Source organism: Providencia sp. PROV_01 (genome assembly GCF_053098325.1).
Genome location: NZ_JBRFKD010000002.1, coordinates 832,890 through 890,560, shown reverse-complemented (window position 1 = coordinate 890,560; position 57,671 = coordinate 832,890). Strand labels below are relative to the sequence as shown.

The 57,671-nt window shown below is 41.9% G+C and carries 36 protein-coding genes and 2 pseudogenes (1 of these 38 only partly in view); 14 read left to right on the top strand and 24 right to left on the bottom strand.

Going from position 1 to position 57,671, the window contains the following annotated elements; translation table 11 throughout:
• From ACU696_RS04695 to ACU696_RS04675, 5 genes are all read right to left on the bottom strand, one after another.
• Window positions 1-164, bottom strand: the 5' portion of a protein-coding gene (locus ACU696_RS04695) for a YdgH/BhsA/McbA-like domain containing protein (protein WP_123382770.1). It extends 46 nt beyond the left edge of the window; only the first 164 of its 210 coding nucleotides appear in the window; its start codon is at window positions 162-164; its stop codon lies off the left edge, out of view.
• 356 nt (window positions 165-520) lie between these two features.
• Window positions 521-994 (bottom strand): DUF6882 domain-containing protein, encoded by a 474-nt coding sequence (locus ACU696_RS04690; RefSeq protein WP_115166508.1) that lies wholly within the window; start codon window positions 992-994, stop codon window positions 521-523.
• A gap of 3 nt (window positions 995-997) precedes the next feature.
• Window positions 998-1,933 carry a uridine-preferring nucleoside hydrolase UriH gene (uriH, locus tag ACU696_RS04685; protein ID WP_196719092.1) on the bottom strand — a complete coding sequence of 312 codons (936 nt, stop codon included), beginning with the start codon at window positions 1,931-1,933 and terminating at the stop codon, window positions 998-1,000.
• A 98-nt stretch (window positions 1,934-2,031) separates the two neighbouring features.
• Window positions 2,032-4,191, bottom strand: coding sequence for an ornithine decarboxylase (locus tag ACU696_RS04680; protein ID WP_110731426.1), 2,160 nt, complete (start codon window positions 4,189-4,191; stop codon window positions 2,032-2,034).
• 272 nt (window positions 4,192-4,463) lie between these two features.
• Window positions 4,464-5,483 carry a mechanosensitive ion channel family protein gene (locus ACU696_RS04675; protein ID WP_109912597.1) on the bottom strand — a complete coding sequence of 340 codons (1,020 nt, stop codon included), beginning with the start codon at window positions 5,481-5,483 and terminating at the stop codon, window positions 4,464-4,466.
• A 143-nt stretch (window positions 5,484-5,626) separates the two neighbouring features.
• Here ACU696_RS04675 and ACU696_RS04670 point away from each other — a divergent pair, with 143 nt between their 5' ends.
• Window positions 5,627-6,034 (top strand): DUF2750 domain-containing protein, encoded by a 408-nt coding sequence (locus tag ACU696_RS04670; RefSeq protein ID WP_004915000.1) that lies wholly within the window; start codon window positions 5,627-5,629, stop codon window positions 6,032-6,034.
• 35 nt (window positions 6,035-6,069) lie between these two features.
• Here the strand turns inward: ACU696_RS04670 and ACU696_RS04665 are convergent, their stop codons facing one another.
• The 3 genes from ACU696_RS04665 to rbsK all read right to left on the bottom strand — a co-directional run bounded on the left by ACU696_RS04665 (window position 6,070) and on the right by rbsK (window position 9,496).
• Window positions 6,070-7,086, bottom strand: coding sequence for an aldose 1-epimerase family protein (locus ACU696_RS04665; protein ID WP_164528349.1), 1,017 nt, complete (start codon window positions 7,084-7,086; stop codon window positions 6,070-6,072).
• A 64-nt stretch (window positions 7,087-7,150) separates the two neighbouring features.
• On the bottom strand, window positions 7,151-8,458 hold the full coding sequence (gene fucP / locus ACU696_RS04660) for an L-fucose:H+ symporter permease (RefSeq protein WP_004915008.1): 1,308 nt from the start codon (window positions 8,456-8,458) through the stop codon (window positions 7,151-7,153).
• 108 nt (window positions 8,459-8,566) lie between these two features.
• A complete protein-coding gene (rbsK, locus tag ACU696_RS04655; RefSeq protein WP_004915011.1) occupies window positions 8,567-9,496 on the bottom strand; it encodes a ribokinase in 930 nt (309 codons plus the stop codon).
• A 168-nt stretch (window positions 9,497-9,664) separates the two neighbouring features.
• Here rbsK and deoC point away from each other — a divergent pair, with 168 nt between their 5' ends.
• Both deoC and deoR read left to right on the top strand, forming a co-directional pair.
• On the top strand, window positions 9,665-10,333 hold the full coding sequence (deoC, locus tag ACU696_RS04650) for a deoxyribose-phosphate aldolase (RefSeq protein ID WP_109912599.1): 669 nt from the start codon (window positions 9,665-9,667) through the stop codon (window positions 10,331-10,333).
• Window positions 10,334-10,388: 55 nt separating this feature from the next.
• On the top strand, window positions 10,389-11,168 hold the full coding sequence (deoR, locus tag ACU696_RS04645) for a DNA-binding transcriptional repressor DeoR (protein WP_004915016.1): 780 nt from the start codon (window positions 10,389-10,391) through the stop codon (window positions 11,166-11,168).
• 42 nt (window positions 11,169-11,210) lie between these two features.
• Here deoR and rnz read toward each other — a convergent pair whose 3' ends face one another.
• A complete protein-coding gene (gene rnz, locus ACU696_RS04640) occupies window positions 11,211-12,125 on the bottom strand; it encodes a ribonuclease Z (protein WP_209102659.1) in 915 nt (304 codons plus the stop codon).
• Between the two features lie 235 nt (window positions 12,126-12,360).
• On the opposite strand from rnz, the gene ACU696_RS04635 reads away from it, so the two are divergent.
• The 3 genes from ACU696_RS04635 (at window position 12,361) to ACU696_RS04625 (ending at window position 30,972) form a co-directional block, all read left to right on the top strand.
• Window positions 12,361-14,643: an inverse autotransporter beta domain-containing protein gene (locus tag ACU696_RS04635; protein WP_209102657.1), complete on the top strand. Its 2,283-nt coding sequence runs from the start codon at window positions 12,361-12,363 to the stop codon at window positions 14,641-14,643.
• 194 nt (window positions 14,644-14,837) lie between these two features.
• Complete coding sequence (locus ACU696_RS04630; RefSeq protein ID WP_209102654.1) at window positions 14,838-17,006, top strand: inverse autotransporter beta domain-containing protein; 2,169 nt, start codon at window positions 14,838-14,840, stop codon at window positions 17,004-17,006.
• Window positions 17,007-17,430: 424 nt separating this feature from the next.
• Window positions 17,431-30,972: an invasin domain 3-containing protein gene (locus ACU696_RS04625; RefSeq protein ID WP_209102651.1), complete on the top strand. Its 13,542-nt coding sequence runs from the start codon at window positions 17,431-17,433 to the stop codon at window positions 30,970-30,972.
• Window positions 30,973-31,032: 60 nt separating this feature from the next.
• On the opposite strand, the gene rtcR is transcribed toward ACU696_RS04625, so the two are convergent.
• Window positions 31,033-32,616 (bottom strand): RNA repair transcriptional activator RtcR, encoded by a 1,584-nt coding sequence (gene rtcR / locus ACU696_RS04620; RefSeq protein WP_117163019.1) that lies wholly within the window; start codon window positions 32,614-32,616, stop codon window positions 31,033-31,035.
• A gap of 486 nt (window positions 32,617-33,102) precedes the next feature.
• Here rtcR and ACU696_RS04615 point away from each other — a divergent pair, with 486 nt between their 5' ends.
• The 3 genes from ACU696_RS04615 to ACU696_RS04605 are packed head-to-tail and all read left to right on the top strand — an operon-like array spanning window position 33,103 to window position 35,606.
• Window positions 33,103-34,221 carry a slipin family protein gene (locus ACU696_RS04615; RefSeq protein ID WP_164528342.1) on the top strand — a complete coding sequence of 373 codons (1,119 nt, stop codon included), beginning with the start codon at window positions 33,103-33,105 and terminating at the stop codon, window positions 34,219-34,221.
• A 3-nt stretch (window positions 34,222-34,224) separates the two neighbouring features.
• Window positions 34,225-35,451 (top strand): RtcB family protein, encoded by a 1,227-nt coding sequence (locus tag ACU696_RS04610; protein ID WP_209102649.1) that lies wholly within the window; start codon window positions 34,225-34,227, stop codon window positions 35,449-35,451.
• Window positions 35,452-35,477: 26 nt separating this feature from the next.
• Window positions 35,478-35,606, top strand: a complete 129-nt coding sequence (locus ACU696_RS04605) for a nucleotidyltransferase domain-containing protein (protein WP_226537988.1) — start codon at window positions 35,478-35,480, stop codon at window positions 35,604-35,606.
• 86 nt (window positions 35,607-35,692) lie between these two features.
• Here ACU696_RS04605 and ACU696_RS04600 read toward each other — a convergent pair whose 3' ends face one another.
• The 5 genes from ACU696_RS04600 to ACU696_RS04580 all read right to left on the bottom strand — a co-directional run bounded on the left by ACU696_RS04600 (window position 35,693) and on the right by ACU696_RS04580 (window position 40,870).
• Window positions 35,693-36,115 carry a DoxX family protein gene (locus tag ACU696_RS04600; protein WP_004915049.1) on the bottom strand — a complete coding sequence of 141 codons (423 nt, stop codon included), beginning with the start codon at window positions 36,113-36,115 and terminating at the stop codon, window positions 35,693-35,695.
• Between the two features lie 205 nt (window positions 36,116-36,320).
• On the bottom strand, window positions 36,321-36,887 hold the full coding sequence (locus ACU696_RS04595) for a molecular chaperone TorD family protein (RefSeq protein WP_004915053.1): 567 nt from the start codon (window positions 36,885-36,887) through the stop codon (window positions 36,321-36,323).
• Between the two features lie 34 nt (window positions 36,888-36,921).
• The gene (locus tag ACU696_RS04590) at window positions 36,922-37,821 is read right to left on the bottom strand and encodes a dimethyl sulfoxide reductase anchor subunit family protein (RefSeq protein WP_123382763.1); all 900 of its coding nucleotides are present in this window, start codon (window positions 37,819-37,821) and stop codon (window positions 36,922-36,924) included.
• Window positions 37,818-38,456: a DMSO/selenate family reductase complex B subunit gene (locus tag ACU696_RS04585; RefSeq protein ID WP_164528339.1), complete on the bottom strand. Its 639-nt coding sequence runs from the start codon at window positions 38,454-38,456 to the stop codon at window positions 37,818-37,820. Before ACU696_RS04585 ends, ACU696_RS04590 begins: the two co-directional genes overlap by 4 nt.
• Window positions 38,453-40,870, bottom strand: a complete 2,418-nt coding sequence (locus ACU696_RS04580) for a DMSO/selenate family reductase complex A subunit (protein ID WP_196724033.1) — start codon at window positions 40,868-40,870, stop codon at window positions 38,453-38,455. Before ACU696_RS04580 ends, ACU696_RS04585 begins: the two co-directional genes overlap by 4 nt.
• Before the next feature lie 192 nt (window positions 40,871-41,062).
• Between ACU696_RS04580 and ACU696_RS04575 the strand changes: the two genes are divergently transcribed.
• A complete protein-coding gene (locus tag ACU696_RS04575) occupies window positions 41,063-41,836 on the top strand; it encodes an AraC family transcriptional regulator (RefSeq protein ID WP_004915063.1) in 774 nt (257 codons plus the stop codon).
• 24 nt (window positions 41,837-41,860) lie between these two features.
• On the opposite strand, the pseudogene ACU696_RS04570 reads toward ACU696_RS04575, so the two are convergent.
• The 4 genes and pseudogenes from ACU696_RS04570 to soxR all read right to left on the bottom strand — a co-directional run.
• Window positions 41,861-42,196, bottom strand: a pseudogene (locus ACU696_RS04570) (adhesin); the annotation flags it as partial.
• Window positions 42,197-42,256: 60 nt separating this feature from the next.
• Window positions 42,257-42,581 (bottom strand): annotated as a pseudogene (locus ACU696_RS04565) (fimbria/pilus outer membrane usher protein); the annotation flags it as partial.
• A 312-nt stretch (window positions 42,582-42,893) separates the two neighbouring features.
• A complete protein-coding gene (locus tag ACU696_RS04560) occupies window positions 42,894-44,540 on the bottom strand; it encodes a Na+/H+ antiporter (protein WP_004915075.1) in 1,647 nt (548 codons plus the stop codon).
• Between the two features lie 342 nt (window positions 44,541-44,882).
• A complete protein-coding gene (soxR, locus tag ACU696_RS04555; protein WP_109912609.1) occupies window positions 44,883-45,380 on the bottom strand; it encodes a redox-sensitive transcriptional activator SoxR in 498 nt (165 codons plus the stop codon).
• Between the two features lie 99 nt (window positions 45,381-45,479).
• Here soxR and ACU696_RS04550 point away from each other — a divergent pair, with 99 nt between their 5' ends.
• Genes ACU696_RS04550 through ACU696_RS04535 form a run of 4 tightly spaced genes read left to right on the top strand, consistent with a single transcriptional unit; the run spans window position 45,480 to window position 50,318 of the window.
• A complete protein-coding gene (locus ACU696_RS04550; protein WP_109912610.1) occupies window positions 45,480-45,908 on the top strand; it encodes a DoxX family protein in 429 nt (142 codons plus the stop codon).
• Window positions 45,909-45,920: 12 nt separating this feature from the next.
• On the top strand, window positions 45,921-47,030 hold the full coding sequence (locus ACU696_RS04545; protein WP_109912611.1) for an efflux RND transporter periplasmic adaptor subunit: 1,110 nt from the start codon (window positions 45,921-45,923) through the stop codon (window positions 47,028-47,030).
• A gap of 10 nt (window positions 47,031-47,040) precedes the next feature.
• Entirely contained in the window at window positions 47,041-50,145 is a 3,105-nt protein-coding gene (locus ACU696_RS04540; RefSeq protein ID WP_447343042.1) for a MexW/MexI family multidrug efflux RND transporter permease subunit, read from the top strand.
• Window positions 50,142-50,318, top strand: coding sequence for a hypothetical protein (locus ACU696_RS04535; RefSeq protein ID WP_181937090.1), 177 nt, complete (start codon window positions 50,142-50,144; stop codon window positions 50,316-50,318). Before ACU696_RS04540 ends, ACU696_RS04535 begins: the two co-directional genes overlap by 4 nt.
• A gap of 65 nt (window positions 50,319-50,383) precedes the next feature.
• On the opposite strand, the gene arnT is transcribed toward ACU696_RS04535, so the two are convergent.
• The 5 genes from arnT to ACU696_RS04510 form a co-directional block, all read right to left on the bottom strand.
• Window positions 50,384-52,027, bottom strand: coding sequence for a lipid IV(A) 4-amino-4-deoxy-L-arabinosyltransferase (arnT, locus tag ACU696_RS04530; protein ID WP_209102645.1), 1,644 nt, complete (start codon window positions 52,025-52,027; stop codon window positions 50,384-50,386).
• A gap of 368 nt (window positions 52,028-52,395) precedes the next feature.
• The gene (locus ACU696_RS04525) at window positions 52,396-53,670 is read right to left on the bottom strand and encodes a bifunctional O-acetylhomoserine aminocarboxypropyltransferase/cysteine synthase (protein WP_209102637.1); all 1,275 of its coding nucleotides are present in this window, start codon (window positions 53,668-53,670) and stop codon (window positions 52,396-52,398) included.
• A gap of 292 nt (window positions 53,671-53,962) precedes the next feature.
• Entirely contained in the window at window positions 53,963-55,222 is a 1,260-nt protein-coding gene (locus ACU696_RS04520) for an aromatic amino acid transport family protein (RefSeq protein WP_004915136.1), read from the bottom strand.
• A gap of 275 nt (window positions 55,223-55,497) precedes the next feature.
• Complete coding sequence (gene dcuC / locus ACU696_RS04515) at window positions 55,498-56,856, bottom strand: anaerobic C4-dicarboxylate transporter DcuC (protein ID WP_004915139.1); 1,359 nt, start codon at window positions 56,854-56,856, stop codon at window positions 55,498-55,500.
• A gap of 252 nt (window positions 56,857-57,108) precedes the next feature.
• Window positions 57,109-57,564: a regulatory protein RecX gene (locus ACU696_RS04510; protein WP_004915141.1), complete on the bottom strand. Its 456-nt coding sequence runs from the start codon at window positions 57,562-57,564 to the stop codon at window positions 57,109-57,111.
• Window positions 57,565-57,671 lie beyond the last annotated feature (107 nt).

Sequence of the window (57,671 nt, the reverse complement as noted above, 5' to 3'; positions counted from 1 at the left end):
CTGGTAATTGTATAGCTGTCTGCACCAGCCGCTTTAGCTTTAGCCGCAATTATCGCTTCTGTTGAAGCCAGTGTATCACCTGTTGCAGTGATTGTTACTGCTGATGCACCAAATGCAACGAAAGATAATACAGAAGCTGCCATCAAAGTTTTTAACATGTTCATAGTCTAATTCCTTCACTTAGTATTCGATGAGACAACCCTTGTTGTCTGCGATGAAGGTATCTTATCGATAATCACATTTAGGTTAAATCTAATAATATCGCTCATCTAGTTCAATTAAATTGAATAATATATGTGTAAGCGAAATAAGAAAGAGATTTATTGATAGTTAGGTGGAGAAATACATCGAGCTAAATATCGATGATTAGTTAACTATTTATTAATTCAATAAGTTACTCAGCCAATTCTGGAGTTGCTGCTGATAGCAAGTTCCTCATTGAAAAACTGAGTGTAACGAATAGGTTATGGAATAAAGGTGTTTAAATGCCTTATTTAATGCGTCATAAGGCATTCAAATACTAGATTTGTTGAAGAGAAACCTCACCAAATGTCATAAAGATCAAAGTATGCCCCGCAATTCCACGGTATACCCCTTGTTGACTATTGAGTTCGCAGGTTAATGCCGTTAATTGCCATGCATCATACTCTTCGATTTGACTAATGCGGGCGGTTAATAATGTGTTGTCTTTCCGCTCGCCATAAGCTTTCACCGCGATTGCATCTTGCGTTAAAGCGTTGTCGATAGAACTGTTTGCCCAACTCCACATCCAACTACCTTGGCTTTGGTCATATGTACCAACAATTTGCACCGGCGCTGTTGCCATAAGATTATCAGGTGCATGAAATATAATGGTTCCTTCGTCTTGGTTTACTGACCAATCTGCTTCATCTAATTTCCATGTATCACAATGAAATTGGTTTTTGGCCTGTAACGCATTCATGCTACGTTCAATTAATGCCTCATAAGGCATTTGTTCTATTTCATTATCCATTGATTACCCAATATTTTTTAATGCCTTGATAATTAACTGCCAGAATTTATGATGGTCTAATTTAACGGCAACTTGAGTATGGCAATTTTCAGGAGCCGGATGGCGGAAATCAGCCACTGTCATGCCTAACGTGTGCGTTCCGGTCAGTTCAATATTCACTGGGACTTTTTGTGTGGTCATTACGCTAGGGTCAATAACATAAGCAACCGCACAAGGGTCATGTACTGGCGGCGCATCGAAGCCTTGGGCCTGCTTGTACATTTTCCCAAAGAAATCCAGTAGTTCGACGACAAACTGCGAACAATCACTGCCAATCGCAGCAATTTCATTCACTACATCAGGAGTTGCTAACGCTTGATGGGTAAGGTCTAAGCCCACCATGGTTAACGGCCATTTCTCATTGAAAACAATATGAGCCGCTTCTGGGTCAATTTTGATATTAAATTCAGCTACCGCACTCCAATTCCCAACATGATAGCCCCCACCCATCAGCACCACTTCTTTAACTCGCTCGACAATGCGCGGTTCAAGACGAGCAGCAAGCGCAATATTGGTTAATGCGCCAGTAGGCACTAAAGTTACTGTTTTAGGCGGGTGAGACATAATGGTTTCGATAATCAGTGAAACGGCATGTCGCTCATCAAGCTGCAATGTTGGTGTCGGTAGTACAGGCCCATCAAGCCCTGAATCCCCATGAATGTCAGGCGCAACTTCAATTTCCCGAACTAAAGGACGTACCGAGCCAGCAGCAAAGGGAATACCCGTAATTTTCGCCATTTCAGCGATAGCCAGTGCATTATGAGTCACTTTTTCGAGGGTTTGATTGCCGGCAACGGTTGTTACCGCCAATAATTCAATGTCAGGGTTACCGTAAGCCAGTAATAACGCGATAGCGTCATCATGGCCGGGATCACAATCGAGGATTATTTTTTTGCTCATACCTTACCTTATTAAAATTGGAGTCAGAAATGGCACTGACCCCAATTTAACGAGCTAGCAAGGTAAAATCTATGCTTAATATCTGAATATTCAGAAATTTATTTTAAAACATGCGCATAGACTCGTTTTTTCTCACCTTCATTTTTTGAAATATAAACACCTTGTAACTCCGGCGCAAAACCCGGTAATGCATTAATACCAGTTTCTAGTGCCTTGAAATAGCGCAGTACTGGCCCTGACCATACTTCCCCAGGCACAACGCACAATACGCCTGGAGGGTACGGTAATGCCCCTTCAACAGCAATACGGCCTTCTAATTCATCCAATGGCAATAATTCACAGTTACCACGAATAAATTCTAAATGTGCCTGCTGAGGTGCCATTTTCACTTCAGGGAAGTGAGCTTTACGGAACATCTCTTTTTGCAGCTGTTTAATATTGTCATTAACGCTGAGCTGGTGCATTTCTTGGCATAAACGGCGTAATGTATAACCTTGATAATGATCTTGATAACGCAGATAAACAGAAGGCAATACATCCTCTAATAACGCATCTTCATCCAATAACTGTTCGAAGCGGACTAAATGAGATACTAGCAGTTCCAGTTTTTCATGTGTTTCTGCTGGGGTTAATAAAAACAGAATTGAATTTAAGTCACATTTTTCAGGGATCACACCATGTTCACGTAAAAAGTGAGCCAGAATCGTTGCAGGAACACCGAAAGATTCATATTCTCCACTTTCAACATCAATCCCCGGTGTCGTTAACATCAGTTTACAAGGGTCAACAAAGTACTGATCCTGCTCATAACCCTCAAATGCATGCCAGCGTTCTTGCGGTATGAAGTTAAAGAAACGTTGCTCAGCGGCGATCTGCTCTGTTGGGTATTCGTGCCATAACTTGCCATCGACAATTTCAGGGACAAAAGGCTTAAAATAGCGGCAGTGCTGAAATATCGATTTTCTTACCTCAATCCCCACTTTCACACAGTCCATCCACATCATTTTGCCTGCATCACCTTGGTGAATACGTGCATTGACATCCAAAGAAGCAAATAGAGGATAAAATGGGCTGGTAGAGGCGTGCATCATAAAAGCATTATTGAGTTTTTTGTGTGAAACAAAACGCTTTTGCCCCTTGATATGATTATCTTTTTTATGGATTTGTGACGCTTGAGAAAAACCAGCCAGTTGTTTATGAACTGACTGAGTGACCATGATCCCGGGGTCGTTCTCATTTAATTCAAGTAGCAATGGCGAGCACTGGCGCATCATGGGAATAAATTGCTCATACCCCACCCATGCGGAATCAAATAAAATGTAATCACATAAATGACCTATTTTATCAACGACTTGCCTTGCGTTATACACCGTACCGTCATAAGTTCCAAGTTGGATCACCGCTAAGCGAAATGGCCGTTTGGCTTGCGCTTTTTCTGGCATCACTTCTTGGATAAGTCCACGTAAATAACTTTCGCCAAAACAGTGCGCATCAATACCACCAATAAAACCAAAAGGATTACGCGCGGTTTCGAGGTAGACCGGTGTTGCCCCCGCCTGTATCAGCGCCCCATGGTGGTTTGATTTATGATTATTACGATCGAACAAAACTAAATCACCCGGTGTTAACAACGCGTTTAACACTACTTTATTGGATGATGAAGTGCCATTTAGTACAAAATAAGTTTTGTCCGCATTAAACACTTTCGCGGCGAATTTTTGCGCCTCTTTCGCTGCGCCTTCGTGAATCAATAAGTCGCCCATTGCGACATCAGCATTACATAAATCGGTACGGAACAGGTTTTCACCATAAAATTGATAAAATTGCTCCCCTGTCGGGTGACGACGGAAAAATTGGCCGCCTTGGTGCCCTGGGCAGGCAAAAGTGACATTATGACCCGCAGCATAATCCATCATTCGAGCAAAAAATGGCGGTAATAACTGCTCAAGATATTGATTCGCAGCATCGAGTAATTGACGACTATTTTCTTCACGAGCAGCGGGGGCGGGTGCTAATAGCGCCGTCAAATAAGGCGGTAAATTTTCATCGGTTGGCAGCTGTTTATCACTGATGATAAACAGCGGAATACTCAACTGGCTCTCAACGACTCTTTCCCACAGCCCTTGGTTGGCATCTTGTTCAGATAACACGACAGCGGCAATATTGTTTAACTGTGCATCGCGAATATCTATCCACTGAAATTGATTAGTGAAATAGATTGCGACCCCCTGGCTACATGCCACATTGATTTTGTTCATAGCAGTCTGGCTCTTAGTTAGCTGAGGAAAAGAGGCGGACAATATACTTGATAGATCAGGGAATTGAAATGATTAGCATGGTCGGAAAAAATAACCAGATTTAGAAAGTCGAATATATTTTATAAGCCACTGGTTAATAGCATAAAAATTCTATCTCATCACAACCCACGCCCCCATACTTCAGGCCATCATAAAGATAATAAAAAGATAAATTAACCAATTAACCCGATGATCACCACCAATTAATCGGTCAATTTATCCGTAATGGGACGTTAGTTGTTTTTTTCCACATACAAAGTCTGTGATGGGAATGCAAAGTCCGCATCGTGGCGTTTAACTATCTCAATGATCTTCAAATACACCGCTTGCTGCGCCGCTAACCATTCAGCCCAAACTGTTGTTTTGGTAAAACAATACACCATAATGTTTAACGAAGAGTCGGCAAAAGCATCGAAATAAACTAATAAGGTTTGACTGGTATCGATATTCGCATCTTGTTGCAACATTGTGCGGATATCGTCGACAATCGCCCCAATTTTGTCTGAATCTTCGTAACGTAAACCAATTTCAGTTTTGATGCGCCGGTTAGTCATGCGCCCTGGGTTTTCCACACTAATAGAAGAAAAAACCGAGTTGGGAATATAGAGTGGACGGTGGTCAAACGTAATAATTTTGGTGATCCGCCAGCCGATTTCAACTACCGTCCCTTCGATATTTCGATCCGGTGAACTGACCCAATCACCAATGTTGAAGGGCCGATCAAAATAGAGCATTAACCCAGAGAAAAAGTTACTCAAGATATCTTTACCGGCCATACCAATAGCAATACCGCCAATCCCACCAAATGCCATCAAACCAGAAAGGCTCATCCCAAAATGTTCACCAAACAGTAGCACCATAATGACAAATATCGTGGTTTTAAATACGCGGGCGACAATACGTGCCGAAGTGGGATCACTGCCTTTTTTAATCTGTGTTTTTTCTAGTCGGTTCGCTAGCTGGAACAGTTTTCGCATTAAAATCAATGCAATCAATGAGATGGTAATAAAATTAACCAGAGAAGTTGAAATAAAGGTTAAATCAAAATCCGTTGCTGCCATGTCTACATATTGGGCAATAACAATCACCACGCCACACAGCACAAGAGTTTGAACCACATGGATCAAAATACTTTTGCGCTTATGTTTATGTTTACGTCGTTTATGTACAATCTCAAAAGCTAAATAGATTGCGAGAAAAACCGCAATTAAAGTCATGCCAATCGCATATTTTTCAAGTAATGCTTCTATCATTTCTAACCGCCCTAAAATTTACCTGATAGATCTTATTTTTATTTGTTTTACTGTGTACTATTTCTCATTATCTTGTTATTAAGATAACAATTATAAAGATAATTTTCCCAATAATTATCAGTTACTTTTTAGATTATCCAATAATGAATAACAACCTATTTTCCCCAAATGAGAAAGAAATAAATAATGTCCATGCGCTTAGGCCATACCAACAGTATAACTACTTTGTCGGTAAAATTGCTGACTGGGAGCAAGTGTGGAGCCTCGGTGATGGGGAAAACCTCGTTACCGCATGGAATGATGAAAAATGTCTTTTTCTGCCCCTATGGCCTGCCAAAGCGTATGTTGAATTGTGTTTAACGGGTGAATGGGCGAATTTTACGCCAATGCTATTTACCCTTGAACACCTGATGACAGAAATTTTGCCTGATATGCATGAAGCAAATATTAAGGTTGCTTTGATGATGCAACCTGATGGAAAAAAAACATTAGTTTATGATGCGGCGGTGCTTCTCGCCGATTTAGCAGAAGAATGCCAACAATACGAGTAAAAGGCAGCAATGTGCTGCCTTTCTGAGGCAAAAAACTACTTTTCAACACCAGTAGTCACAGTAAATTCACGAGTTTGCCCCGCCTCTAACCAAATCAGTGTTTGGTTATTTTTCGCGGCTAAAAAGCCTTCTGGACGACAAGTTGCAGGGAGTACAAATGCGCCAACTTTTTGGTCACCATTGTACAAAATCCAACGAGTTGCATAATTTAGCTGGTTAGATTTAAAACGCGTTACAAACGTATCTCCTGCGGGTGAAATCATCCTAAACTCAGGCGTTGCGGTATATTGGCTAAGATCATCCATAAAAAACACAATTTCAGGGTCACACATTTGTGGCTGATTAAGCTGATTTAATGAGACTTTGCCAGATTTCAACGCTTCATTAAATGCCAGCCATTTTTCAGTTGGCTGTACATGCCCTGGTATTGATTCACGCAATTTAATCGCTTTTTCAGGAATATTTTGTGTTAGCGTTGCATTCTCCACGTAAGCATAATTCATATGGCACATATATTGGAGAGGCATAGGAACCGATGCTAAATTGGTGACTGACATATGAATATCAAATAATGCACTGCCCGCATTTAATTGCACTGACGGTGTCGCACGATAATGGTGACCAAAACCCATCACATACTCATATTCGCCGACAACTTTCAAACTTTCGCCTGTCAGTTCCAGCCAAGCGCTATCCATTGATGCACAAGGCATTTCCCCATGTAATGGGTGAGAATCTTCTGGAGAAGGGCAACCATTGCTGATTAAACCTGAATGGAATGCAAAGCAACCGTAGGTTTCAACTACTGTTGGAACTGATTTTGGCGCTGAAAACATATTTTCCATTTTCAGATTTTGGCCACAAAATTCCGCATCCCAAATCATTTGCCCTAAAAAAGGTAAAATCGTTAAATACCCTTGCTGATTTTCAATTCGTAACCCTTCCACGCCTGTTTGGTAACGAAATGCCGTGGCAGTAAATTGGTCATTTTTTAAAATAAGCGTCGGGTTTTCCGTAAATAAGCTTTTGTGAAGAGGTATCAATGTATTCATTTTCATACTCACGGTTTAATGAGATAAATGGAATTGGGCAGCTTACACTACCCAATTTGAGGAACTATTTCGTGGCTTGTTTCGCTTTAAAGCGGCGTTCACCCACAAAGTAAATACCGACATACACGAAGCACAGCATGGAAACAAGGAATGAAAGTTGTAATGAGTGCAACATGTCTGCGACATAGCCTTGAACCGCAGGGACAACTGCAGCACCGACAATCGCCATCACAATAACCGCCCCGGCCATTTCAGTATGTTCATTATCAACGGTATCCAAAGTGCCTGCATAAATAGTTGCCCAGCAAGGTCCAAACAGAATACTGACCATCACCGCTGCATAGACCGCTGTAAAACTCGGAATAAATGCAACATAAATTAGGAACAGCGCACCAATCACCGAGTAGATAATTAAGACTTTTTCTGCATTAAAGCGGGTCATTAAAATATTGGCAACAAACTTACCAATAAAGAAACAAGCGAAGCTATACACCATGAAATTCGAGGCATCACGTTCGTTAATATCCCCCATTTCTAATGCGAGACGAATAGTAAATGACCATACTGCCACTTGCATTCCGACATATAAAAACTGGGCAATAATTCCTTTTCTAAAGCGACTATTTTTCGCTAAATATTTTAAGGTTTCTAATGCAGTAGGACGCTTATGATCTTGCGTTTCTGCCACTTTACATTTAGGAAACTTAGTAATAAGGAATAAGATCATTACCACAACCAATACCATAATCATGTAACGATAAGGTTCGAGGGTATTTTCCAACATGGCTAAACGGAATTCATGGATTTGCTCCGCATTCATTCCCGCCATTTGGTTTTGTAAGCTATCCCCTTCGGAAAATACCAGATACTTGCCCAGTAAGATCCCGCCTGCGGCACCAATTGGGTAGAAGGTTTGGCTAATATTTAAACGCAATGTGGCGTATTGTTTAGGACCTATCATTGAACTATAGGTATTCGCGGCGGTTTCGAGAAAGCTTAAACCTATCGCAATGGCGAAAATAGCCGCCAAGAACATGGTATAGGTCGCCATATGAGATGCAGGGAAGAACATACTGCAACCCGCGATATACAGGATCAGCCCCACCATAATGGCATATTTATAACTGGTTTTTTTGATCACTAACGACGCCGGAATGGCGATTAAGAAATAACCACCATAGAATGCGCTTTGTACTAAAGCCGAGGCGAAGTTACTGAGTTCAAAGACACTTTTAAACTGTGTGATTAAAATATCATTTAATGCTGCGGCACATCCCCATAATGGGAACAGGCACGATAGTAGGATAAATTGGAATAGAGGTGTCTTACTCAGGTAGCCATCCGGTAACTGAGTGATGTTCTTAATGTTCATAGTAACCCTTATATTTTTATAATTTATACCCGATGAGTGGCTATGTGGCTCTGATGACCACTTAATTATTCAAAGGGTATATAGCTACGTTGGACTATTATTATTTAGCTATTCATTAGCGGTGTTGATTTGCACAAATTCATTAAATTGTTCAACACTTGGATAAGAAGATTGAGTTCCTTTCCCTGTCACACTGAAAGCCGAAAACAGAACGGCTTTTTTCAGTGCTTCTTCAATATTCCCCGTATGGACATAGTAATGCGAGAAGCAGCCGATAAAGGCATCCCCTGCACCACTGGTGTCAATCGCATTCACTTTAATTGCGGGTATATGTAACTCGCTGTCGCGAGTCATCCATAACGCCCCTTTTTCCCCTAATGTTACGATGACGTTTTTTAACCCTTTATCCAATAAAGACTGCGCAGCACGACGAATGTTATCCATCGTGTCGACTGGCATATTGGTTAAAATTTCAAGTTCCGTTTCATTAGGGACAAAGAAATCACATCGGCAGGCAAAATCGAGATCGAGCGTACGTTGTGCAGGGGCTGGGTTCAGTAACACTGGGATCCCATGTTTATTGCCAAATGAAATCGCGTGATAAACCGTTTCAAGCTGGACTTCTAATTGCAGAACGATCAACTTACATTTTTTCAGATCTTCCGCTGCACGATCGATATCTTCAGGTGATAAAAATTTATTCGCCCCTTTGACGATCAAAATACTGTTTGATGAATTTTGATTAACAAAAATAGGTGCGACGCCACTTGAGGTACAAGGCACTTTTTCCACATAACGAGTGTTAATACCGTAAGACTCCAAGTTACGGATCGTATTATCCGCAAAAATGTCATCCCCCACTTTGGTTAACATGATCACTTTTGAATTCAACTTAGCAGCAGCAACCGCTTGGTTCGCACCTTTACCACCGCAACCAATTTTGAAAGCTGGCGCTTCTAAAGTTTCGCCTTCTTTTGGCATTTGATCGATGTAAGTGATCAAATCAACCATGTTTGAACCAATAACTGCTATATCCATAATGTCCCTCGTGTTAAATAAATCACATAATGATATGATAGTAACATTATCATGTTGCAAAAATATCATTTGTGATTAGGATCTCGAATAACGAATGATCAAGTGTTATATCTACCACATTTCCTCATTCTTTGTTGTCTATCCCACATTTATATAGGAAAGTTGAAAATGCAAGACTTAGCAAAATATATTGATCACACTTTACTTGCTGCTAATGCCACTGTTAGTGATATTAAAACATTATGTGCCGAAGCGGCAGAACACCATTTTGCATCGGTGTGCGTAAACACAGGTTATGTTCCTTTAGCCAGCGAGCTTTTAAAAAACAGCGACGTTAAAGTTTGCTGTGTGGTAGGCTTTCCATTAGGCGCTTGCTTAACGGAAGCGAAAGCGTTTGAAGCAGCAGAAGCCGTGCGTCGTGGTGCTGATGAAGTGGATATGGTTATCAACATTGGCATGCTCAAAAGTGGCGACTTAGACTTTGTTCGCAAAGACATTGAAGCGGTATTTGCTGCCTGTGGTAAAGCAACATTAAAAGTTATTTTAGAAAATTGCCTGTTAACTGATGAAGAAATTACTCAAGTTTGTGAAATTTGCCGCACAATTAAAGTCGGTTTTGTGAAAACTTCAACAGGTTTCAGTACAATGGGCGCAACAGAACACCACGTGGCACTGATGCGTAAAGTGGTTGGCGATGAAGTCGGTGTAAAAGCCTCCGGTGGTGTGCGTGACCGTGAAACCGCAATTAAAATGATTGAAGCGGGTGCAAACCGTGTCGGTGCAAGTGCAAGCGTTGCCATTGTCACAGGCAATAACACCAAACCAAGTGACTATTAAGTGATGGGGCGCGGTCTAACCGCGCCAATTTTGTGTATTGAAAAAGGATTGTAGGGTGATAGAAACTAAACAAAAAGAACGCCTTCGCCGTTTAAGTGAATGTTTAAAACGCTCAGGACGCATTCATCTTAAAGAAGCTGCTAGAATACTCGAAGTTTCAGAGATGACTATTCGTCGAGACCTGAGCGCAGATACAGAAGGCCCAATTCCGATGTCACTGCTTGGTGGCTACATAGTTTCTGTTACCCAACCTGCTAATTTACTGACCCAAGAAGCACAAGCCGACATTTTCACCCCCGATCAAACGGAAGAATTATATATCCCGAACCTTGCCGCTAGCATGGTGACCGAAGATGATGTGATCTTCTTTGATAATGGCATTGAAATGGCCACCTTGATTTCACTCATCCCAGAAGAAATTAATTTCACCGGTATTTGTTACTCACATAACGTTTTCCTCGCCCTTAGCCAGAAAAAAAATGCCACTGCGCTATTATGTGGCGGGGAATATCGCCCTAAAAGTGATTCTTTTTACAACCCATCACTCCCCTCATTACTTGATTCAATCAACCCGAAAAAAGCCTTTATTTCAGCAGCTGGTGTGCATGGGAATTTTGGCGTAACTTGCTATAATCTCGATGATTTACCCATGAAGAAAAAAGCGATGGAAAAATCTATCCGTAAGATTTTACTCGCCCCTTATAACCTGTTTGATGAAGTCGCGACCGCCAATATGGGGGAATTATCACAATTTGATGTGATAGTCACAAATAGGCAACTTTCTGATGAATATGAGACATATTGTCGTAATGGCTTTGTGAAAGTAATTTATTAAAATCATCAATAGATTAAGCGGACAATATCTTGCCCGCTTACATTAGATCTTCACTGTCAAATAGTCTTCTGCGATTTCGCTCGCGGGGAACACAGCTTGGCATTCCGCGAGTAACTTTGGGATATCCTCACTCGTATAACGACCACTCAAGTGAGTGGCAATAAACCGTTTAACCCCTGCCGCACGAGCTAGCTCAGCCGCCTGTACCGTAGTCGAGTGCCCTCTTTCATTGGCTTTTTGTGCAAACTCCGCTTCTAGGGTCGTTTCATGGATCATCACATCGGCATTTCTCGCAAGTTCCAGCGCTCGCTCTGTCGGTTGCGTATCGCCAAAAATCGCAATAATCTTTCCGGGGATCGGTTCACCGAGGTAATCAGCTCCATTCACTGTTCGTCCATCATCAAGAACTATCGTTTCCCCCGCTTTAAGCGCTTGCATCCAAGGGCCACGAGGAATATTGTCATTAGCTAATTTCACTGCATCTAATGCGCCACGTTTCGGATGTTCTTCAATACGATAACCATAACACTCAACACGATGATCAAGGGCATAGGCCGTCACAATCAGTTCTCCATCGTCAAATAATTGGCCAGCTTCGATTTCCACTATCTCCAGTGGATATGTCATATAAGACACGCTCACGGTGAGTACCGTTTCAATAACCTGTTTTAACCCTTTCGGTCCATAAACAATCAATGGGTCTGTTGCTCCCCCCATTGAGCGGCTGCATAACAACCCGGGTAAACCAAAAATATGGTCTCCATGCAAATGAGTAATAAAAATTTTTTCAATTTTTGGTGTTTTAAATGGGCTATTTAAAATGCGATGCTGTGTCCCTTCACCACAATCAAATAACCAGTAGCTTTTACGGATACCGATTAAATTTAATATCATACTGGTGACATTACGCTCTTTTGTCGGCACGCCAGCACTAGTTCCTAGAAATGTTAATTCCATAATACCTCATCTAATCTTTTGTTTTTATTATGGTAAGATTTTTTCCAATTGAAAATTTCTTTATTTTATTCGTCTATTATTCAATATGTTCCAATTATAAATAAAAATCGGCTATTCCTAATTTCTTCCAATATACAAATCCCTTTTCTGTATTAGTCCAATTAATTCCCAAGTGTTTTTTACACCGCATATTCCACAATACTAAAAGTGAATATCTAATCTAGGAATATATTTAATGCTTTGCTCTAAAAAGAAATTTCCGGCCCCTTTGGCCTTATTGGTGGCGACCGGCTCATTAGCTATTATGTCAACATTGCCCAGCGATGCAAAAATGCTAACACCGGATGAACTCCCGCTTTTAGGGAGTCCTATCCCAAAACTAGAAAGTAACGATGGTGAACGTAACTTAGCGCAATACAGTAAAACAGCCGCAACATGGCTTGTAGAACAAAAAAATAGCCATGAAATCTCACAAATGGCGCAAAGTTATCTCAGTAATCAAGCAGCTAACGCCGCAATAGAGGAAATTACTCATTGGCTCTCAAAAGCGGGTAATGTGAAAGTCAGCCTGAATTTTGATAAGCAACTATCGCTTAAAAACAGTCATTTTGATTGGCTCATCCCTTGGTATCAACAAGCTAATATGTTGTTATTTACCCAGCACAGTATTCACAATACAGATGGCCGGTTGCAAAGCAATAATGGGATTGGTTTGCGTCATTTCAACGAGCAGAGCACCGTGGGTGTCAATGCATTCTTTGATCATGACCTTTCACATTATCATTCCCGGTTAGGCGTTGGGGCTGAATACTGGCAAGATTACTTAAAACTCAGCGCGAATACCTATTTTCCCGTTTCGTCATGGCGCAGCTCATCTGAGCTAACTCGCGCTTATGATGCGCGTCCTGCTCGTGGGTGGGATGTACAAGCACAAGGATGGCTACCGGATTACCCGCAACTGGGAGGTAGCCTTAAGTTTGAACAGTATGTCGGCCATAATGTGGCTTTAATGGGGAAAAATAAACTTCAAGAAGACCCTGCTGCCGCGACTATCGGTATGAATTGGACCCCTTTCACTCTTGTCACCTTTAGCGCCGATCACAAAATAAGTAGCGGATTACAAGATACCAGTGCCAAAGTGCAATTTAACTGGGTATTTGATAAGAATTTTATTGAGCAAATTGACCCTGCTAAAGTCGGTGAATCACGACGTGTTTCGGGTAACCGCCTTGATTTCGTCAATCGCAATAACAATATTGTTCTTGATTATCAAAAGAAAACTGAAATTCAATTGAAGCTCGTGGCAAAAATTCAAGGTAAAGCTGGACAAGAGCTACCGCTCGTACAATCGATGATAACCCAACACCCACTGAAAAAAATTGTCTGGAATGCACCTGAATTACTCGCTGCCGGTGGTGTTATTAGCTCATCGGGTCAAAATGCTACCGTAAAATTACCCACTTATAAAACGGCATCAACACCTTCAGAACGTGAGAAATTGAATCGTTATCGCTTAAGTGGTATTGCCTATGATATTCACGGTAATGCATCACCGACAAGTGAAACACTGATTGATGTGACCAGCACGAATACTGCAACGACTAGCCAAGCACAAATACAAAGTTTGAGAGTCGTTCAAACAGCAGCATTGGCTGATGGTAAAACAGCCAATATGGTTTCAGCCTATATCACTGACTCAAAGGGTAACCCCATATCAGGAGAAACAGTCAATTTTAGTGCGACTCGTGGAAAAATTAGCGCTCAAGGGGTGACAAATCAAAAAGGAATTATTGAGATGCCACTCACCAGTATGACAAGTGGTATCAGTGAGATTACCGCTACCGTAAATGGCCACAGTGAAACCGTTGCTGTCTATTTTATTAGTGGAAGCTTGAAAAAAATTGAGATCTTAAATACTCAATCGACCTATGCAGGTAAAGAGACAGCTATTGTACTCAAGCTAATCGATGAAAATAACAATCCAGTTTCTGGCGCTGATGGGATCATCATGGTCAATATTGGCAATAAACAAGTTCCTGTCGAGATTGAAGAGAGTTCGGTTAATTTAGGTGAGTATAGCGGGTTACTTGCAGGCCAAATGTCCGGAGATTACACCATTAGCGCTTCTTTACATGGAAAAACGTCACCTCAGCATACGTTCACGGTGAATCCACCACTGACAATTAATGCGATTAACTCTGATGGCAGCGGCCCTCATGGCCAACTTGGCGTTATTGATAAAGTCGAAATCACAACAAGTACCACGAATAACGTGAAAATAGGCGATGACGTACTTATCACAGTCACACTCAGCGATGCCTTTGGTAACACACTTGAGGGGATAAACCCTAAAAATATCGACCTTGGTCGCTATAACACTAATATCCTTGGCTGGTATGAAGACAGTGATGGAGATTATTCTACCTACTTAACATTACCGGCCACTGGTAACCTTGACATTATAGCTTCAATCAATGGGCATCCAAGCCAGACAATAACTATTTTAGTCACGCCTTAAACACGTCCTTTAGCGTACTCCCTCCGGCTCGGAGGGAGTCTAAAAAAATAGGATTCATCAAGCAATAAACCTACCATTCCAAAAATGTCCACAGTAAAAATTTCGCTTCCTTTTAAGTCCAATAAATTCACAAGCACATCTTGCTATCAGCCCTGACAATTGTAACGTTAATATTGATATCAGGAATATGTCCGATGAATGCCCCTTCGTCAAAATTGAAACCCAAGCTACCGAACCGTTTGGTACTCTCTACGGCTATGTGCTCAATAGCTATTGTGCCTGTCGCACCAAGTTATGCCCAAATCCCTCATTTGGACGATTTGCCGACACTCGGTAGTCATGCCATTCAATTTGAAGAAAGCCAACCAGAAGATACTACTGAACGTTTTTTAGCAGAATATGGGCAAAATGCCGCAAATTTTGCTGCTACAGAAAAAAACAGCAAAAATTTGGCAGAGATGGCGCAAGACTATGCACGCCATAAAGCCGCAAATATCGCGACTGATGAAATAACACATTGGTTATCGAAAGCAGGTAATGCTAGATTCAATCTTAACCTTGATAAAAAATTATCAATTAAAAATACCCAATTAGATTGGTTAATACCTTGGTATGACCAACCAGATTTATTGCTATTTTCTCAGCACAGCATTCATCGCACTGATGGTCGGTTACAAACCAATACAGGTATTGGATTACGTCATTTCCAGCAAAATAGCATGGTCGGGGTGAATGCTTTTTTTGATCATGATTTATCCCATTACCATTCACGATTAGGGTTTGGTGTAGAATATGCACAAGATTACGCCAGAATGAGTGTGAACAGCTATTTGGGGCTATCGACTTGGCGAAGTGCATCCGAATTAGCTTATGATTATAACGCGCGCCCTGCTAACGGCTGGGATATTCAATTTGAAGGCTGGTTGCCCACTTATTCTAATTTAGGGGCGAGCCTAAAATTGGAGCAATATTATGGCGATGACGTGGCTTTATTTGGTAAAAATGAGCGCCAGAAAGACCCTATGGCGGCGACTGTCGGCATCAATTGGTCTCCATTCCCCCTCCTCGCGCTAAATGCAGAACATAAAATGGGCAGTAGTGGCGCAAATGAAACAAGTGCAAAAATTGCATTCAATTGGTTGTTAGGGAAAAGCTTAGCGCAACATCTTGATGCTTCAGCGATAGAAGCTACCCGCCATATTCCTAGCAACCGCTATGATTTCGTTAATCGTAATAACAATATTGTGTTGGAGTACCAAAAGAAAACCTTAATTTCATTATCATTACCGAAAGTTATTCAAGGAATAACAGGAGAAGAGCTCTCTATTATCCGCAACTTAACCACTAAATACCCTTTAGACAAAGTTGTTATAGAAGCGCCTGAATTGGTTGCAGCAGGAGGAGAAATCCACCTTAATGGCATAGAAAGTTCAGTCAAACTACCGTCATATAAAATTGCCAACGACACCATTAAAAATCAACAACTCAACCTTTACCGTTTAACCGTGACGGCTTATGACACCAACGGAAATGTTTCCCCGCAAGCGGAAACGTTAATTGAAGTGACTAACACAGGCACTCTCACCATCAGCCATGCAAATACCGCCAAAAGAAACAATGCCGTTGCTGATGGTAAAGATGCAAATACATTCGCCGTAGTAATTAAAGATGCTCTTGGCCACCCTGTACCCAATGCGAAAGTAAACTTTATATTACCTGCAGGTCTTAAATCTATTGATCAAAAAAATACAGGATACGATTCCCTACTAAATCACTTTATGTGGAAAGCCCAAGCGGCGAAATCCGTTTCTGAACAGCCGTATAGCATCGTTACCAATAGTAAAGGTGAAGCTTCTATTCAGTTCACCTCTTTTATATCAGGAAGTTATGCAATAAAAGCAAAGACTGAGCATGGTACAGAAATGAATGAGATGTATAACTTTAAACCTGATATTAACCAATCATTTATTGGTAGCATTGATATCATTCAAAACAATGTAATGGCAGACGGGATCAGTAAAAACAAAATTAAACTGCATATTGTGAATAACAGCCGACAAAGCATTGCTGGCGCGCTTGTTCATTTTGAAGCGCCAAATGGCATTATCTCACCAGCTAAGCTGACTGATGAACATGGCAATACGGAATTAGAAGTTAGTAGCTTAGTTGAAGGTTCTATAGATATCATTGCAACCCTAAATGGCGATAGTAGAACAATACAAGTTAACTTTCAAAGGAATGGATCTGCGATAAATATTCAGCCAAGCACAGGAACTCTTTTCAAATCCCCAATAAATGAGCAAAACAGTCCTACACGCACGCCGTTAAGTTTGCTAAGGCAGTTATTTCAAAAAATAGGATAATACTTTCCGTATAAAATAGACTGAATCTAGCTGCTCTTTCAGTGTTAAAATTTGCCCCTTAACAGGGGCATTTTTAGTTCAATTAATCTAGCTTATTGCTTTATTGAATCGCGACTAAATTTACTATCATACCCACCAAATATTGCACTTTAACAAACCTTTAAAAGCCATATTCTAATGTTAGTATTTTGTATTTTCATAAGCTAATCAATTGTTTTTATTCAAGTAAGATTTATTCTCAGCCGATAAAAAACACCTTTATATAGGCAAGGAGGTTATTTTTCAGCGTTATCAATAAAAGCCGCCCATACTACGATTTTCCACCTTGTAATTTTCGCTTCTGTTTAAGTCAAACTAATTCACAAGCTCTTACCTGTATAAGCATTCAACAATAGCCAAGTTAATAAAACTAGGAATAAATTGAATGAACTCCGCTACGTCAACTATAAAGCAAACACTGAGACATAAAATCTCAAATGGCTTTGTCCTCTTTATTGCAATATGGTCTTCGGCCATCATGCCGGTTATGCCAAGTTATGCAAAAATGCTAACACCTGATGACCTACCGACTCTGGGGAGTGACCCAGTACTAACCAATGATGATAAAACAGAGAAGCTTATTGCTGAATATAGCCAAAGCGCCGCGCGTTTTATCTCTGATAAGAAAAAAGCAGCAGATCTTGCAGATATGGCGCAGGACTTCGCTCGCAGTAAGGTCACAAACGCAGCAACAGATGAAATAAATCGTTGGTTATCTAAAACCGGTAATGCCAAATTCAGTGTTGACGTAGATAAAAAATTATCCATTAAAAATACCCAATTAGATTGGTTAGTACCTTGGTATGACAGTACCGATTTATTATTGTTTACCCAACATAATATTCATCGCACTGATGGCAGGCTACAGACCAATAATGGTATTGGGGTTCGTCGCTTTACACCTAAGAGCATGATGGGCGTCAATGCCTTTTTTGATCATGACTTATCTCGCTACCACTCTCGCCTAGGTTTCGGAGCCGAGTACGCACAAGATTTCTTAAAACTAAGCGCCAATACCTATTTACGTGCATCAGAATGGCGTAGTGCTTCTGAATTAAATAATGACTACAATGCCCGCCCTGCTAATGGATGGGATTTACAGGCTGAGGGCTGGTTGCCTTCTTACCCCAATATTGGCGGAAATCTTAAATTTGAGCAGTATTTTGGCGACGATGTTGCTCTATTCGGTAAAGATAAGCGCCAAAAAGACCCGCTCACCACCACAATTGGGGTGAACTGGACCCCGTTCTCACTGGTAACTTTAAGCGCAGAACAAAAAATCAGTGGTGGATTAAGTGAAACTAATGCCAAATTAGAGTTCACTTGGGCACTAGGTAAGAGCCTCGCAGAGCAACTTGACCCTACTAAGGTTGGTGACTCTCGTCGCCTATTAGGTAGCCGCTATGATTTTGTTAATCGTAATAATAACATCATACTGGAATACCAAAAGAAAACGCTGATAACTCTATCACTACCTGCGATTATCCAAGGGAAAACTGGGGATGAGATACCTTTAATCAATGCCCTCAATACCAAATATCCGTTAGACAAACTGACCATTCATGCCCCCGAATTTTTAATGGCGGGAGGAGAAATCATCCTTGATGGCGCTCTGACAAAAATCAAACTCCCTTCCTACAAAGTCGCTATGACTGAGCAGGAAAGGAAAAAAAACAACCTTTACCGATTCACGGTAACGGCATCTGATAGCAAGGGAAGCATTACACCACAAGCCTCAACCTTCGTTGAAGTAACCAACTCAGGGGTACTATCGATTAAGCATAACGAGGTCATTAAAAAAGGAAACTCTCTCGCCAATGGACAAGATGTCAATGTATTAACAGTTACTGCCAGAGATGCTTTAGGCAATATAGCACCGGATTCAACCGTAACCTTTACCTTACCGACTGAACTAAAGCTGGTCACACAAAAAGCCACATCTTCAAGTATGGCTTTCAAGAACCTGTATAAAAAAATGCAGGCCGCTAAATCAACGGATAAACAAAAATATAAAGTTATCACCAATATAAAAGGAGAAGCTTCGGTTCAATTCACCTCTTTGACCACGGGTGAACACCGAGTTCAAGCCGTTGCAAATGGCGGCGTACCAATTGAAACCGCTTTTTTCTTTATTGCCGATACGCAACAAGCACATATTAATCATTTCAATGTTCTTAGTGATAATGCGGTTGCCGATGGAAAATCTAAAAATAAAATTCAATTCCATATCACCGACAATCACTCACACCCAATTCAAGGTGCCATGCTGCAACTTGATGCGATAAATGCCAATGCCACACAATTGAGCCCGACCGATGAACAAGGCAATACTGACGTTGAGGTAACAAGCCAAGTCGCAGGGCCTGTTAAAGTAACAGCAACACTGAATGAACAAAATGTAACGGTAGAAACGCATTTCGTGTTTGGCCAACTAGCCCATGTCACCATTTTAGATCTCTCACAAGCCGAGGCTGGTACAGACAGCAACATCACTATTTCATTAACCGATGTACACGGTAATGCCGTCTCGGGGGCTGATGGTACTGTCACGGTCAATATCGATGGTAAACCTACGCCAATCACTATTAGCGAAACCTTTCCGGGTAGCGGGGTTTATACAGGGAAATTACCAGGACAGCATAGCGGTACACCAAATATCACCGTCACTGTTGATGGGCAAACCTCTCCCCCTGAGACGCTGATTGTTGAGCAACCAAAAACCATTTCACCAAACAATACGGACGGTACAGGCCAAAAAGGGGAAAAAGGCGTTATTGATAATATCGTCACCACCCCAAACAAAACCCATGGTTTACAATCAGGGGATACTCTTGAGGTTACCGTTACCATCACCGATACCTTTGGTAATGGGCTATCAGGCTTAAATACCGATAATATCGATATCGGTAAACATAAAGGCGATACGCTGACATGGACGGACAATGGTGACGGCTCGTACACCACCACCTTGCCATTAACTGAAGTCGGCAACAATGACCTGACCGCCACCATCAATGGTACTACGAGTTCAAAAACTGACGTTCTCGTCAATAATGCCAGCGGAACTGTTCATATTGATAAAGTCAAAATCATCAAAACAGAAAAACCAGCGGCAGGTATAGATAGCACCATTACCCTCGAATTAACCGACAAACATGGCAACCCAGTGGTTGGTGAAACTGAAGTTACTGTCAATATAAATGATCAGCCACACACTTTGCCAGTAACAGAAATCTCTCCGGGTATTTATGAAGCTATTATTGCTGGGCAACTCACGGGCAACCATGATATTTCCGCTATTGTTAACGGGAAAGAATCACCAAATGAGTTGCTAATTGTTGAGCAGCCACAACCTGTTAAACCCCAAAATCCAAACGGTACAGGGCAAAAAGGTGAACAAGGCGTTGTCGATAAAATCGAGATCAAAACAGGTAACACAGTCGGCCTGCAATCTGGCGATAAGCTCGAGATCACCGTCACAGTCACCGATGCCTTTAATAACGGCTTATCAGGCTTGAACACCAATAATATCGATATTGGTAAACATAAAGGCGATACATTGACATGGGTTGACAACGGTGATGGCTCTTACACTACCACCTTGCCACTCCCCGAAGTCGGTAATAATGACCTCACTGTTTCCATCAATGGCACTGCAAGTCCACAAAAACAAATTCAAGTTAGCAATGCCGCAGGGAAAGATAAAGTCAGCAAAGTTGCCATTATCAAAACAGAGCAACCTGCTGCAGGCTCAAACAGCACTCTGACTGTGCAATTAACCGATAGCAACGGCAACCCAGTAGTCGGTGAAACTGAAATTATCGTTAATATTGATAACAACCCACACACTTTACCCGCGAAAGAAGGGAAACCGGGTATCTATGAAATCACGCTGCCAGCACTGCAAGCGGGCAAACATGATATCCATACGAGTGTAAATAATACTGTATCAATCAAAGAAAGCTTACTAGTTGAGCAGCCAAAACCGATTTTCCCGAATAACTCAAACGGCACAGGCCAGCAAGGTGAGAAAGGTGTTATTGATAAGGTGACGATCGCACTTGATCACACTCACCGTTTTGAATCCGATAATCCTCTTGAAATCACGGTAACAGTAACGGATGCCTTTGGTAACGGTTTGGCGGGTTTAAATACCGATAATATCGATATCGGTAAACACAAAGGGAATACCTTAAACTGGGTAGATAATGGCGATGGCTCTTACACCACCACCTTGACCTTAACCGACGTTGGTAGCAATGATTTAACTGCCTCCGTCAATGGTAGCCACAGCCCACACACCGAAGTTCAGGTCAATAATGCCACAGGGGCATCCCATGTTGATAAAGTCAACATCATCAAAACAGAAAAACCGGCAGCAGGCACAAACAGTACCGTCACTATCGCGTTAACCGATAAACATGGCAACCCCGTGGTTGGCGCAACAGAAATTACCCTCAATATTGATGGGCAAACCCATAAACGTCCTGCCAAAGAAGGTAACCCCGGTATTTACGAAGTGACACTACCCGCACTACAAGCAGGAAATCACAACATTAGCGCGAGTGTGAATGGTAAGGGCTCAACTGATACAACTTTAGTGGTTACCCCACCAACGCCAATTAAACCCAATAACACAGGTAAGCCGGGAGAAAAAGGCGTGGTTAATAGTATTACCATGACAACGGGCAATACCAACAACTTACAGTCTGGCGATCAACTTGAGATCACCGTCACCGTCACCGATGCCTTTAATAACGGTTTAACTGGGCTCAATACGAATACAATTACCCTTGGCGGATTTAACGGCAAGCCAGTCTGGAAAGATAACAGCGATGGTTCTTACAGCGCGACCATCACGTTAACTGAAGTTGGCGTGAAAGGTTTAGTTGCGTCAATTGATGGCAATAAAACCCTCGTAAAACCGATTCAAATTAGCAACGCCGCAGGGAAAGATAAGGTCAGCAAAGTTGAAATCATCAAAACAGAAAAACCTGCCGCAGGTTCAAGCAGCATACTGGCAGTTAAATTAACCGATACACATGGCAACCCAGTAGTCGGTGAAACTGAAATTATTGTTAATATTGATAACAAACAGCACACATTGCCTGCGAAAGAAAGGAAACCGGGGATTTATGACGTCACACTGCCAGCCATGCAAACAGGTAACTATCAAATTACTGCCGCGGTGAATAGCCAAGGCTCCGCTAAAGATACTTTAGAAGTGAAAAAACCAGCTTCAGTAAACTCGAATAATACAAGCGGAACAGGTAATAGTGGCGAACGAGGCGTTATCAATAACATTACCATGACGACCAGTGATATCACTCATCTGCAATCGGGTGATAAGCTGAATATCACCGTGACCATAACTGATGCATTTAATAATCTATTAACCGCTATCGACCCTAGTAATATCATCTTGGATGGATATAAAGCAAGTTCGCTAAAATGGTTAGATAATCGTAATGGTACTTACACGACTTCGTTGCTATTAACACAAACAGGTTCTAATCATTTAGCGGCATCGATTAACGGTTATAAATCACAAGTCATCCCCATTACCGTGAGTAATTCGACTGATATCAACAAGGTGGCTAATGTCGAACTTGAACCAATTACGCCAAGTGAAGCGGGTGAAAAACAAACTATCACAGTGAAAGTTACTGATAGCTACCACCACCCTGTCACCGCGATTAACAGTATGATAATGGCAAATATCAATGGCCTGCCGACACCCATTGCTATAACGGAATCACTTACTCAAGAAGGGACTTACACAGGAATATTACTTGCACAAAATACGGGCAAATACACCGTTAATGTGACAACTAATAAAAAAACCGTATCAAAACCTTGGACCGTTAAAACGGCAAGGACGATCAGCGCTAACCAAAAAGATGGCAGTGGTACAGAAAATCAACGTGGTGTGGTTAAAACCGTTGCATTGGACTCGTCATCACCCAATGACCTAAAGTCAGGCCAATCATTACAATTAATCGTGTCAATTAAGGATGCCTTTGGTAACGCCCTTGAAGGGATCAGTAGCGCTAGTATTCAATTAACACATAAACAATCTAAGCAGAGTTCTGTTATTTGGACAGACCTACGGAACGGTGAATACACCGCTCTGTTGCCACTGACAAAAATTGACCAAGACTCGTTAACAGTGAAAGTGAACCAAATAACCACTTCCCCACTTAACATTAATGTTGGGAATGCCACTGCCGCGACACAAATCAAACAAGTTGAAATAAAAAGCATCACTAAACCTGCGGCTGGTGAAACAAGTACCATCACACTGGCACTCACTGATGCCAACAACCAACCTATTACAGGGATAGATAGTAACGCAGTTGTCTCTATCAATGGCGCTGAAGCGTTACTTAAGATCACTGAAACCACCACCAAAGGGATTTATACCGGTATCCTTTCAGGCCAAAAATCAGGAGTTCAGAAAGTCAACGTCACTGTTGGTGGCGTTAAGTCCACAGAATCAACCTTATCCGTGAATGCTCCAATGCCTATTGCAGTTAACCATAGTGGTAAATCAGGTTCTCGCGGTGTCATTGAGCGCGCAACACTGACTGTTTCACCAACCAAAGACTTCAAGTCAGGTGACTCGATTAAACTGACTCTGGTCTTAAAAGATACGTTTGATAACTCGCTCACAGGCGTTGACGGAAGTAACATTACACTCATTCATGGTCAAACAAGTCCTGTGGCTTGGGTGCCTCAACAAGATGGCACTTATACCGCGGATTTAGTGTTAAATAAACTGGGTAAAGACAGCTTAGCGGTCATCGTCAATAACAGGGATAGCAACACAGTTCCTATCAATATCACTAAGCAATCAGACAGTACAGCGATCCACAAGGTTGAGATCCTCACTATTGTCCCTATTGCCGCTGGTGCGGAAAGTACCTTTACGGTTGCATTAACCGATGCGCAAGGCAACTCGGTCGAAGGCGTCCAACACGTGGATGTCACCATTAATAATCAAAAACTGCCAAATATCGCTGTGACGCAACAAACCGATGGCAGTTATATCGGCACTCTACCAGGGCAACAAACGGGGGATCATGACATAGTTATCACCGCCAATAAAATCCCATCCACGCCAAAAATACTCACCGTGGCACAATCGGACACCGTCACCGCAAGCGCAAACGGCGGTGGCACAAACGGCCAGCGCGGTGTGGTCAGCCGTGTGGCACTCAGTGCAACCCAAAACAGCAATTTCACATCGGGTGACAGTTTGCAGCTGACGGTCACATTAAAAGATAGCTTTAACAACCCACTAAAAGGCGTCTGCAGTGCCAGCATTGCGCTACAGCACAACAACAAAAATGCTACCCTGACATGGACTGACCACAATAACGGCAGCTATACCGCCACATTGCCATCAAGCCAATTAGGCAACAATGACTTGAAAGCCACAGTGAACAGCCAAGAGAGCAACATGGTTAGTATTGATGTGGTCAGCCCGAATCAAGCGGCTCAAGTTCACCAACTGACGCTCGAACCGATTGCCCCATCAGCAGCAGGTTCAGAGCAAACCATCACCCTAAAAGCCGTGAATATCTATGGCCATGGTGTGGTCTTACTTAAAGATGAGATAAAACTCACCCTCAACGGAGCACTACTCCCCCTCACATTGACTGAAGATAGCAAAATAAAGGGCACTTATACCGCCAAATTACCCGCACAAAAAACGGGCCGTTATGACGTTAACGTCGCGATTGGTCAAAAAACAGCAACACAACCATGGGAAGTCAAGGCGCCAACAACCATCAATGCCGCTAAGGCTGATGGTTCGGGTACCGAAGGTAAAACGGGCGTGGTGAAAACCGTCGAATTACAGGCGGTTGCAGCTCAAGGTTACAAATCAGGAGAAACCGTTCAACTGACACTGACCTTAACAGATGCGTTTGATAATAGACTCACAGGCATTGAAAGCACCAAAATTGCACTCACTCATGGTCAAACAAGTCCGGTGGCTTGGGTAACCGGCAAAGATGGCACTTATACCGCGGATTTAGTGTTGAAAACACTGGGCAAAGATAGCTTAGTGGCCACCGTTAATAAACTGGAAAGCAAAGCGGTTCCAATCAATGTCACCAAGCAATCAGCCAGCACGGCTATCCATAAAGTCGATATCACTGATATCACCAATGCAACAGCAGGTGCAGAAAGTACCTTTACGGTTGTATTGACCGATGCTCAAGGCAACTTGGTTGAAGGTATTCAAAACGTAGATGTCACCATCGGTAATCAAAAACCAACAAACATCGCGTTGACTCCACAAGTGGATGGCAGCTATACAGGGAAATTACCAGGGCAACAAACGGGGCCTTATGATGTGGTTATCACCGCCAATAAAATCCCATCCACGCCAAAACCACTCACTGTGGAGCAACCTGATACCGTCACCGCAGCATCAAATGGTGGGGGAACAGCAGGAGCACGTGGTGTCGTCAATGATGTCACACTGGCTGTAACACCAGACACTAACATCAAATCAGGCGATAACTTACAACTGACCGTGACCTTAAAGGATAAGTTTAGTAACCCACTTAAAGGCGTTACCAGCATCACTCTGCTACAAAATCAAGGTAGTACAGTGACATGGAGTGATAACAATAACGGCAACTATACCACAACATTACCAGTAAAAGTGTTGGGAAGTGGCACGCTAAAAGCCATCGTTAACCAGAAAGAGAGTTCAACCGTAAACATTACGGTGGAAAATACCAACCAAGTCAATCAAGTAGATAAGGTTATCATTGACCCTATCGCCCCGTCAGAAGCCGGGAAAGCGGGCAATCTTACCGTGAAAATTCAAGATACCCATCAACAAGGTGTGACTCAGATAGCTAATGACATTAAAGTCACTATCAACGATAAATTAGCAGACATTAAGTTCACTGAAACTAGCACCAAAGGCACTTACAACGCGACACTACCGGCAAGTAAAGCAGACAGTTACACCGTTAAAGTCACGGCTAATAAACAGAAAAACCAACAAAGTTGGGTCGTTAAGGCTGCCACAACCATTAAAGCAACTCAAACTGATGGTTCAGGTAAAGCTGAGACGCAAGGCGTGGTGAAAACCGTCGAATTACAGGCGATTACAACTCAAGGTTACAAATCAGGAGAAACCGTTAAACTGACACTGACCTTAACAGATGCGTTTGATAATAAACTCACAGGCGTTGAAAGCACCAAAATTGCACTCACTCATGGTCAAACAAGTCCGGTGGCTTGGGTTGATGGCAACGATGGCACTTATACCGCGGATTTAGTGTTAAATAAACTAGGTAAAGACAGCTTAACGGCCATCGTCAATAAACAGAAAAGCCTCCCTGTTGAGATTACGGTTCATAACAATGAAGGGAAAAGCAAGGTCAATAATGTTGAAATTGTCCATGTTTTACCCGTAGCTGCAGGTTCTGACAGTACGATTGTCTTTTCCCTGACTGACTCAAATGGGCACCCGGTATCCAATATTACCAGCCTGTCCGTTACCGTCGATCAGCAACAACCAATTTCCATGCAAGTTGCTCAAGTCCCTACGGGCAAATACGTTGGGACATTACCCGGACAGCAAAGTGGCTCACACAATATGGTTGCATCTATCCCAACTCAAAATGTCACTTCAATCGAAAAATTATTTGATGTTAGCAAACCAGTGCCAATTGCTGCTGTTGCTAGGGATGGGAGTGGTAAGAAAGGCCAATACAAAGTCGTTAATGAAGTATTGCTGAATGTAGCGCCAACCAGTAAACATAAAGCTGGCGAGAAAGTTACACTCATCGTCACGTTGAAAGATGCCTTTGGTAATGGGCTAAAAGAGGTTTCTAGCAACAGTATTGTGACTGCTCACCAGCAATCAGGACCTGTCATATGGAAAGACCATGCGGATGGCACTTATACCACCGACTTATTATTGCGTAAATTAGGCTCTGATACGTTAAAGGTTACTGTCAATAACACTATCCAATCACAGGTTATTAATGTTGAGGCGCCACAGGGGCAATCTGCTGTTAGCAATGTGGAATTAAAGGCAACGAACAAAACTCTTATGGTGGGAGAGTTAGTTGAACTGCAATTAACATTAACTGATATCCATGGTAATGGTGTTGAAAAAGTACAAGCCAACGATATTCAATTAGAACATAACCATACGCTTGTTCCTAAACTGGCTTGGTTAGAGAAAGGGGCCGGTATTTACACCACCACACTCCCATTACATCAGCAAGGGAAAAACACCTTTGTCAGTCGCGTTAACCACCAAGCAAATGCCCCACTGGTGATTAATGTCAGCGCATTAACTGACCCAACACAAGTGAAAACTGTTGAGCTCAAAGCCAGCACCAATCAACTGACCGTAGGAAGCCAAACGGAACTGACACTTCAATTAACCGACCAATGGGGTAATGGTGTTGAAGGGGTCACGGCGAAAGATATCACCATAAATGATGCGCATATTAAGAAAAACCTCACAGGTTTAAATTGGCTATCAAAAGGGAATGGAACCTATACTGCGTCAACAACGGTCGCAATTGCAGGAATTCACTCCCTAAAAGCAACTGTTAACCTAATACAAAGTAAAAAGGTATTGATTAACGCCCAGCCATCGACTAACCAAAGCCAGATCAATAAGGTTCAGCTAACAACAAACTTGAGCACCATAACGGCAGGCGATAACGTTACGTTATCTTTAAAAGTCACTGATAGAGATAACAACCCAGTTATTCACCTCAATAATAATACGATCACACTCACTGACAGTAATAATAAAATATCCGCTGTCTGGGATGAAGATAACCATGGCTTAGGTATCTATACCACCACCATCATGCTCAGTGACGTTAAAATGCATACTCTCAGTGCGGGTATTGGTAAATTTACAGATACAACCACTGTCACGGTCAATTCACCAACTGGTAAAGATGCTGTAAAAACAATCACTATCTCACCGATATCCGACAGTGACGCAGGACAACCATCATCATTATCCATTAGTTTAACTGACCAATATGGCAACCCAGTTAAAAATATTAGCAGTAGCGATATCAAAATGAAAATTGATGATAAAGAGCAAAATATTATATTTATGGAAAAAAACAACATAGATAGATATATCGCTCAGCTCCCTGCGGCTAAAGCGAGTAACTATAAAATCAGTATCGGCGTCAACGGCAAGTCAAAAACGGTGTATTGGAACGTCAAAGCACCAAAAGAAATTTTGATTAACTCTTATGATAAAGATGGTTTGCGTGGCTCATTAGACACCATGTCTATCACCCACAACGCAAAAAATAATACAGTAAATTCAGGCGATAAAATCACCCTAAAAGTCGGACTAAAAGATAAGTTTGGTAACAAGCTGACTGGGGCATCATCGAAATTGAAGTTATTAACTGACTTGCAATCGACCTCCATATGGAAAGAACTTAAAGATGGTTTTTACTCTCAAGAACTCACTATGAACAAGTTACACTCGCAGCCTATTCAAGTTGCCGTAGATAACATGCTCAGCGATAAACTTGAGCTAACCGTTGCCCCAGCCAAAGGTGTAAATAACGTCCATAAAACCACTCTTGAAACCGATGTAGGTACTCTTGAAGCTGGGAAAGAGGTGACCTTAATATTAGCGCTAACAGACAGTGTTGATAATGGTGTTATTGGTATCAATGCAAGTGATATTCAGCTCACCAAAAATGATAATCCAGTTAACGTAAAATGGGATAGCCTACAAGATGGCGTCTATACCACTAAACAACAGTTAAAAACTGTCGATAATTACCAGTTTAAAGCCACTGTCAATAAGCAACCAAGCCGCATTCAAACCGTAGAAGCAACTGACCCAAGTGGCAAAGATGTGGTGAAAACCGCAGCACTTTCCACCAACACCAACACGCTTGATGCCGGTAAAAAAGTTGACTTAACGTTAAAACTACAAGACCAATATGGCAATTTGGTGACTGACGTCACAGGGGCTGATATTGTGTTAACCGATAATAATAGCGCAGAAATTATTGATAGCCGCAGTATTGCTTGGAATAAGGTATCGACAGGCGTGTATAAAGCCACCTTACCATTAACCAAAGTCGGTAAACACACCTTAACCGCGACGGTGAATAAACAAGATGCCAATACTAAGGAAGTCACGGTGAAAGCCTTGAAAGGGGCTAGCAATGTTAATGAGATTAAATCAACTCCTGCAGTAACTTCAATGAGTGCAGGTGAGAGCACTAAATTAACCCTCACCATGCTTGATAAATATGGCAATGAAGTGGCAGATGTTGCCCCGAAAGACATGAAGCTCGAAAATAGCGATAATACTATTATCACGAAAGCATCGTGGGTGAAAACATCATCACATGATGGCGTTTATACCGCTAACATCACCTTAGAGAAAGTTAAACAACACACTTTATCGGTTGAGGTAAATGGTCAGATAAAAAAAATCAACATTGATGTGAAACCACTGAAAGGCGCTAAAAATATCGCGAAAGTTGAATTAACTACGCCAGCAACGGCCAAATTAGGTGTGGATACTCCACTGACATTACAACTCAAAGATAGGTTCGGTAATGGTGTTATTAATGTTGCTAATCAAGATATTCAATTAACACATAATGGCAAAGAAAAAAGTATCACTTGGACCGAAGACTCTAATGGGCAATACACCACAAATTGGCAATCGACGAAAGTCGGTAAACATCAATTAGATGTGGTAGTTAATACTAACCGTTTGATAAAACCTATCGAGATCGAATTTATGGCTCCGCAAGGCGCAAACAGTGTTGAAGTTATTCACATAAACACTTTAGACACCGCAGAAACTGGAGATACCGTTAAAGTGACACTCCAATTACGAGATAAAAATGGTAACGGTGTTATTGATATCAGTCCAAGTGACATTACTTTATCGAGTAATAAGCAACCTTTATCTTCATTAGTATGGAGTGATGATAAACTTGGAAACTATTCAACCAATGTTAAGTTTGACACTGAAGGAAAGCATACATTAACGGTTATTATCAATAATCCAGCCAAAATAACAGGAAAAAAAGAGATTAATATCCAAACAGACGCCCCTATTTTTGACAGCGGGAAAAGTGAACTCTCTGTTGATACCGATTCAGTTGAAGGTAATGGCAAAGACAAGGCGATAATAACCTTAAAGCTTATCAATAAAAATGGAGTACTTATCTCAGGTAAAAAACCAAAGATCACTTCAAGTAGTGGAGTCCTAAGTAACGCTGTTATGAAAGAAACCGCAGCATCAGGTGTGTATACTGCATCTATCTCGAACTTAAAAGCAGAGAAAGTAATGGTAACCCTTGACTCTAATTCAATTGGTCATGTGGGTACCGAACAGGAAATTGATATCTATTTCTATTCTTTCCAACATATTGACTACCCTGCCACCGCAATGATTTACAAACAGTATTTTCATTTCTATTCAATAACAAAGGATTATACTGATTATACATGGGAGAATAGCCATCCCGGTGTGATAGGCTTTGGTACCAAGTTGGTCCCTTATATAAAGAATAAACCAAGTCGTCAAAAAAATGTCATCAAATTAACCGCTAGGCCGAATAAAAACAGCCATAAACTTGAAGCTATACGCGCAACGATAACAATAAATACATATTTCTACCCTACGGACACGAAAGAGCGTCATATGGATGATTCTGGATGCAGCATTAATGGAGGCCGTCCGGCCTATAACTCAGAAATAGCAATGTTATTTCAAAACCCTCAGAAAAAAATAGATACTTATCATAATGTTCTAGGATTGTACTGGACAGGAAATGATTCTGCGAGTCTTACTGCCGACAAGGTTATTTCCATGCAGGCCTCATGGTATGACCATAGTCTAAAAACACTTTGTATTATCGAATATTAACCCCCTCATCCCCGCTTCGGCGGGGATTTTTCTTTCTACGATTTAGCAATATAGCGTCCCTCAATACCCCGCCTTCACCCCATCCCAATCCAATTCAAATTTGGCGAGATATTTTCGCAGCCTGTCCGCATCATTGGGCTGTTTTTTGTGTTGCCGTGATACTGCAAACAGCTCACGCCCCGCCTCGGAAAGGGAAGATGAACGGCGGCAAACTTCCAGTACTGTTGCCAGTTGCTGCTTATCGAATAAATCAATCTCACCAATTTGCTTTGGTAATGAATGGCTCAACTTTGGCTGCCATTGAGACTGCAAACGGCTAATTTCCTCCTCGGCAACCACTTTAGTAATGCGCCCGCGCTCGGCAAAGGTCGCCATTCGGCTAATGGAGGCACCCAATTCACGGAAATTGCCGCGCCACTGGGCTTGAGGGGAACAGGCAAACTTCACATACAGGCTGCGAGCCTCACTATCAAAGCGAATTTGGTTTTGTTGGTCATGGCTAAACTTCGCCAGCTCATAATCGATGTTGGGTTCAATATCTTCACGACGGTCACGCAAGCCCGGTAGGGCAAAGGTCCACATATTGATACGGGCGTATAAGTCTTCACGAAACTTACCCGATTCCACTTGCTTTGCAAGATTGCGGTGGGTTCCCGCTATCAGCTGGAAATCACTGTGGATTTCATTGTCGGAGCCAAAAGGAAAAAAACGTTTTTCTTCAATGGCTTTGAGTAACATAGCTTGTTCATCAAGGCCAAGTTCTGCAATTTCATCTAAAAATAAAATGCCGCCATCGGCTTCTTTTAACAAACCGCCTCGTGCATTTAGTGCCCCAGTAAACGCCCCTTTGACATGGCCAAATAGCGTCGACATGGCATTATCACCGCGCAAAGTGGCGCAGTTCACTTCCACAAAACGCCCCTTGACTTGGTGGCGGCTTTCCCGCAATTGGTAAATGCGTCGCGCCAAAAACGACTTCCCAGCCCCCGTTGGGCCATTGAGTAAAATCGGCGCTTTTGAGCGCAAAGCCACCCGCTCGATTTGCTCAATCATGGTGTTAAACGCAGCATTACGCGTGGCAATCCCGGATTTTAAGAAGGATACCTGCTGTTGCTGCTCTGTTTGGAAGCGACTGGTGATGTGGGTATAACGGCTTAAATCAAGGTCAATCACCGTATGAATGCCGATTGGGTCTTTTTCTCTCCCCTTTTGGCTGGGAGAGGTTTGGATTAATTTGGCAGGTAAATAATGAGCTTCGGTTAATAAAAACCAACAGATTTGTACCACATGGGTGCCCGTCGTGATATGCACCAGATACTCTTCGTCGTCAGTATCAAATTGATAACTTGAAGAAAAATCCAATAACGAGGTATACACCTCTTCGAAATCCCACGGGTCGGCAATATCCACCTCATGCAGCACCACTTCGGTATTGGGAGAGGCTTGCTCAATATCCTCCTTCACCCGATGCGCCATGCCATAGTCATTGACCTGATGTAGCAGTTCAAAGCGACCGATATCCAAATCAGGTTGTTGGCACAAGCCTACCGTTGGGCGCCATTTTGTCCAGCGATTGGCTTTTTTACCTCGCCTATCGAGTACCGTGCCCAGTACGCCAATAACAACTTTGCGTTTTTTATTCATAATGAGTTTATATAAATTTATAAAAGACGAGATAAAAATATAATAAATAGCCTAATTCATTTCATCATTCAATGTTAGTAAAATTTCATTAAAATATTTATTTATTATTTTTCAATGACATAAAAATATTTATTATATTTTCATCAAAGTTGGCACGCTTCTGGCAATTATCTATTTATCCACTGCCGAAAATTGTCTGAACTTCGCGTTCAACCGGTGCAGACATGGTGGCGTTAGTCACTACATGGTCTGTATGCCGCCGTCAGTAAGATACCTTGGTAATAGCCTAGCTATCAGGTTCGACTCCTGAAAAAAATACAAATCCAACTGTATAAAACTAAGTTGAAGTTAAGCTTAAAACCACCACTCGAGAACCTTGCCGAGTGATGAGCAGAAATTTAGACAGCCGTACTGGGCACTCTACTTTTCCCCTCACCACTTCACTTTTTTCTTCAGTGGTGGATAAACCATAAAAAAGGAAAAATAATGAAAAAAATCAATATCGCTCAAGGACAAATCGCATTGACCGCTAAAAATGGGAATTTTAAACAATTACTAACAGCGGGTGAGCACCATTTAAACGACTGGTTCAATCGATTGACAGTGTCATTGTTCACCCTCGACAATGAGGCCATTGATGAAAAATTGGCCGACCACTTACGCCAATTTCACTCTGATTGGGTTGATGAGCACTGTATTGACATCATTTTAGCTGATGATGAGATTGGTTTTATTTACTTGCACAATAGCTTGGCAGAAATCTTGCCACCAGCAACCCGTCGGTTGTATTGGAAAAATGGCAATAGCTTAAAAGTGGAACTGCAATCACTAGAAAATAGTGTTATTGACTCCGCCTTAGTTGCCCGATTAATGGGTAAAAAACGCATTAAAGGCAATGAGTTGGCCTTGATTAGCCAAGTACCTGCATGGCATGTCGGTATGCTAAAAATTGATGGTGAGATACAAGATTTATTACAACCGGGAACTTACGGCTATTGGAAAATTAACCATAAACATGAGGTTGAAATCATTGATACGCGTTTGCAATCACTTGAAGTCAGCGGGCAAGAAATTTTAACCAAAGATAAAGTCACATTACGCATCAATCTGTGTGCTAATTGGCGCTATCAGGATGTTTTGCTGACATTTTCAAAATTGAGTCAGCCTGTAGAACATTTATATCGTGAATTACAATTCTCAATAAGAGAAATCGTGGGGACTCGAACCTTAGATGAACTGTTAGAAAACAAGCAACTAATTGATGAGCTGATGTTGGCTCAAGTGGCGCAATGCGTCACTGAGTTTGGCCTAGAAATCGATAGCATTGGTGTTAAAGATATTATTTTACCGGGAGATATGCGCACGATTTTATCCCAAGTAGTCGAAGCCGAGAAATCGGCACAAGCAAACGTGATCCGCCGACGTGAAGAAACCGCGGCGACTCGCTCACTGCTAAACACCGCTAAAGTGATGGAAAACAACCCCATTGCCTTGCGTTTGAAAGAGCTCGAAACCTTAGAAAATATTGCGCATCGCATCGACCAAATTTCTGTTTACGGTGGATTAGACCAAGTATTAAACGGATTAGTAAAAATTAAGGAATAAATAATGATAAATAATAAATTCAACGAATTAACTCAAGAAAATGGCGTACCGGTAAAAATGTGGACCAATGGGGTTCCTGTTGACCCGAAAGCAGTTACACAACTACAAAATACCGCCAAAATGCCGTTTATTTTCAAGCACCTTGCTGTGATGCCTGATGTACACGTGGGGAAAGGTTCAACCATTGGAAGCGTGATTCCAACTAAAGGGGCCATTATTCCTGCGGCGGTTGGAGTGGATATTGGTTGTGGAATGATTGCCGTAAAAACGTCCTTAACGGCATCGGATTTGCCGGATAGCCTGCAAAATATCCGTTTTGCCATTGAAGCGGCAGTGCCACACGGTCGAACCACCCATCGACATGGGCGTGATAAAGGGGCTTGGCATCGTACACCGGATATTGTCGATAGCCACTGGGCACATTTAGATGCAGAGTTTAAGCGTATCTGCGATAAGTACCCAAAACTGCGCCAAACTAACCATTATAACCATTTAGGGACGTTGGGAACGGGAAACCACTTTATTGAGCTGTGTTTAGACGAACAAGACCGTGTATGGGTGATGCTACATAGCGGGTCACGCGGAGTGGGAAATGCGATTGGTAACTTGTTTATCACACTCGCGCAAAAAGATATGCAACAGCATATTGCTAATTTACCTGATAGAGACCTCGCGTATTTCGAAGAAGGAAGCGTACATTTTAATGACTATATGGAAGCAGTGGGTTGGGCGCAAGACTTTGCCCGCCATAACCGTGAAGTGATGATGCACCGCGTGTTAGAAGCACTATCGCGTGAAATTCCAAAACCGTTTATTACAGAGCAAGAAGCTGTAAATTGCCATCATAACTATGTGCAAAAAGAGCAGCACTTTGGTGAAGACGTTTTAGTGACACGAAAAGGTGCGGTATCCGCTCGAAAAGGCCAAATGGGGATCATTCCAGGGTCTATGGGGGCGAAAAGCTTTATCGTGCGCGGGTTAGGAGACGAAGAAAGTTTCTGTTCCTGTAGCCACGGTGCAGGCCGTGTAATGAGCCGAACTGAAGCCAAAAAGCGTTTCTCAGTTAGCGACCAAAAAATGGCGACTGCCCATGTTGAGTGCCGAAAAGACAGTGATGTGATTGACGAAATACCGATGGCCTACAAAGACATCGACGCGGTAATGGCAGCACAATCATCACTGGTAGAAATTGTTCATACCCTACGCCAAATGGTATGTGTTAAGGGTTAACGATAAAACGTTACAGGAGAAAAAGCATGGAAACTGACCATGAAAGTGTATCCGTACTAATGAGAGAACGGATAGAGAAAACACTCAAAGAAATAGAAGAAACTCATCACGTTAAAATACTGTTTGCATGTGAATCCGTGTTAGAAAATCATTAACAGGTATTTTTCAAAAAAATAGACCATCAGAAATTTTTTGATGGTCTTTTTTCAAAGGCAATGTCAAACACAAAAGAAAAACGGGTTTATCGCCAGTTCGGGTTTTTAATAATGGAATATTTACCCGCACCTAAAAATGCCAATGCAATACCACTCAAGAAGAAATACACTAGGCTTTCGATGGCCCATGCACCGGTTTTATCCAATACAAATGTTTTATCTAGCCCAATCATTAACCATGCAACCACCATGGTGAAAGCCACTAATAAAGCTGATGGACGAGTTAAAATCCCTAAAATAATGAAAATAGGCGCAACCACTTCACCTAGAATTGTTCCATAAGCAATAAATTCAGGTAAACCATAAGAAGCCAGCAGCGCTTTAATACCACTCGCACCAGTCATTAATTTGCTCATACCATGAAACAACATGAGCCCACCAACAGAAAGACGCAATAACAACCTGCCAGCATCTTCATGGGACAACAAACGATTTAATAAATTGACCACTTTATACCCCCTATGGATATCCAAAACATCATTAAGTAGTATGGCTTAAAAATGCATTATGGCTTAGAAAGATAAAGTAAGAATCATTTTAATTTGCATTTCTTATAACTAAATCAATTTTCATTTAATTAAAATTTGTTAACCTTTCACCTATTCAAATATTACGTTTAATTAACCATTTAAAAATCAAAAATATTGAATAATATTACAAGCACGACCTGACAGTCACCAGAGCTAATTCAGTTAATGCATTATAGAATGGGCTATAGCTTGTTCGATTTAATTGCTGAGAAAATTGTGGTAGCCAACTTCCCAAATGGTCATTCAACAATTCTTTTAATGCGGCTTCCCTGACTTGTGAAGCCAAAACTGCCGCTTGAAATAACATTAAACCAACATGGTCAGAGGGCTCTGGATAACGAGTCTGTATTTTTAAACGCTCCCGTTTTAAAAACTCACTCAATGCCACCGTGGAAGAACCTTGCAAAACACCCTCTGGGTCAAGATATACCGAGCCCCATGGCGGGGCGGGTAATGCTTCAGGTCCAATAAACAAATCCGTCCACTGAGTATGCAGTGCCGCAATCTCAATATTTAGCGATGCCGAGATCCGTTCGCTAAGCGAAGTACTGATTTTACAAGGCCACTGAGATGCGAAGTCATTTAACTTGAAAAAGCTTATTGCATAATGACTTGCATCGTCATTCGGTGAAAATAAATAGCACGTGCCTAAAATATTAAACGCGGCTGCATAGTGTGAAAAATGGATCATAAAAAAGATAATTTCCTAAGCAATACGCTGTTATCTATATGTGGATCGTGTAAAAACAGTAACGCAGCATAAACTCAGCAACCATCGCCGCTGTACAACCAACCACTAAATATCCTTTACTGCTCGAAGTCATAACCCCATTCGCCGTTTGTCGTATATGACGAAACAACCCATATCCCAATACCATCACCGCCAATATTCCAACTACCCAACTCGTGATACGCAGTGACCAAATCCCTTGGTAAGCATGGATAGAGTCGATAGGAAATGTAATGGATTCATTATTATAGCTAGTGTGAACCAAGTAACTTTCATAGGTAGGCTGATAAGCTAAACGAACCAGTAAGCTAACCCCAATCACCGCCCATAACATCCATAACCCACGAGTTGATATCTGAGTCTCTACGGCTCCGATGTTAAAACGCAATAACAAATTGATTAATAAATAATACCCAGCAGCTCCCGCAGTAAACATGGTGCCGTAGAACATCAAATACGTATTATCATTCATCCACGTTAACATTGATGTATAACGATAGATTGAAGCCATGGCATACACATCGCATAGCCCTGCAATAATGGCCAAGCCAAGTAGCAAATATGACAATTCCTTTTTGAGCCATAACCATAGGAAAGTCAGCCCGAGAAAAGCAAAATAGGTAGCGGTGAATACCACTTCACGGCTTAACCACGATGAAAAAATATTCAGCAGTGAGTTAGGCGCATTTAAAGGAACCCCTAAGTGGGTGATTGAGGACAATAAACCGATACCCGCAAATACGCAGGCGACAAATACATACCACAGCAAAAACTGTGCGTGCGTTTTGCCCGTTAAATTCGCCGATAATTTGTTTGCAAAAAGCGCTAACATCACACTCAACCCAATGGATGTTTGCATTAAAAATGTGAATAATAACAGTGGCCATTCATTCATTTGGCTTCTCCTTGTGAGTCTTGTGTACGACCCGCCCCAAGATGTGGATGGATCACTAAATTTGGGTGGGTAATCGATGAGTCTGGTAATCCTCGGACATCCGCTAGCTCCCCATAACGTTGTCGTAATTCATCAATTGGGCCAAATTGAATGGCTCCTAGTGGGCAAGTGGCGACGCAGACGGGCTGCTCCCCTTTTAGTTGTAAATCAATACAAAAATCACATTTCGACATTTGCTTGGTTTCAGGGTTCATTTGCGGTGCACCATACGGGCAAGACCACGCACAGGTTCCACAGCCCACACACTTATCTGTATTGACCATCACAATGCCATCCCCTTCACGCTTGTGCATGGCTGTCGTCGGGCAATTTTTCACGCACATTGGGTCGGCACAGTGGTTGCATGAAATGGACAACGTATAGGCAAAGACGTTATTCATCAGCCCCCCTGTGCCATTTTCAATAAACTCACCACCAGCAACTTCATATACACGACGATATTTGCGACCCACGTCGAGGTTATTTTTATCTTTGCACGCCACTTGGCAGGCTTTACAACCGGAACAACGGGCAGAGTCAATATAAAAGCCAAGCTGTTTGTCACTAATCGCGGGATAAACCTGAAATTTACTCATGCTTTGCTTACCTCCACCAATAAGGTTTGATGGGCATTTCCATGTGCCATTGCTGTACTGCGGGAAGATGTTAAAACGTTCGCACAACCGCCTTGGTCAATGCCATTTTCATCAGGTTGCCACCACGCTCCTGCCTGTAAAGCAACAACACCAGGCATAATGCGCTGGGTGATTTTGACCGGTACCATGGTGATACCGCGGTCATTATTCACTTTGACCCGCTCCCCATCCGTGATATTTCGTCTTTTGGCATCGATAGGATTGATCCATAACTCTTGGCGCTGTACTTCTTGTAACCACGGGTTAGCAAATTGCGTTGAATTGGCACGATTACGACCTTTCCAAGTGATTAATTGCAATGGATAGCGGGAAGCTAGTTCATCTTCCGGCCCCTCAATGGCAGGCACATAATGAGATAAAGCAGGGATGTCCACGTCATTACGCTCATAAAGGCGCTGAGAAAAAATTTCAATTTTTCCGGATGGTGTTTCAAACGGGTTATTCTCGATATCGTTAATATTTTTTTCGAAGGCGACATGGCCCACATGCGGTTTGTGTTTTAACAAATGGCGGCGCTTAACCAGCAGCTCATCAAAAGTTGGAATGCCATCTTCTGGGCGTTTTTGATGAGCGTCATTGACTAAATACTCAATCCACTGTTTTTCTGTACGGCCTTCACTGAATTTTTCGCCAACACCGAGTTTTTCAGCCACGTCGCGTAACCATTCATAGTCACTACGGCGCTCAAATTCAGGCTCGACGACTTTTTCAGATAAAATAATATAATTACCCGTTCCCCATGTGCCACCCACATTCCAACGCTCTAAGAAACTGGTTTCAGGCAGTAAAATATCGGCATACTTGGCACTGGGAGTCATATATAAGTCACTGTAAACAATAAACTCAACTTTACTTTCATCTTCCAGAACTTTAGCGGCATGCAAAATATCGGGGTTCTGGTTGGTCATATAGTTACCTGCTAACGAAAAAATCATTTTGATTTCCGTATCGAGTTTTTCTGCGTTTTTTAAACCGTTATTGGGCGTTACCAAATCTTTATTTTCACAGGCCTGCACCCAATTGGTGATATTAATTTTCGCTTTCACAGGGTTGTCAAATAAGCTAGGACCCGCGAGAGTTTTACGGAGATCCGGCGTGACTGCCATGCCATAACCTGCTGCCCATCCCCCTTTTACGCCCACATTACCTGTGATTGTTGCCAACAAGGTCGCGCCTCGGGCGGAACGTTCACCACAGATATGACGCTGAGGCCCCCAGCCTTGCATTAATACCGCTGGTTTGGTGTTGGCATATTCACGTGCCAATTGACGTATGGTATCGGCGGGTACTTTGGTAATGGGTTCCGCCCATTCAGGAGTTTTCACTATTCCATCTTTTTTCCCCATCAAATACGCCATCAATGACTCATTTTCGGGTATGCCTTCGGGCATCTGGTGCTCATCAAAACCAACAGTGAATTTATCGATAAAGGTTTGATCATGCAGGCCCTCACTGATGATCACATACATCATGGCATCCATCATCGCATTGTCTGTAGTCGGTAAAATAGGGATCCACTGATCCGCTAATGACGATGCGGTATCTGAATAACGCGGATCGACAACAATGAATTTAGTGCCATTTTTCTTCATTTTTTGAAAATAATGATTCGTATGACCAAAAATGGTTTCGTTAGGATTATGCCCCCACAGAATCACCAATGGCGTATCTTCGAGCGTGTCTAAGGTGCTACCACTGGCTGATGTGCCATAGGTATAAGGTGTGACCGCCATGGTATTGCCGTTACTCACTGAATGGTAATTCTCCAGAAAGCCCCCCGTGATATTAAATAGACGGCGTAGCATATTCGCACCAGAGAAAATGCCTCCAGTCACTCCAGTACTGAGGCTAACAAAGCGCGAGGCAGGGCCATATTGCTCGTTGATACGCTGCATATTGTCAGCAATCAAGGTTGTTGCTTCTTCCCAGCTAATGCGCTCAAAGCGCCCCTCACCACGTTTACCCACTCTTTTCATTGGGTATTTCAAGCGATTTGGGTGATAAACAAATTTCCGATAGCTGCGGCCGCGCACGCAAGCACGCATGATGGGCATTTCTTCATCTAAATCAGCATCTGGACGAGTGCTTATTCGTGTTACTACCCCTTCTTTAACGTGTGCTCGAATATCACATTTGCCACCACAATCAAAACTACTACAGGTGGAGACCACTCTCTCACCTTCATCTTGCAGCGTTGTCGTTGGGATGATATTCGGGTTTTCTGGTGTCGATGCGACCGTGTTTGTGGCAATAAAGGGGACAGCCATGAGCGCAGAGCTGCCTTGAATAAACCGACGACGGGTTAAGGGTTCAATCAGACTCTTGCTATCTGCCCGATCGTGATAATTTTCCATGATAACTCTACCTCTGGCATACATTAGGTTGCCGCGCTAGAGTAATCATTTCCCGGTTTGCCAACTTTCGAAAAGCCGCCAAACACATTGGAATTTCAGCCAACCATATAAAACATGTGGTTATGTCAATAAAAATTGCCTATATTCAGAAGATAGATAATAATTTTTGAATCTCAGCCAAGATAAATTCCTATGCGAAATATTCCTCTAAAAACTGTCGATGCCACTCCACGTGATGTGTTAGCTATCGGTACTGATTACCTACCAAACGTGTTACTCGATTCTCACGTCCACCGCCGTGCCCAGTTTTTATATGGCGCAACAGGATTGATTGAAGTCAGTACTGCAGATGGTGAATGGGTCATCCCCCCTGATAGCGGGGTTTGGATCCCCTGTAATACCCCTCATGAAACCCGCATGTTGAATGTCAGTACACGTAGTTTATACATTGAGCCCAAAGCCGCTCCACGTAGAGGAAATAAGTGCGAAGTGCTCAGAGTTTCACCTTTACTACGTCAGTTACTGCTCGAAGCCGTTGATACCCCGATTGAATATGATTTAAATGGCCGTGATGGGGTAATGTACCAATTGATTTTGCATGAAATTGCACAAGCAGAACCCCTGCCTTTCTACGCGCCCATCCCACGAGATGAACATTTAGCCCAGTTGTGCAGGGAATTTCTAAAAGCCCCACAAATCACCTCATTACCACAAGAATGGGCCGCTAAATTACATAAAAGTGAGCGTTCATTTAGCCGTTTTTTTGGCGCTCAAACGGGGCTATCTTTCTCAGACTGGCGGCAGCAAGCTTGCTTATTAAGTGCGATTACCCACATTTCTGCGGGTAAATCCATTACCGAGGTTGCATTTGATTTAGGCTACAGCAGTGTTGGGTCTTTTTCGACTATGTTTAAAAAATGGTTAGGGCAAAGTCCATCCAGTTTTATTCAGAAAATTGGTGGATGATATCTAACCATTCAAAAACCCAATTTAATCAAATGTGGCGATTAACCATGCAGACCCTTGATAGCTTCCTGCGTCTGCATTAGCTCCTTGAATACGACTACGTATCTGAATCGTATGCTCTGACTGAATTCCCACACGAATGTCTGTGCCTGCCGCCCCAGTTTGCTCATCCACAATTTCTAACTGACTGTAAATCGTTTTATTTGAAGCATCTTTCATCGGCAACCGCTTTTGCGGGTCGCTATCGGTGGCATAGTCTAACCGCAATCTTACCTTCGTTAAGGTTGCAAATTTGCATGTATACCTGATGCTTTCACTCACCAAGCTATCATAATGAATACGACTTAATTGGCCATGCCGTAAATTGACCGTGCTAGCCTATCCAGAGCTCGTTTGCGTGGAACACATCGCTTTTACATTTAACTGAGGTAACGAGGCGGTACTAATACTAAATTTACTCTCTTCGCCATTTTCTTCGCGTACCGTCACATCCAATACACCACGGATGCCGCTATCGAGTGTTTGAATGCGAAATGGCTCTGGAGGAACGGCTGTTTCAGAAATAATACATTCTTGACTGCGAACAATCACAATTGCATTAGTGTTTGCCATACCAATAATTTCAGGTGCATACCCCCGCTAATTTAGGCGGTAGCATGCGGTCATCACTTTCTAAAGAAAAACCAGTATATTGCCAAGATTCAAAAATATCCGAATAAAGATAATTTTCTCCCACGGTAAAAATAAATAACCGAGTTGATTTTGATAATTGAGGTGCAATATTCAATTTGGTTAATCGTATAGATTTTTCCTTACTGAAGTGTTAACCAGATAAGAACAAAAAACCCGCCTTATCTGGCGGGTTTAGGATGTCGCATATCCCCACCACTAAGTGATGGTAATAATAATGTTTAAGCTAACGACACCCTGTGACATATAAATTTCCCAAATGGAATTATAACCAACCTATCAGTGGTCAATACAAATTGTCAAACTTAGTTGAATTATGGGCATAAATAAAAGGCCTGAATAAAATTCAGGCCTTTTATTTCACTAATTAATGTTTACCATTTTTATGATGATTAAGTGTTTCTTCTTTTAAATCAAGTTCATCACGTAAACGGTGATACACCCTTTCATTGATATTTTTACTTTTACGCATTTGATATAACGCGTCCCGTTTTGCTTTTAATGCTGACTTGGACATCTCGCGTTCCATATCAATCATCTTATGTAAATCATACACATCTGACTCAGTTTCATCTGAGTTATCGAGTCGTCTACCATAAATTTCTAACAATTGTGCCCCAACCTCAGTACGCATGGCAATTTCATCCATATCATCCGATGGGTGGTTCATCAATTCACGTAAATGTGCCATTGCGGCTTCATTTAAGGCTAAACGCGCTCGAATTTCGTCATTATCATAAGGTAAGTCTTGTACCAGTCCTTTAGTTAAAATAGGCAGTGCAATACTGGCAATCAGTAATGAACATAAAATCACCCCCATTGCTAAGAAAATAGCCACGTCACGATTCGGAAATAATGAACCATCTGGCATCAATAAAGGTAATGTTAAAATACCCGCTAACGTAATCGCTCCACGCACTCCCGCTGTCGCCATCACTGCCATCATACGAATATGCATAACATCGGCTTCTTTACCACGACGGCGTTTATGGAAGACCGTTAGAGTCATCGAGATCCACACCCAGCTAAACCGTAAAACCGCCAAGGCCACAGTAATGATTGCCACATAAACAAATAGCATCCAAGGATGGCTTGCACCCGCGGCCTCTGCTACAGCAGGCATATTTGTCCACATACCGGGTAACTGCTCGCCTAACAAGATGAAAATCATCCCGTTCAACGCAGTTTGTACAGTATCCCACACCGCTTTACTTTGCATACGTGTTGCGGCTTGCATACGCCCTGCAATTTTTTCATAGTGCATGGCAATACCGGCAACCACTGCGGCTAAAATACCGGAAACATGTAAATGTTCAGCTAATAAGTAAGCCGTAAATGGCATCAATAAACTGATCATAATTTGAATAGCAGGTTCTTCCCCAGTGCGCTTAACTAGCAATTGGTTTAACCAGCCAATTGCCCAAGCCACCAGCAAACCAATTAAAATTCCGCCAAAAGCCACTAATACAAACTGCCCCGCCGCTGAAGCAAGGGAAAATGTGCCTGTTAGCGCAGCGACCACCGCAAAACTGAAACACACCAGACCCGTTGCATCATTCAGCAATGACTCCCCTTCTAGAATATGCGCCATTCGCGATGGTAATGGGGAATTGACGGTCATTGCAGACACCGAAACAGGGTCTGTTGGCGACAAAATAGCAGCCAAGGCAAAAGCAACAGCTAAAGAAATGGCCGGAATTAACCAATGTATAAAGAACCCCATACCAATAACCGTAACCACCACTAAACCTATGGCTAACGACATGATTGGTTTAATTTCTTGAAATAAGGCTTCTTTAGGAATACGCCAGCCATCAAGAAACAATAAAGGTGGAATAAATAAAAACAGAAATAAATGAGGTTCAAATTCAACCGTAAAACCGTATAAAGACAAGCCAGCCCCCAGTGCTATCTGTATTAGGGGTAATGGAATAATATCTTTGAGCAGTCGTGAAACAAAAACGCTCACAACAACGGCTAATAAAAAAACGAGTACAAGTGTCACTACTGACATTGATTGCTCCATATTTAGCTAATCATTAATTACCAGTTATGCAGTAAATAGATAAATTGAATCAATGTAAAGTGGCAATTAATCATCTGATACAAAAACAATAAATTTAAGAAATAGCCTATCTATCATTAAGTTACAAAAATACTATCTACTTGAGTTGTCAATAAAAAATTTATTTATCAATTTGGTAAATAACGATTAAAACTCCATCTCAACAATAAGTTATGCCTTACCGTTAAAAATAGAATTAAACCATCATTACTTAATGATATATCTAGATAAATAGCCACGTTAAACAATGGCCATCCAAATAATGAAAAGTGCGGGTTTTAATAAAAGAGCTTATGGACGTTCTAAAATACGGGCACCAGGACCTTTCCGACCAAGGACATCATCAGGGTTACGCAGTGGGCAATCACTTAATGATAAGCAGCCGCAACCAATACAGTTATCCAATTCATTACGTAAACGCGTCAGTTGCCGAATACGCTTATCTAAAGATTTACGCCATTGTGTCGACATCTCCTGCCATTGTTCTGAAGTTAGCGCACTATTTGCAGGAAAACGCCCTAATGCCTCTTGAATTTCATGTAATGGGATCCCTGTACTTTGTGCGACTTTAATAATGGCAATATAACGCAGTACAACAGAGTGAAATCGTCGCTGATTCCCTTGAGTTCGAGTACTTTGAATGAGTCCCTTTGATTCATAAAAATGGACTGTAGAAACAGGTACTCCCGAGCGTTTTGCCACTTCGCCCACCGTTAGTGCCCGCGTAAAATCAATTTTTTTTCCCTCGCTTTTCTGAGGTTTTATCGTTTTTGTGTCTTTGTCCGCCATTTTATCTCACCTTTGCTTGACCTCAACTTAACTTAAGGTTTTATAGTGCCACCCTGCTAGTTTGTCAATTGAGGTTACTTTTTAAAAGGGGATAGGTTTATGCCATCGGTGATTACCAAAATGTTAGAAAGCAATAGCTTATGGATTATTGCTCGCTTACTCATCTTGGTTTTATTTATTTCATCTGGTTTAGCCAAAGTTTTTGATTATGAAAATAGTCTGGCCGAAATGCGTGCCGCGGGTCTTCACCCAGATTGGTTTTTCAACATTGCTTCTGCTGCTGTCATGTTAATTGGCTCAGTTCTTGTGCTATTTAACCGTCTTTTATGGCTTGGAACTGGGGCGCTAGCCGTGTTTTTGTTCCTCACAATTGTGGTTGTCCACACCTTTTGGAGCTATACGGGGGAACAAGCTCAAATTGCAATGTTTTGGGCAATTGAGCATATCGCTGTTATTGGGGGCTTAATTGCTATCGCCATTGCAGGGCATTTTCGAGGTCTTTATTTCGCGTTAAAAGCGCAGAAATAGAAGGAAAATTTAATGAATAAAAAAACAATAATGACACTTTGTTCCGTTTTAATCGCTGTTGGGGCGGGTAGCGCGATTTATTCGACCTATGCCCAAAACGAGGAAGACGAACAAGCAGCTTACCAATATCCACCAGTAAAAGTGGCATTGGCTCCTGTTAGCTTAGATACTGCGCCTCGTACCTTTTACGGTGTGGGTGAGTTAGAAGCTGGCAGCCAAGTGTTGGTCGCGGCAGAAACCAATGGTCGTATTACGAAAATTGCATTTGAATCTGGCCAGCAAGTCAAAAAAGGCCAATTATTAGTGCAGCTCAATGATGCCGTTGAACAAGCGGATTTATCACGTTACCAAGCACAGTTGCGCAATGCGGCTCGCTTATACGAAAGAACCCGTTCATTATCTGCGCAACATTTAGTGGCAGAGGCTCAAGTAGATAGCACTCGTGCTGAACGTGATATTGCCCAAGGCCTAATCCGTCAAACCCAAGCATTAATTGCACAAAAAACGATCCGAGCGCCATTCGACGGAACGATAGGTATTCGCCAAGTCCATGAAGGACAATATTTAAACCCCGGCGAAGCCATTGCCAGCTTGGTGGATACCCAAACCTTAAAGCTCAATTTCTCTTTAGATGAACAAGCCTCACCGGAACTGCATCAAGGCCAAATTGTTGATATTACAGTTGATGCTTATCCCAATAAAACATTTCCAGCCCGTATTACTGCCATTGACCCACTCATTGGAAAATCACGCACTATCGCCCTGCAAGCCACACTGGAAAATAGTGATGGCACCCTAAAAGCAGGAATGTACGCCAACGTGAATGTGGTACGCCAAGCCAGTAATGAAGTCATTACGATCCCAGAAACCGCAGTCACTTATACCGCCTATGGCGATACTGTGTTTATTACGCAAGGTGAAGGCGATGCGATGACCGTTAAGCGAGTGTCCGTAAAAACGGGACAACGTTGGGATGGCAAAATTGAAATAGAACACGGCTTAAGTGCTAACGATAAAGTCGTCACGTCTGGGCAATTACGCTTAAACGACGGCTCTGCAGTCACCCCTGTTGCCCAAGATACATTGTCTGAACCCGTCGCTAACACAGCTCAAGGTTCATAAGGAAGGCGTAATGAAATTTACTGATATTTTTGTTCGCCGACCTGTTCTGGCTCTCGTAGTCAGTGCTTTGATTGTGTTAATTGGTTTATTTGCGCTGAGTAAGCTGCCTATTCGCCAATATCCACAACTTGAAAGCTCGACGATCACCATTACCACGCAATACCCTGGCGCATCAGCTAAATTGATGCAAGGCTTTGTGACACAACCCATCGCACAAGCGGTTTCCTCTGTAGAAGGTGTCGACTATTTGTCTTCTTCTTCTGTGCAAGGAAGCAGCCTTGTCACTGTACGAATGGAACTTAACCGAGACTCCACTCAAGCCCTTGCACAAGTAATGGCGAAGGTGAACCAAGTTCGTTATAAATTACCGAAAGAAGCTTATGACCCTGTGATTGAGCTTTCCTCTGGGGAATCCACTGCGGTTGCTTATATCGGTTTTTCCAGTACCAATCTATCCATTCCTGCCCTGACAGATTATATCTCACGCGTCATTGAGCCAATGTATTCCTCAATTGACGGCGTCGCCAAAGTTCAAGTTTTTGGTGGGCAACAGTTGGCGATGCGTTTATGGCTTGATGCCGATAAATTAGCCGGCCGAGGTCTAACCGCTGCCGATGTTGCGCAAGCGGTTCGCCAAAACAACTACCAGGCGGCTCCCGGTAAAGTCAAAGGCGAGTTCGTTATTTCTAATGTTTATGTTAATACCGACCTCACTAATGTCGATGAGTTTCGTGATTTAGTGATCCGCAACGACGGCAATGGATTAGTACGTTTAAAAGATGTGGGAACCATTGAGCTAGGAGCCGCTTCCACAGAAACCAGTGGTTTAATGAATGGTGAGCCTGCGATTTACCTTGGTTTGTTTGCCACACCAACCGGTAACCCACTGGTAATCGTTGACGGTATGAATCAATTGATGCCTGACATCACCAAAACATTGCCGCCCGGTGTCAAAGTGGAAATGGCATTTGAAACTTCGCGCTTTATTAAAGCGTCTATTGACCAAGTTATTAGCACATTAATTGAAGCACTATTGATTGTTATCGTTGTTATTTACCTGTGTTTAGGTTCAATTCGCAGCGTAATCATCCCAATTTTAGCTATTCCGCTATCAATGTTAGGTGCAGCCGCACTGATGATGGCATTTGGGTTTAGTATTAACTTACTGACATTACTCGCCATGGTATTAGCGATTGGTCTGGTTGTCGATGATGCTATCGTGGTCGTCGAAAACGTCCATCGCCATATTGAAGAAGGGAAATCACCGGTTTTAGCGGCTTTAATTGGAGCTCGTGAAGTAGCAGGACCCGTTATCGCAATGACAATCACCTTGGCTGCAGTCTATGCGCCAATAGGGCTAATGTCAGGTTTAACAGGAGCTTTATTTAAAGAGTTCGCACTCACCTTGGCCGGTGCAGTTATTGTTTCCGGTATTGTGGCATTAACCCTTTCCCCTGTGATGAGCTCTTTTATGTTGAACTCAAAACAAAATGAAGGGCGTATGGCGCGTATGGCAGAAACCTTCTTTTCTACCTTAGCCCATTACTATACCATTGTATTGAATTTCTCTTTGAAAAACCGTTGGTTAACAGGTGTTATTGCCATTGGTGTCTTTATTAGCTTACCACTGCTTTATCAATCTGCCCCTCGTGAATTAGCCCCTGTGGAAGACCAATCCAGCGTATTAACGGCAATCAAATCTCCTCAACACGCTAACCTCGAGTATGTAGAACGCTTTTCGCGTAAGTTACATGATGTTTTCATGGAATTACCGGAAACGGAAAGTACTTGGATTATTAACGGAACCGATGGCCCTTCCGCCAGCTTTGGGGGAACTAACTTGACGTCATGGGAACAGCGTGACCGCGCCGCATCTGAGATCCAAGGGGACTTACAAGGGCGTGTCGGTGATGTTGAGGGGAACAGTATTTTTGTTTTCCAATTACCCGCTTTACCAGGTTCAACGGGGGGCTTACCAATCCAAATGGTTCTCAGAAGCCCGCAGGATTATTCGGTACTCTACAAAACCATGGAAGAGATCAAGCAACAAGCACGTGAAAGCGGTCTATTTATGGTGGTAGATAGTGACCTTGACTACAACAACCCAGTGGTAGAAGTCCGTATTAACCGTTCAAAAGCGAATAGCTTAGGCATTCGCATGCAAGATATCGGCGAATCACTGACCTTATTAGTGGGTGAAAACTATATTAACCGCTTTGGGATGGATGGCCGCTCCTATGATGTGATCCCTCAAAGTATTCGTAGCCAACGCTTAACACCGGAAGCCCTTTCACGCCATTATGTGAAATCAGAAACAGGAACGATGATCCCACTGTCAACGGTGGTCGATATCAATACCCAAGTTGAACCAAATAAACTCACGCAATTTAATCAGCAGAATGCGGCAATTTTCCAAGCAATACCCGCCCCGGGTGTCACGTTAGGCCAAGCCGTTGCCTATTTAGATGATATTGCCAATGAACTACCCGCCGGTTTTAGCCATGACTGGCAATCCGATTCGCGCCAATATAAACAAGAAGGTAACACCCTCGCCTTTGCCTTTATGGCGGCGCTCATCATTATTTACTTAGTCTTAGCGGCACAATATGAAAGTTTAGTCGACCCATTGATTATCTTGATTACTGTTCCACTTTCAATTTGTGGTGCGTTGATTCCATTGGCACTTGGCTATGCGACATTGAATATTTACACCCAAATCGGCTTAGTCACATTAATTGGCTTAATCAGTAAACACGGAATATTGATGGTTGAGTTTGCCAATGAATTACAAGCCAATGAAGGACTAGATAGACGACATGCCATTCTCAAAGCAGCACAAATTCGTTTACGCCCAATATTAATGACAACTGCGGCAATGGTGATTGGTTTAGTTCCGCTGCTATTCGCCACTGGAGCAGGAGCGAATAGTCGCTTTGGCTTAGGCTTAGTGATAGTCACCGGTATGTTAGTTGGCACATTGTTTACCCTGTTTGTTTTACCGACCATTTATACCTTACTAGTCCGTAATCACAGTGCAACCGCACTAACCCCAAGGCGCTATGAGCTTGCCGAAGCGAATCGCCTAATCAAAGAAACTGAGGAGACGTCCCAATGAGAAATACGTTAGCTAGCCGTCATCAACGTAACAACCGTACAGTCAACGAAGTGGAAGTGAATACGATGAGCAATAGCATGGCAATGCTATTAATTTATCATGGTCTCCCCGCAGGTCCGGAAAAAAACCATGCCACCTCGTTCCCGAATACATTAGGTAAGCCTACGCGCTAATGTAAATAGCCGCCAAACCATTTAGGTTTGGCGGCTATTATCAAACAACATGACAAAGTACTCTATTAGCCTTCGTAAAAAGCTAAAACAAGATTACCTTCCCGAATAATAATTGGATTGCCGGGTAATGCATCCAATAATTCACGCTGAGAACTTTCTACGACCACCGCCACATCTTTATAATGGTAGTTTTTTAATAAGTCAGGTAGCTGTTTTAAGCTATAAAACCGATTAGCGGCATCTGGGTATTTGAGCCCGTAGCCTAATTCCCCAGTTTGGTGAAGCATTGTAATATCACTACGTTTAAGTACCCATGCCAATGCGGTACCGAGCCCTACATTATTGGTTAACAATACAGATTTATCAGCTAATTGGTGATGATATTTCGCAATCACCTCTTGCGGAGTATTATTACTGGCAATACGAGATGGGATCACATGCCCTACCGTTAAGCTAATTGCCACCGTACACACTGCGGCTAAATACCAAAACCGTTGCTTGAAAGAGACCAAGGCAACCAATAACCAAAAAATAAAGGCTCCCGCAGCTAACCATAATTTTTCACTTTCATCGGCCTGAAACACATTCAGTTTAGGGTAATAAGCAGAAACAATAATTCCCCCAGCAATAGCGCCACCAATTAGTGTGTTAATCAATGCATTCAAGCGAATAGGCAGTGTTTTTCTCTCAGTGAGAATTTTTTCAATGTAGGCCGCCATAAGAATGGCAATAGGTGCAATACAAGGCAAAATGTAGGTCAGTAATTTTCCTTTAGTGATACTGAAAAACACAAATGGCGCAATAAACCACATCAGAAAATAAATATGTAACCCTTTTTGCTGCCATGCGTGGCGTAGTACGCCAAAAAGGTACCCCAGCCAAGGTAATACCGCAGCGAGTAAAATAGGGATATAAAACCAAAATGGGGACTTATTTTGTGCATTATTCGCCATAAAACGTTGAATATGCTCAACCCAGAAGAAATAGTTCCAGAAATCAGGCTCACGGCTGGCAATCACAAAAGCCCAAGGTAAGCACACGACAAAAGCAGTAAATAGCGAAACAAAAGAGAAAACAAACACTTCTTTGAATTGCTTAAAGTAGATGGCAGTTACTGAACACACCAGTAAAGGCAGCACTAAAACAAGAAAGCCTTTTGTTAATACGCCTAACCCACAGGCTACCCCCATCATCATGAAGGCGAATAATTTATGAGAGAAGTATTTTGTCGTTAACCCCCATTGAAAAAAGAAAATCACCATAGTGATAAATGCTGTCACGATGGGGTCAAGAATATTGTAGGTGCCGATGGTAAAGACCATCAACATTGAAAGATAAATAAACACCGCGTTGAAAGCGAGACGTGAGTTTTTCCAAGCCATTTTGGCACTGAGATACACAAATAGCCCACTGACTAATGTACTAAATACTACGCCAAGGCGAACCGAAATGTTATTTTCACCAAATAACATTTGGAAAATAGCCCCTACCCAATAACCAAAAATAGGCTTCTCAAAATAACGAATATCTAAAAGTTCAGGAACGCTCCAGTTATAACTAATAATTAATTCCCGACTAATTTCTGCATACCGCAGCTCATCCGGTTGCCACAATAACCTACCGTTTAATGGTAAAAAATAGGTTACTAGGACAAAACCGAATAACAGGCACCATTTAAGGTAGGCAACTTTATTGTTTGCCATAATCATCTCATCTCAACCATTCTTGTTATTAATATTTAATAATTTTATTTAGTTCATTTGAAAAACACTTTCTTTTTATTTAGCTATTATCGTTATGGCAATTAAACCTCATTTAAACAAATCGAACGTTAGTTGGTAGAAAGGTCACTGTATATAAACAATCAATAAATGAATACTACAATTCATATACAAAAAGAGATAAGAATCAAATAATAAGACTGAGTGTTTAAAGAATAGTTCAGTATTTAAAAATAAGGTGAAAATTTAATTCGTTCTTAATATTAGTCATTAATACAAAAAAGTGTACGGCAGTTTATAAACAAAAACCGGTCAGGGTATTCACCATAACCGGTTATTATTCATACCAAGTAAAGCTATTTGGCCGCAGATAACGCTTGTTCAAGGTCGGCTAAAATATCATCGATATGTTCTATGCCAATTGATAAACGAATCATATCTCTGGAAACCCCGGCTCGTGCTAATTCTGCGTCATTGAGCTGGCGATGCGTCGTTGATGCAGGGTGGCAAGCTAGTGATTTAGCATCACCAATATTCACCAACCGCACAATCAGTTTCAAGGCATCAATAAAGCGAGCTCCTGCTTCTTGGCCACCTTTAATACCAAACGACATAATACTGGCAGGTTTACCGTTCATATATTTCTGTGCTAAATGATGTTCAGGGTTGCTCGGTAGCCCTGCATATTTCACCCATTCCACTTGAGGGTGATTTTCGAGGTAATTCGCAACTTTTAGTGCATTTTCAGTATGTCTATCCATTCTTAACGTGAGAGTTTCTAACCCTTGTAGAATTAAAAACGCATTAAATGGTGACAATGCAGCACCCGTTCCGCGCAGTGGGGCAACACGGCAACGCGCAATAAAGGCAGCGGCGCCAAAATGTTCAGTATAGCTTACACCATGATAAGCCACGTCAGGCTCTATCAATAATGAAAAACGGTCTGGATACTCTGCCCATGGGAATTTACCTGAATCAATAACCATTCCACCCAGTGATGTACCATGGCCGCCAATATACTTAGTCAATGAATGAACCACGATATCCGCCCCATGTTCAAATGGGCGACATAAATATGGGGTCGCTACGGTATTATCGACAATCAAAGGCACACCATGGCGATGTGCAACTTCAGCGAGTGCAGCAATATCCACAATAAAACCCGCTGGGTTTGAAATTGACTCACAGAATACGGCTCGAGTCTTGTTATCAATAAGCGCTTCAAGCGCTGCTAAATCATCGTGCTCTGCAAAACGGGTTTCAATTCCTAAGCGTGGCAAAGCGTGGGCAAGTAAATTGTATGTTCCGCCATATAATTTTGCCACGGAAACAATGTTGTCCCCAGCTTGTGCGACTGTTTGAATCGCATAAGTAATTGCCGCCATTCCAGAAGCAACCGCCAACCCTGCAACCCCACCTTCAAGGGCAGCAACACGTTGCTCTAGAACATCATTCGTTGGGTTCATAATTCGCGTGTAAATATTACCCGCGACTTTTAAATCGAAGAGGTCAGCACCGTGCTGAGTGTCATCAAAAGCATAAGAAGTCGTTTGGTAAATCGGTACGGCAACAGACTTGGTTGTAGGATCAGGAGAGTAACCCGCGTGAATCGATAATGTTTCTAATTTCATTCGTTATCCTTGTTACGACACACTGGAAAAAATGCAATTGCCAGAGGAGGTTCATAATTATGTTGTTATGATTCTGTGATAACTCTAGATATTACCTAAGACGTCATATCGAGCAACTAATTGAACTTGAAATTATTTCACATAGATAGATACGACAATGGTGATTATCACCCTTTCAGCTTAAAAATTAGTTATATCAATGTCTATCCTTATAACCTATTTCGTATTGATATAAAAAAAGCCACAACCCATACAGGTCATGGCTTTGTTTCTTATATAACTTTATTTATAACTACAAGAAAGCGCCATAAATAACAGAAGTAATAGATGCTAACCCACAAATAAAGGTGAAAACTTGTGCAGGTTTTGACGTGCTAAATTTCTTCATCGCAGGAACAATATTCATCGACACAACAGGCAGAATAAACAGAATAGCGGCAATCATTGGCGCCCCCATCGTTTCAATCATGCCTAAAATACTTGGGTTACGAATAGTCACAATCCACGTTGTAATCACAATAAACAGCATGGATGCCATTTCAATTTTCTTTACAGAAAAAGAAGAACGAGACTTAATTAACCCAACTAAACCTTCGTGAGCCCCTAAGAAGTGGCCAAAGTAACTCGATACAATCGCAGCAAAGGCAACAATCGGCCCTAAATAAGACAAGATTGGCGATGGATTGATATTTGCGATATGTGATAACACACTGATATTTTGTTCTTTAGCAACAGCAAGTTCAGCTGGGCTTAATGATAGCACCACAGAGAAAACAAAAAACATCACAAAGCCAGTCAGCATTAATGCGGCCCCGCCAGTGATCATATCTGTTTTCACAATAGCATTATTGCCGAATTGTTGGCGCTGGTCTTTGGTGAATTGGCTGATGATTGGGCTATGGTTAAATGAAAATACGATAAGGGGGATCGCCATCCAAACAACCACTGGCATTGAACTCCAGTCTGGTGCCACCTCTAGCATTGACATATTCCATTCAGGAATTAAATACAATGATAAAGCTAATAAAATGAAGACCAAAGGGTAAACCATTAGAGACGTGAGCTTTAACATCAGGTCACGACCAAATACCACCCCAGCAGTCATTGCAGCAATCAGCACGCCAGACAATAACCATCGTGGTAGTGGATCTATACCTAGTTGATTGACAAGAAACGAATCAACCGTATTTGTAATACCCACACCGTAAATCAATACGATAGGGTAAATAGCAAAAAAATAGGCAAAGGTAATAATATTTGCGCCTATTTTACCAAAATGCTCTTCGACCGTGTCGGTAATATCCGCATTTGGATTTTTTGAAGATAAAACAAAGCGAGCTAACCCTTTATGGGCCAGCCAAATCATTGGAGTGGCAATTATTGCCAATACTACTAATGGCCAAAACCCCCCGGCACCGGCTTTAATTGGCAGGAATAGAACACCTGCGCCAACAGCGGTTCCAAATAAAGAAAGTACCCAAGTAAAATCCTTATAGGTCCACTTACTGGCAGGTTTATCTACTGCGACTACTGCTTTTTCAATTGTGCTCATCTTGTGTTCTTCATCATTAACGTTATTAAAATAAGATGTGCAGATTTTGCATTAAATGAGCAGCAGTACCTAATTTAATTACGCTATTTTTTTCAACTTTTTGGTGTAGATCTCGTTAATAACGTAAAAAAACAAATGCCACGTAATTATTCTGTAAATAAATAATTTCGCAATTAATTAAAAGAGTAAATTTTAGATATAAAGTATTTAATTTTTAATTCGAGAAAGGGCTGAATGATTCATTCAGCCCTTTTTTTATCTGAGAAACTGAAGTTTTACAGATAGACAGGCACTAATATTTCTGTCGCAATCACGACCACAACCAATCCAACTAAAACTGGGATTGACGTTCTTTTCACCACTTCGAACGGAGAGATTTTAGCCATACCAGACACGGCCACGACAACCCCTGATACAGGCGATAAAGTCCGACCTAAGTTAGAAGCTTGCAGCATTGGGATCACTAAGTAAGCCGGATTGACCCCCATTTGTTTTGCTAAGTGAGGTATTAGCTCAACGAATGCATAGAATGGTGCATTACCCGACCCCGTTGTCATCGCGGCTAACATCGTGATCACCACCAGTGCGATCATCATCACTATAGCGCCTGAACCGAATGATTGAGCAAGGTCAATTAGCCCTTTAATAAAGCCAATGGTGCTTAAACCTTGTGCAAACACCCCTGCTGCCACTAATAACATCACGACCGTTGCAAATGCTTCTGCCATGCCTTTATAACAAACTTCTAAGCCACTATAGACGTGTTTAGCGCTGAAACTGCGAATAAATTCAATGACTGCTGCCAAAATAATACAGCCAACAATAATAGTAACAATATGCAATTCAGGCGCCCATTTGCCATCAAACACTAAAACACCAATAATCGGTGTGAAAGGTAAAATAGCGTAGAAAGCAGGTGCATGAGTTTTAATTTCATTAACATCTAACATTTCAGTTGTGACATTTTCTTTTCTGTCGAGATAACGCTGCCAGAAAAAGTGGGCGATTGACATGGCCACAATTGCCGCGATAGAAATCGGTAAAGTTGTTTTAAATGCAAAGTCGATTAATGGCATTTCGGCTGCTTTTGCCGCTAAGATAACATCACCAGACGTTGGCGCTAAAATAATTGCCGCTGGTGACGCACAGATTGCCGCAGCTGCACCACGACTGATCCCGACATTCACCATGACAGGGAATAGCGTCGCCATCAGTAATACCCCAAGGCCAGTTGCAGAGGAAACGGCTAGCGACATCAAACATGCCACAATATAAGCAGCAACCATCAACAAATAAGGTGAATTGATCATTTTTAATGGTTTAGATGCGATTTTCACTACGACATCATTCGCCCCAATATGAGTCATATAAGATGCAAACCCACATAGCACCATGATCATCATCCCAAGGTCGCCACCACGGCTCATTAATAGGAATTTTATGTATTCCAAAATATCTGTTACACGCCACCCCGTCGTCGGAACAGAACCTGGTAAAATACTTTTTCCCATAATAGCGGTAATGATCAGAAGTAAAATACCCCCGGTCATTAACACTCCCGTTGCGGAATATCCTTTTATGATATAACGCCCAACTCCAATGGCGACAATAACGCCGATTAAGAGCTCAATCATTTATTTCTCCTGCCTGTCTTATTTTGTAATTATAAAAAAATTACTCTGCCTAATTATTAAGCAAAATTCACTGACAATGATCATGTCAGCAGATGATTTTTAATATAGAAATGCGTTAAAACACAAGAGAAATAAATAAAAAATCTATTTTAGCTACCCATTTACAGCTGATAGCCCCAAATATTAATAAAGAATAGGAAAATCAGCTTTGTTTAGCTATGCAATGTTTTTCACATTAAAGAGGAAAATTGATTAACTAAATAACTCATAAATCATATCACCAAAAAAACCGCGATATTGCAGATAACGAATTTGCTTACTTTTTTCTTTAAAATCTTTAGGAATACTATCCCCAAACTTCTTACTGCGCACCCATGCAGCCTTTTCAAACCAATCTACATCTAAAGTAGCAAAATGCTTTTCCACAATCGTTTCAGGAAAACCTTTCTGCCGCATTTCTTGTTTTATCCGCAATGGGCCGTATCCCTTGCGCAGATAACCTTGCATTAATAGCCCTGCAACACGGTCATCATCAAGAAAATGTTGCTCACTTAACCGCTCAAGCACCAATTCAATTAAAGGCTCGTCAATAATGCCTTCATTTTTTTCATACATACGCCGTTTCATACGGGCAAATAGCTCAGCTTTACCGTAATCACGGCGGGAAAGCATAAATAAGGCATATTGGTAAAGCTCGGATTCATTCATGGCGTTAAACTTTCATCATTAAATTGGGCGCATTGCGCGCCCAGTCTAACATAAACCTTTGTACTCTACGTTGCATGTAGGCGACAAACGAAGACAAACCGATGAGC

Excerpts from the sequence above, each read along its gene's own strand:
- deoC (WP_109912599.1), top strand. The coding sequence starts at position 9,665 with ATGCAAGACTTAGCAAAATATATTGATCACACTTTACTTGCTGCTAAT.
- ACU696_RS04545 (WP_109912611.1), top strand. The coding sequence starts at position 45,921 with ATGAATAAAAAAACAATAATGACACTTTGTTCCGTTTTAATCGCTGTT.
- ACU696_RS04520 (WP_004915136.1), bottom strand. The coding sequence starts at position 55,222 with ATGAGCACAATTGAAAAAGCAGTAGTCGCAGTAGATAAACCTGCCAGT.
- ACU696_RS04540 (WP_447343042.1), top strand. The coding sequence starts at position 47,041 with ATGAAATTTACTGATATTTTTGTTCGCCGACCTGTTCTGGCTCTCGTA.
- ACU696_RS04610 (WP_209102649.1), top strand. The coding sequence starts at position 34,225 with ATGATAAATAATAAATTCAACGAATTAACTCAAGAAAATGGCGTACCG.
- ACU696_RS04575 (WP_004915063.1), top strand. The coding sequence starts at position 41,063 with ATGCGAAATATTCCTCTAAAAACTGTCGATGCCACTCCACGTGATGTG.
- arnT (WP_209102645.1), bottom strand. The coding sequence starts at position 52,027 with ATGATTATGGCAAACAATAAAGTTGCCTACCTTAAATGGTGCCTGTTA.
- ACU696_RS04625 (WP_209102651.1), top strand. The coding sequence starts at position 17,431 with ATGAACTCCGCTACGTCAACTATAAAGCAAACACTGAGACATAAAATC.
- ACU696_RS04630 (WP_209102654.1), top strand. The coding sequence starts at position 14,838 with ATGAATGCCCCTTCGTCAAAATTGAAACCCAAGCTACCGAACCGTTTG.
- dcuC (WP_004915139.1), bottom strand. The coding sequence starts at position 56,856 with ATGATTGAGCTCTTAATCGGCGTTATTGTCGCCATTGGAGTTGGGCGT.
- fucP (WP_004915008.1), bottom strand. The coding sequence starts at position 8,458 with ATGAACATTAAGAACATCACTCAGTTACCGGATGGCTACCTGAGTAAG.
- uriH (WP_196719092.1), bottom strand. The coding sequence starts at position 1,933 with ATGAGCAAAAAAATAATCCTCGATTGTGATCCCGGCCATGATGACGCT.
- ACU696_RS04665 (WP_164528349.1), bottom strand. The coding sequence starts at position 7,086 with ATGAATACATTGATACCTCTTCACAAAAGCTTATTTACGGAAAACCCG.
- ACU696_RS04690 (WP_115166508.1), bottom strand. The coding sequence starts at position 994 with ATGGATAATGAAATAGAACAAATGCCTTATGAGGCATTAATTGAACGT.
- ACU696_RS04605 (WP_226537988.1), top strand. The coding sequence starts at position 35,478 with ATGGAAACTGACCATGAAAGTGTATCCGTACTAATGAGAGAACGGATA.
- rtcR (WP_117163019.1), bottom strand. The coding sequence starts at position 32,616 with ATGAATAAAAAACGCAAAGTTGTTATTGGCGTACTGGGCACGGTACTC.
- ACU696_RS04560 (WP_004915075.1), bottom strand. The coding sequence starts at position 44,540 with ATGTCAGTAGTGACACTTGTACTCGTTTTTTTATTAGCCGTTGTTGTG.
- ACU696_RS04635 (WP_209102657.1), top strand. The coding sequence starts at position 12,361 with ATGCTTTGCTCTAAAAAGAAATTTCCGGCCCCTTTGGCCTTATTGGTG.
- ACU696_RS04550 (WP_109912610.1), top strand. The coding sequence starts at position 45,480 with ATGCCATCGGTGATTACCAAAATGTTAGAAAGCAATAGCTTATGGATT.
- ACU696_RS04590 (WP_123382763.1), bottom strand. The coding sequence starts at position 37,821 with ATGAATGAATGGCCACTGTTATTATTCACATTTTTAATGCAAACATCC.
- ACU696_RS04535 (WP_181937090.1), top strand. The coding sequence starts at position 50,142 with ATGAGAAATACGTTAGCTAGCCGTCATCAACGTAACAACCGTACAGTC.
- rbsK (WP_004915011.1), bottom strand. The coding sequence starts at position 9,496 with ATGGATATAGCAGTTATTGGTTCAAACATGGTTGATTTGATCACTTAC.
- ACU696_RS04595 (WP_004915053.1), bottom strand. The coding sequence starts at position 36,887 with ATGATCCATTTTTCACACTATGCAGCCGCGTTTAATATTTTAGGCACG.
- ACU696_RS04675 (WP_109912597.1), bottom strand. The coding sequence starts at position 5,483 with ATGATAGAAGCATTACTTGAAAAATATGCGATTGGCATGACTTTAATT.
- ACU696_RS04585 (WP_164528339.1), bottom strand. The coding sequence starts at position 38,456 with ATGAGTAAATTTCAGGTTTATCCCGCGATTAGTGACAAACAGCTTGGC.
- ACU696_RS04680 (WP_110731426.1), bottom strand. The coding sequence starts at position 4,191 with ATGAACAAAATCAATGTGGCATGTAGCCAGGGGGTCGCAATCTATTTC.
- ACU696_RS04670 (WP_004915000.1), top strand. The coding sequence starts at position 5,627 with ATGAATAACAACCTATTTTCCCCAAATGAGAAAGAAATAAATAATGTC.
- ACU696_RS04615 (WP_164528342.1), top strand. The coding sequence starts at position 33,103 with ATGAAAAAAATCAATATCGCTCAAGGACAAATCGCATTGACCGCTAAA.
- ACU696_RS04510 (WP_004915141.1), bottom strand. The coding sequence starts at position 57,564 with ATGAATGAATCCGAGCTTTACCAATATGCCTTATTTATGCTTTCCCGC.
- rnz (WP_209102659.1), bottom strand. The coding sequence starts at position 12,125 with ATGGAATTAACATTTCTAGGAACTAGTGCTGGCGTGCCGACAAAAGAG.
- soxR (WP_109912609.1), bottom strand. The coding sequence starts at position 45,380 with ATGGCGGACAAAGACACAAAAACGATAAAACCTCAGAAAAGCGAGGGA.
- ACU696_RS04580 (WP_196724033.1), bottom strand. The coding sequence starts at position 40,870 with ATGGAAAATTATCACGATCGGGCAGATAGCAAGAGTCTGATTGAACCC.
- ACU696_RS04525 (WP_209102637.1), bottom strand. The coding sequence starts at position 53,670 with ATGAAATTAGAAACATTATCGATTCACGCGGGTTACTCTCCTGATCCT.